Raw genomic sequence first — 56,985 nt, forward strand, 5'->3', positions numbered from 1 at the left:
ACCGCCGGATTCAGCAGTATAGCATGGCGAAGCGAAAATCGATTCGAGAAGTAGCAGAGGCTATTATTAATTCCGTTAAGAAAAAATAACAAAATGGACTTAAAGAACGAGGTCTTGCTGGTGGCGGGACCTCGTCTTGTTGCTGCACTAGAAAAAAAGTAAAAAAAATCTTCTTTTTTTGTGGAAAACGCTTGATTTTTTGCCCAAAATTATATATCATAATTTATGGAATTAGCACTCTATCTTAGTGAGTGCTAACAATAATAAAAACGAACACTTTTAAAGGGAGGTTATTTTTTCATGATTAAGCCATTAGGTGACAGAGTTGTTATTAAAGCCTTAGAAGCCGAACAAAAAACAAAGAGCGGAATCGTTCTTCCTGATACGGTGAAGGAAAAACCTCAAGAAGGTGAAATCGTTGCCGTAGGAACAGGTAAACTTTTGGAAAATGGTACAAGAGTTGCTTTGGAAGTGAAAGTTGGCGACAAAATCATTTTCTCGAAATATGCTGGCACAGAAGTAAAGATCAACGATCAGGAATATATCATTCTCAGCGAAAGAGATATTTTGGCTGTTGCCGAATAATCTAGCGTGAGACGTAACGAAAATAAAAGGGGGATATACATACAATGGCTAAACAGATTATTTTTGATGAAGAAGCACGCCGCGCACTGGAAAGAGGCGTTAATGCTTTAGCAAATGCTGTAAAAGTAACTCTTGGACCAAAAGGCCGCAACGTGGTTCTTGATAAAAAATTCGGTGCTCCGACCATTACTAATGACGGCGTAACGATCGCTCGCGATATTGATTTGGAAGACCCATTTGAAAATATGGGCGCTCAGCTCGTTAAAGAAGTTGCTACAAAAACAAATGATGTAGCAGGTGATGGCACGACAACAGCTACGCTTTTAGCTCAAGCTTTCATCCATGAAGGCATGCGCAATGTTGCTGCTGGCGCTAACCCAATGATTATTAAAAAAGGCATCCAGAAAGCTGTAGATGCTCTTGTTTCTGAAATTAAAGCATCTGCTAAAAAAGTTGAAACAAAAGACGCGATTGCTCAGGTTGCTTCGATTTCGGCAGCTGACGAAGAAATTGGCCGTCTCATTGCGGAAGCTATGGAAAAAGTCGGCAACGATGGTGTTATCACCGTAGAAGAATCCAAAACGATGGGAACTGACCTTGACGTTGTTGAAGGCATGCAGTTTGACCGCGGCTACATTTCTCCTTACATGGTAACAGATACGGACAAAATGGAAGCAGTTCTCAATGATCCTTATATCTTGATTACGGACCGCAAAATTGGCGCAATTGCCGACATGCTGCCTGTTCTGGAAAAAGTAGTACAACAAGGTAAAGAACTTCTCATTATTGCTGAAGATGTAGAAGGCGAAGCTCTTGCTACTTTGGTTGTCAATAAACTTCGTGGTACCTTCAAAGCTGTTGCTGTAAAAGCTCCTGGCTTCGGTGATCGCCGCAAAGCTATGTTAGAAGATATCGCAATTTTAACTGGCGGTACTGTTATTACGGAAGATCTTGGCCGTAAATTAGACAGTGTAACGTTAGAAGATCTTGGTCGTGCTCGTCAAGTTCGCGTTTCGAAAGAAGAAACAACGGTTGTTGACGGCGCAGGTTCCGCTGATGACATTAAAGCTCGTGTAGCGAATATCAGAAGCCAAGTGGAAGAAAGCACATCTGACTTTGATAAAGAAAAACTGCAGGAACGTTTGGCTAAATTGTCCGGCGGTGTTGCTGTAATTCAAGTCGGCGCTGCAACAGAAGTGGAATTGAAAGAAAAGAAAATGCGCATTGAAGATGCTTTGAATGCAACTCGCGCTGCTGTGGAAGAAGGTATTGTCGCTGGCGGCGGTACAACTTTCATCGATATTCTGCCTGTACTTGATACGATTCAAGCCTCAGGTGACGAAAAGACTGGCGTGAACATTGTAAAACGCGCTATCGAAGAACCTGTTCGTCAGATCGCTAATAATGCTGGTCTAGAAGGCTCTATCGTTGTTGAAAACGTGAAAAAAGCCGGCAAAGGCATTGGCTTCAATGCTTTGACGGAAGAATATGTTGACATGATTAAAGCTGGTATCGTTGACCCTGCTAAAGTAACGCGCTCTGCTCTGCAAAATGCTTCCAGCATTGCAGCTCTTGTATTGACCACAGAAACGCTTGTTGCTGATAAACCGGAAAAAGATAACGGTGCTGCTGCAGCTGCTGCTATGGGCGGCATGGGCGGTATGGGTGGCATGGGCGGCATGGGCATGATGTAATATCATGTTCGTGACAGGCCAGTAAATTCAGCGGATTTCGCCACGGAATCTTTTGAATGTTACTTATTTGTTACTAATAAAATATAAAAGCTGCACATAAGTTCACAAGACTTATGTGCAGCTTTTTGCTTTTCTCTAAGCTCTTTAAGTTTGTATTAAGCACTCTTTATTTAGGGTTTTCATATAATAGGGTGAGCTACATCTTATAGGCTAGGGAGGAGAAAAGCCATGAGTTTTTATGAAGAGATTGCCAATCGGGCCTTAATTCGTGAATTGGAGCGGGAAATCAATACCGATGTTTTGCTCTTTGGCGTCGATGGTTTTGTTTATTTTGGGAATTTGCAAGGAATTGATAATTGTCGGATTGGCCTTTTAGTACCAGCCATTGCCGCGGAAACCAGTGACGTGGAGATTTTAACGCCAGGCGGTGAACTTAGAACTGTGGCGTTTTTGCGAGTTGATCTGTGGACGCTGATTGCCAAGGGAACAGGTATTGTATCGGATCCTATTGAGGGTGGAAGTGGCGGTGGTCTTGTAGTAAAAGAAGGTGTCGTGCGACAGGAAGAATCTGATGCCGGTCAGACATCGATTCGTCAGGAAAGCCATGAACTGATTCGCCGACTCTGCCGGATGGTTGGCGATGCGGTAGCAATTACAACACTGGGTGGATTTCTCTTTGAAGGAGTTTTAGGCGCAGTCGAAGATGAATTGGCCATTTTGACTGTAGAGGATATTTTTGGACCTGCTACAAGTTCTTCTATTTCCGATAATGACGTACGTTCTGTCGTCGTTAATTTAGAAGCAATTACATCAATAGCTTCCTCTACATGCAGGCCAGATTAGAATTTTGGCAAGATAAAGCAGGGCTGTTCCGCTGTGGTCTTCCCAGTGAGAATCATGCTTGGCGGAACGGCTTTTTTTCTTGTGACAGGCTAAAAAGGAGCGAAAAAGATGGTCGTTGCGGCAGAATATATCAAGCCTGTTGGTGTTGGTGTGACAGCTCCGCAGTTTTTTCGTGGTCTAGATGGAAGAGTTTATATTGTTAAGCTATGCCGCAAAGAAGAACATACGAAAGTACTTGCCAATGAGTGGCTTGGCGCGCGACTTGCCCAAGTTTTGGAACTGCCCTTGCCAACATATGATCAGATTGAAATACCGGCTGCAATAATTGATAGACATGTCATGCTGCAGAAACTGCAGGCTATGCCAGGTCTTCATTTTGCTTCAGCCTATTTGTCCGATAGTGAGTATGTAACAAGGCGAGCTGTGAAAGAACTGACAAACTGTAATCAATTAGTGGGAATTTTATTTTTTGACCATCTCTTTTGTAATCGTGACCGGGCGAAAAACCGTAAAAATTTACTGATGGCCCCCACTCCGCAAGGGTATCAATGCTATGCGATTGATCATTCGCATTTTTGCGGCTCAGGCAAATGGTCTGTGGCTACGCTGGAAAAGTTAGGACCTATCGTAAAAATATATTATGGCTTTTTATTTGGGTTTCTCTTGCAGCGATTTGCCAAGCGTGAAGATTTTATACCTTACTTAACTAGGGTAAAAGCGATTGATGCAGGACTAATCGATTCTATTTTACAAGAGATTCCTGAACCTTGGCTGAGATCGTCTGAGGAACGGCAAGCTTTGGCTGCTTTTATTCAACAACGCTGCGGTTTAGCAGATAAGATATTCACTGAACTATGTCGTCAAATTCCCGTGGTCAGAGGTGGAACAAGCCGCTACAGCTATCGGCGCATCAAGCTGTAATAAAAGTGATTGCTCCTTTGGTTATATTTTTCTTATAGCGCACATAAGGTGCTATAAGGAGGTGGGGGGCAATATGCTCGTTATTAATTTGCGGCGGCTCTTTGTACACCGTCATTTATTTTATAGCCTTGTTGGTTTATTCATGATTGGCGCTGTATATATACAAGTGGCTGATTTAATTGGTCATGAATCCTTAGCCATAGCGGGAACTAGAACTGACCAAAAAGTCGTTGCCTTAACTTTTGATCATTCCTGGGGCAATAAATATACTGGATCTATTTTAGATACGCTCCAAAGCCGCAATTTAAAAGCAACCTTTTTTATTATGGGGCCTTGGGCAAAGAAGTTTCCCGAGGTGGCGAAACGGATAGCGACGGACGGACACGAAATCGGCAGTCATGGCTATCGCCATGAAAATTATGGCGATATGGGTGTTGAATGGGTTAAGGAAGATATCCAAAAGGCTCATGGGTTAATTAAGGAAGTGACAGGGGTAGATCCAGTTCTGCTGCGTCCGCCTAATGGCCATTATAGTAATCAGTCCATTGCAGCAGCGCAGGAACTGGGGTATAAGACGATTATTTGGAACATTGATTCGCTTGATTGGAAAAATCCCGGCAAAGATGTGATTATCGAGCGCGTTGTTTCCCGGTTAAAGCCAGGTGCTATTATTTTGTTGCATGCGTCTGATACACCAACACAGACTGCTGAGGCTTTGCCGGAACTGCTTGATAAAATTGCCGGAGCCGGCTATAAGATTGTTACAGTTGGTGACTTATTGGCCAATTATAGTGAAAAAGGAATTTTGCGACATTAAACAGGCTACGGCCTGTTTTTTTGTGCAGCTATTTACAGTCAGGCGCAAGTTGTGGTATAGTATTTTTCTATAAAGAAGGTTCGGTTATTTATGTTGATTTCGTTATTCTAACGAGAAAAATATAGGGAGGGATTCGTTTGTCATTGCAGAAAGAAACCATTTTGGTATTGGATTTTGGTGGGCAGTATAATCAGCTGATCGCCAGACGTGTAAGAGAATGTAATGTATACTGTGAAGTATTTCCACATACATTGAGTCTTGCGGAAATAAAGGAAATGCAGCCAAAGGGTATTATATTCACTGGTGGACCAAACAGTGTGTATGAAAAAGATTCTGCTGTTTGTCAGGAAGAATTATTAGAACTTGGGATTCCTATTCTGGGGATCTGTTATGGATCGCAGCTTATGGCCCATTTGCTTGGCGGTAAGGTAGTAACAGCACCGATCAGCGAATATGGCAAAACAGAAGTCCATATACAAAATAAAGCATCCAAACTCTTGGAGGGTGTTTCCGAAAAGACAATTTGCTGGATGAGTCATACAGATTATATAGCGGAAGCTCCTGCTGATTTTACGGTAACGGCATCGACTCCCGTTTGTCCTGTAGCGGCCATGGAAAATGAAGCAAGAAATTTATATGCGGTACAATTCCATCCTGAAGTTATGCATACAGTGGAAGGCATGAAAATGTTGCATAACTTCGTATTTAACGTGTGTGCCTGCCGCGGCGACTGGAAAATGGATTCGTTTGTAGAGAAAACAATCGAAAGCCTGCGTGAAAAAATCGGTACAGGTAAAGTATTATGTGCCTTATCTGGTGGTGTCGACTCTTCGGTAGCGGCAGTCCTTCTTTCCCGAGCGATTGGTAAACAGCTTACCTGCGTTTTTGTAGATCACGGTCTGCTTCGTAAGAACGAAAGCGAAGAAGTCGAAGGCGTATTTGGTCCTAAGGGACAATATGACCTCAACTTTATCCGAGTAGATGCGAAGAAGCGTTTTTATGAAAAACTGAAAGGCGTAACTGACCCTGAAACAAAGCGGAAAATTATTGGTGAAGAATTTATTCGTGTTTTTGAAGAAGAAGCGAAAAAAATAGGTACGGTTGATTTTCTAGTACAAGGAACGATTTATCCCGATGTGATTGAAAGCGGTCTGGGAAAATCAGCAGTCATTAAATCCCATCATAACGTGGGCGGGTTGCCTGATTATGTTGATTTTAAAGAAATCGTAGAACCACTTAGAATGTTGTTCAAAGATGAAGTAAGACGGGCAGGAAGAGAACTTCAGATTCCTGAATATCTGGTGAGTCGCCAGCCGTTCCCTGGTCCTGGTCTTGGCATCCGCATTATTGGGGAAGTTACGGAAGAAAAAGTGAAAATTGTGCAGGAAGCAGATGCTATTTATCGGGAAGAAGTCGCAAAAGCCGGGATTGCTCAGGATTTGGGACAATACTTTGCCGCATTGACGAATATGCGTTCAGTAGGTGTTATGGGAGACGGCCGTACGTATGACTATGCCATTGCGCTTCGTGCCGTTATGACTTCCGATTTTATGACAGCTGAAAGTGCCCAAATGCCATGGGAAGTCCTGTCGATTGTGACAAGTCGCATCATTAATGAAGTAAAAGGCGTGAATCGTGTAATGTATGATTGCACAGGCAAGCCGCCGGCAACCATTGAATTTGAATAATATCATTGTCTCGGGGCACTGCCATTTATTCTGAAAAGGGCAAAATGGACTAGCCTGCCGACATAGACAAAAAGACCTTGCATTAAAGCTTTTTACGAAGCTTGTGCAAGGTCCTTTTTTATCCTCACCCTATGTAAATACAGGGATTTCTGCTTGCAAAAAAGAGCGTTCACCATGGAGTGGCGGGCATACCTGGCAAAGCCAGTGAGAATAAAGAAAAATGCCCTTTACAGAATAAACGGCAGTGCCCCGCGACAGGGTGATATTTTCTTTTATGCTTTTTGGGAAAAAGTATAACGCTATACAGGATATCTCGAATTGTAGCTTTCTATCTGTTATTTCTATATCAGCAGCAGTCTAAAAGGCTAGCTATAAACATCTTTTTTAAAGTATTCCAGTGCTAATTTAGAAGCTTTATTTAATTCTCCATTTTTAATTAGTATAGCACCACCTGTAAGTTCAGAGGTTGGAAACTCAGAAATAATTATAAATTTGCCATCAGAAAGTTCTTTTGTTATATTCCCGCTAGGAATCAGTGATATACCCATCTTATTTTCAACCATATTTTTAATAGTCTCAACATTATTAAATTCCATAATTTTTTTTATTTTAATGTTAAATTTGTGGAGAATTTTTTCTGCTATAATTGTATATTTACAGTTTTCGCCAAAAGAAAAGAGGGTAATATCAGAATAATTACTTTTTTTGCTTTCTTCCCAATAGGATTTTTCTGAAATAAATACTAAACATTCTTTATAAAGGGGTATAAAATCTATTTGTTTTGAATGGGGATCCTGTGGAATGATACCAAAATCAATCTTTCTCTTAAGAACAGAGGCTATTACATCTTCTACGGGGATTCTATCTACACTAAAACTTATTTCAGGATAAATATATGAAAATTTCCTAATAACCTCAGAAAGTCTGATAGAACTAAAAGTTTCAGAAGTAGCCATTTTTACTATTCCTTGTGGTTGATGAAAATTAATCATGGAATCCGATAACTCTTTCTCAAAATCAATATATCTGTATGCATATTTAGCAAATTCTTTCCCCACCTCTGTAACCATAACTCCTCTTGGTAATCTGATAAACAGCTTTTCCCCAAATGTTTCTTCTAAAATATTAATATGAGTAGATATAGTAGATTGAACATAATCAAGACGTTCAGCTGCTCTAGTTATATTCTCTTCCTCAAATACGGCAATAAAAGTATGAAAAAGTTTTCCTTCTAAATTTAAGATCATGAACAATATCCTTTCAAATATGTATAATTTAAAAATTCATAAATTGGTTAACTATTTTATTTTGCAATGGGTTCAATCGGAATTATTCGTTTTAAGTTATTTTTAAATGATGATATTATTTTCGTTGTAAGTTGTAATTTTAATCATGAATATTATAACAAACAGCAAACAACAAATAAATTGTTAGGAGGAGTTTACATGAAAGTTATTGCTTTTAACGGAAGTCCAAGAAAAAATGGGAATACAGCTGAAAGTTTGAAATTAGTTCTTGAAGAGCTTGAAAAAGCAGGTATCGAAACAGAATTAGTTCAATTAGGTGGACAAAAACTATTTGGATGTTCAGCTTGTGAGATGTGTTTTAAAAATAAGGACAACCGCTGTGCACGTAAGGATGATGAAATGAACAAGTTTATAGAAAAAGCAGCAGAAGCAGATGGTGTTCTTATTGGATCACCAACATATTTTGCTAATGTATCTACAGAAGTAAAAGCATTTATTGATAGATGCGGTTGTGTTAATATAGCTAATGATCGTAACTTATTAAGAGGCAAAATTGGAGCAGCTGTAGTATCTGTAAGAAGATCTGGAAGTAGTTTTGTATATTCTGCTATAAACTTCTTCTTTGGCAGCAACGAAATGACAATACCTGGTTCAATTGGTTGGAATATGACTTTATCACGTGATATAGGAGATTTACAAAAAGATGAGGAAGGTATTCACACCTTCAAAACGCTTGGGGAAAATATGGCGATTCTTTTGAAAAAGTAACAAGGTCGAGGGTATTTTGTCTCAGGGCACTGCCGTTTATTCTGAAAAGGGCAAAGTGGACTAGCCTGCCGACATAAACAAAAAGACCTTGCATTAAAGCTTTGCGAAGCTTATGCAAGGTCTTTTTGTTATCCTCAATCCGCGTAAATACAGGAAAATTATGTTTGGTCAAAAAGAGCGTTCACCATTAAAGCTTACGAGGAGAAGTACCATAATATTGTTTAAAGGCCTTATAGAAATTACTGCTATTGCTGTATCCGAGCATATCAGAAATAGCAGCGATGGAAAGATCCGTATGATCCAATAATAGCTTGGCTCTTCGCATACGCGATTCGGTTAGCAAGGCAGAAAAGGTTTTCCCTGTCTTTTCTGGAAAAAGACGGGAAATATAGACGGGATGATATACGAAATGGGATGCGATGTCATTCAATGTCATTCAATGTTACAGAATCAGAGTGTGATTCGATATATTGCATAATCCGATCGATTAATGTCGTGCCAGTAGTTAGATGCTGACGCTTGTACTCATAGGAAAGATACATTGCAAGGGACATGACCATAGGCTTTAAAATTTTCTGTGAATCCTCTGTTTTATGAGCATATTCAAGAATCATGACATTCAGCAGCTGCCAGATTGGCGAAGAAGCTGGTATTTCCAGATGAACGAACTCTTCTGCATATTTGTTTTTCTGTGGTTCCAGAAAAAAATTAAGCATGGAGCTATCTGCTGAGAGCGCACTCAGGTATTCTCGGAAAAAGGTTTCTTTACGAATCAGTACTCCGAGAATAATACATTCGTGATCAGAATCCCGCTTAACGGCATAGCCGCTGTAGGGCTGACCGATATAGCAGTCTCCTTCTTTTACCGTGATTCGATTGTCATAGTTGGCGCTTAATGCATCATAATCTCCATGGTAAGCAAAATGAATGAAAAAAAAGTCCTGGCGGTGAAAACGCTCCTCAATTTTTTCCCTTTAAATACACATACCATAACTTCCTCGGATTTCTCGCCCAACCAATGAGAAATCAGTTCATTATTTCCTGATGACGAATCTGGGCTAAAGTCCCAATTGAGGTGTGGAAAGTCCTGACCGAGTTTTTCTAATGCGTGATCGATTTCAAGGAAGAAGAGCTCACAAAGTATCCGAAGAGAATACACGAGGTGCTCGGCGGCGACATTACCGCAGACTAGTTACTGCTTACGGATGAAGATTCCCTTGGAATCTATAAGAAATCATATCGCTAAGAGCATAATTCAGCAGATAACTGTAATTTATTACATAATTTAAAGGAGGATAAATATGTCTAGAAAAAACATTGGAGCAAAGCCATACATCACACCGATGCCGGTTTTGATGATTTCATCTTATGATGAGGCTGAAAAGCCGACCGCCATGTTAGCAGTATGGGGCGGAATCACGAATGAGACAGAAATTACTATCACCGTAGCATCTCAGAGAAATACGTTAAAAGGGATTATTGCCAGAGGTTCTTTTGTTGTAAGTATGGCGGATGTGGAAAATGAAGTTGCCTGTGATTACCTTGGCATCACAACAGGAAATAAAGTGGAAGATAAGTTTGAAAAGTCAGGATTTCATACAACAAAGTCCGAATTCGTAGATGCACCGATTATCGATGAGCTTCCTTTTGCCGTTGAGTGCAGAGTGAAGAGCTATGATGAGGAAACCTGGAGATTGGTAGGCGAAATCGTCAATGTAAGTCTGGATGAACGGATTCTTGGAGAAGATGGCAAGGTATCATTTGAAAAATTCCATCCGATTACTTTCGATTGGATGAATAAGTCCTATTTGTCCGTTGGTGAAAAGGTCGGTAATGCTTACCGCGACGGACTTCAGTTGAGAGAGAAGAACTAAGAGGGGGTTTTTATTGAGATTTGCCTTTATACGAGATTAATAAGAGAGTTTAACTATATGAAAAAGTGAGGAATTAAATATGAAAACTAGAAAATTAGGTAACCAGGGGCTCGTTGTTTCAGAGATAGGACTTGGTTGTATGGGGATGGATCATGGTTATGGTCAATCAGTAGATCGTCAAGAAATGACTAAGTTGATACAAAGAGCAGTAGAATTAGGATGTAATCTTTTTGATACAGCTCCTATTTATGGATATGAAAATGAAGAGTTATTAGGTGAAGCGCTAAAAGCTTATAAAGATAAAGTTGTTATTGCTACTAAATTTGGAGTTACTGGAATGGACACTATCGGTGGCCAAATAGTCCAATCAGTTGATAGTAGTCCAGAATCTATTAGAAAACAATTAGATGGATCTTTAAAGCGGTTAAAGGTAGATTATATTGATTTGTACTATCAACTTCGTATTGACCCTAAAGTAGAGCCAGAAGTTGTTGCTGGAGTGATGAAAGAATTAATATCTGAAGGGAAAATTAAATACTGGGGATTATCAAACACACCAATAGATTATATTAGACGTGCTCATGCTGTCTGTCCTGTTACTGCAATTGAAGACCAATATTCAATGATGTGGCGTAAGCCTGAGCAGGGCTTGTTTCAAGTTTGCGAAGAGCTGAAAATTGGATTTGTTGCGTATAGCCCCTTAGGAAATGGTTTCTTAAGTGGGAAATATACAAAAGATACAAAATATCAAGAAGGCGATTTTAGAAACATGATGGGAAGATTTAAACCAGAAGTAATTGCGCAAAATCAAGCATTATTAGATTTAATTGTGCAAATTGCTGAAAGTAAAAATGCCACTTCAGCACAGATCGTCCTAGCTTGGGAATTGGCACAAAAGTCTTATATTGTTCCAATTCCTGGAACAACTAAATTACATAGATTAGAAGAAAATCTGGGAGTAGCTAACATTCAATTAACAGGGGAAGAATTAGCGGGTATCAATGAAGCTTTATCTAAAATTGATATAGATGAAACATTTTTTTTAGTTTTAAATAATGTATTTGTCTCACTCTTTAAGAGTAGTTAAACTAGTCAATATATAATTAGCAATATTTCAGAACTTTTTTCTTTTTGTTTTGGAATATTGCTTTAATATTTTAATGAATTTATTGAACCTGTGAAAAAGGCTAGTTATTTATTGAATTTCTTCGGGTATCATGATACAATATACAACATGTTGTATATTGTGGAGAAGTAAAATATGATAAATTTAGAATTCCTAATTGAGCGGAAAATACTAAGGCTTGGTAACCAACTTTTGAATCATCGTAATGATGACTTAAAAGCATATGATTTAACTGCTGAACAATCGGAGACTCTTTTATTTTTTGATCTTCATAAAAAAGCGCTGATACTTGATTTAAAAGGCCACCTTCGAATTAGCCATCAAGCAGCCAGAAATCTTGTTGAGCGTATGAAGAAAAAAGGTCTTTTATATGTTGAAGTGTCACCAAATGACGGAAGGGCTAGACTAGTTTGTTTAACGGAAAAAGGACAGAAAACCTGTGATTCTCTAAAACGTGCAGGGACAAGTGTTGGTCATAAGCTACTTGAAGGAATAAGCGACGAAGATCGCAAATGGATTTTGTCATTGCTTGAACAATTGAGCAAAAACATGGAATAAAAAATTTTAAAGATATATACAATCTGTTGTATATATCTTGCTTGGGAGTAGTAATTTTTAAATAAGTCTTGCAATAATATACAATGCGTTGTATTTATGATCGTTTAATCTACAAGGAGAAAATTTAGAAAGATGAATAAGAAAAATTTAGTAAAGCGGTACATTATATTTATATTTGGTTTGTTCTTTAACGCTTTTGGCGTTGCGTTAGTCACTAAAGCAGCACTTGGCGCTTCTCCCATTGCAGCGATACCCTACAGTTTATCACTGATTATTCCTAAACTATCACTTGGCAACTGGACAATCCTATTCAATATTTTATTAGTTTTGATACAACTGATTATACTTCGGAAAGCTGCGAATAAGCTGGAATTACTTTTACAGGTCGTTATCTGCTTTTTCTTTGGTTCCTTTATTGATTTATCCATGATAGTGCTATCTGGTTTTGCACCACAGGCATATCTGGTAATGATTATTTCATTGCTGATTGGTTGTGCTATTATTGCTTTTGGTGCATATCTGGAAGTAATTGCTGATGTCGTCATGCTTTCTGGCGATGCATTTATCCGCACGCTTGCCAAGGTTCTGTGCAAAGAATATGGTGTTGTCCGTGTCATTTCGGACAGCAGTATGACAGTGATTGCCGGAATACTCTGCCTGATTATGTTGGGAAAGCTGTCCGGTGTTCGTGAAGGAACTGTTATTGCAGCTTTGATTGTTGGCTATATGGTACGTTTTTTCATTTTGAAGTTTCAAACGCTCACATTTTTGCTTTTACCTGAAAACAGAAAAAGTGAAGAACATGATATTTCTATCCCCGAGCAGAATTTGTAATTACAATCTCCCGATAATGCGGAAGCAATCAAATTAAGCAAATATGGTGTAGAAAAAACAATTGACACCTTACTTGGGATTGCAAAGTATGTTCCGGGGTAATTACATAGTAAAAAACGTGAAATCATAGCATAAGTTGTTTGCTTTTTTGTCTATAGTCTGAGCCCTTGCATTCGCTATGCAGGGGCTTTTTGCCGCCTTGTTACATAAGATATTATGGTAAGTGGATTTTCGAAAAGGAAGGTGGCTTTATGTCGATATTGATTGTCGATGATTCCGCTGAAAGCAGATTGCTTATTCGCACTTATCTGACTGATGCCGACTATTTGGATTGCTTAGAGGCAGCCAACGGACGAGAATGCTGTGAAAATCTTGTTGCTGCAATTTCTGGTGGTGCGACGGCCATTGACTTGATTATTTTAGATATCCTTATGCCTGATCCTGATGGAATTGCGCTTTTAAAAAGCATTAAAGCGATGCAAGAATACAAACATGTTCCCGTGTTAATGGTGACGGCAGATCAGTCGCCAGAACGTTTATCGGCGGCTTTTGCCTGTGGCGCATCTGATTATATGACCAAGCCGTTGAAGCGAGTAGAACTTTTAGCGCGAGTTCGGGCAGCCCTTCGTTTGAAAGAACAGATTGATTGCAGTCAGCGACGGGAAGCGGAGCTGGTAGTGGCGGCCAAGCAGCTGCAACTGATGAATGAAAAACTGAGACAAATGACCGCTATTGACGGTTTAACCGGAATTTCCAATCGCCGCTCTTTTGACGAATTTTTAGCGAAAGCTTGTCGAGAGGTTTCGCAGAAACAAATGCTTTGCCTTATCTTGCTTGATGTAGACTGTTTTAAGCTCTACAATGATGCCTATGGTCATGTAGCAGGCGATGAAGTGCTGCGGAAAATTGCCCAGGCTATCAATGGTTTAACAACAGAAAATCAGTTAGCTGCTCGGTATGGCGGCGAGGAATTTGTTTTAGTAGCGAGAGATCTTTCGTTGCCAGACGCTTTAGCAGCGGCGGAATCTGTCAGAACTGCCGTAGAATCCCTTGAATTGCGTCATGAACACTCACCAGTAGCCGCTTATGTTACGGTCAGCGTTGGCTTAACTTGGGGGAGTTTTAACCAGCAGCCAAATCCCGAAGATTTGATTCATTATGCCGATCAAGCGCTCTATTTGTCAAAACGAAACGGCAGAAATCGAGTGACTTTGGGAGAATTCACAAAAAATCCGAACGATATGTAGAGAAAAGTCTGAAAGGTTCAGATTCCTGTTGACACCCTCCGAGGGGACTGGTAAAATAGGTTTGTAAAAACTCATAAGGCTCGTATAAAGTTGAGGATATGGCTCAGATGTTTCTACCAGGTAACCGTAAATTGCCTGACTACGGGTGAAATTGTTCGGCCTTTGCTATTGTATTGCTAATAGGAAAGAAACCCGAGCAGGATCTTTCGCTCTGCATGCAAATTTCCTGTTCGGGTATTTTTTTTGCGGCTTGTGGCGATGCTATTTGTTTAGCAAGGCTGGACAAGGAAGAAAATCGAAGCAGTTCCAAAGACAAAGGAGAGAAAAGGATGTTAGAAAAGTTTTTTGCTTTATCCGAGCGCAACACCGATGTAAAAACCGAAGTAGTGGCTGGTATTACTACATTTATGACCATGGCCTACATCCTATTTGTGAATCCGAGCATTTTAAGTGCTGCCGGGATGGACAAGAATGCCGTACTTCTGGCAACGTCGCTTGGCGCGGGCATTGTTACCATTATGATGGGCTTATTTGTTAATTATCCAATCTGTTTGGCACCTGGTATGGGATTAAACGCTTTCTATGCTTTTACTGTCGTTATTGGTATGGGCGTTACGTGGCAGGTTGCGTTAGGCGCTGTTTTTATTTCTGGTATTATTTTTATTTTACTTACGGTGACTCATATTCGCCAGCTTCTCGTGGAAGGAATGCCAGCTTCGCTAAAATATGCGATTACAGTGGGGATTGGCTTATTTATTACGATTATTGGTTTGAAACTTTCCGGATTGATGAGTATTCGTTTGTCCTTAATTCCGCCTACTTTAGAAAAAATTGCTGCGAATCATGGTAATGGCACGCCTCTATCGTTTGAAACAATTATTGAAATGGGAAAATTAGCTGATAAAGACGTATTGTTAACTGTTTTCGGTATTGTTTTAATGGTTGTTCTTATGGCTAGACAAGTAAAAGGCGCAATGTTGATTGGTATCTTAGTGACAACTATCGTGGGGATTACTTGTGGTGTTGTGAAAGTTCCGGCAAACTTTAGCCCTATTGCGATGCCTGACTTTAGTCATAATGCTTTTGGCGCTCTTGATATTGCTGGCGCTTTAAACATGGGACTTATGACGATAATTTTTACTTTTACGTTTGTTGAGTTATTTGATACGATGGGAACGCTTGTCGGTACGGCTACCAAGGCCGGTCTGATTGATAAACAAGGGAATTTCCCTGGTATTGGTAAGGCCATGATGGTGGATGCTGCTGGCGTAAGCTTAGGCTCTCTGCTTGGTACAAGTACTATTACGGCATTCGTCGAAAGCGCGGCAGGCGTTGGCGCTGGTGGTCGCACTGGTCTTACGGCGATTGTCTGCGGGATTCTCTTTATTTTTTCACTGTTTCTTTCGCCGCTGGCAAGTCTTATTCCTGATGCGGCAACAGCTCCGGCTTTGATTATTGTTGGCGCTTTAATGATGGAAGGAATTGTGAAAATTGACTTTAGTGATTTTACCGAATCGCTTCCTGCCTTTTTTACGATTGTACTGATGCCGCTTACGTACAGTATTGCTAACGGCATTTCTGTCGGTCTGGTCTTTTACCCCTTATTAAAACTGGTAACAGGCCGTGGTCGCGAAGTTCATCCAATTGTTTACATTTTGGCAGTCTTAGTTATTGCTCGCTTTATTTTCCTGAACGAGTAGAGGCTGTTTTTAAAATATATATTGAACCCAGATTCTTAAGGATTCTCCTTAGTATCTGGGTTTTCAATTCACTTCATTTTCGAATTGGGAGGAAAAGACATGAAAGTCGCTATTATCATGGGCAGTAATTCAGATTGGCCAAAATTAAAACCGGCCTATGATTGTCTGAAAGATTTTGCCATTGAAACAGAAGTAATTGTCGCTTCGGCGCATCGGACACCAGAAGATGTAAAAGTTTTCGCCGAAGGCGCTAGAGACAGAGGTATTGGCGTGATTATTGCAGCTGCTGGCGCTGCCGCTCACTTGGCAGGCGTTGTAGCAAGCTTTACTACATTGCCAGTTGTTGCTGTACCGATTGAGGTGTCACTTGGCGGTGTTGATTCGCTGCTGGCTATGGTCCAGATGCCTTCTGGTATTCCCGTGGCAACCATGGCAATTAACGGTGCTAAAAATGCTGCTTTATTTGCCGCTCAGATTTTAGCGGTTAGCAATAAAGAAATTCAGACAAAGTTAGAAGGTCATCGTCAGACGATGGCTGCTGAAGTAAGAGAAAAAAATCGTAAATTACAAGAACAATTAGGGGGAGAATAACCATGGCAGATCAAGTAAAACCACTTTATGAAGGCAAAGCAAAATGTGTATTCCAAGCAGAAAATCCTGATGAATATGTAGTTTATTTTAAAGATGATGCAACGGCTTTTAATGGCGAGAAAAAAGGTACAATTGCTAATAAAGGCGTTTTAAATAATAAAATTTCCACTTTTTTCTTTGAACTTTTGAGCAAAGAAGGCATTCATCATCATTTTGTAAAACAGCTCAGTGATCGTGAAATGCTTGTTAAAAAATTAGAAATTCTTCCAGTAGAAGTTGTTGTCCGTAATATTGCGGCAGGCAGCTTGGCAAAACGAATCGGCTGGGAAGAAGGCCGTAAAATGCCAACTACAATCGTAGAAATGTACTATAAAAATGACGATCTTGGCGATCCCTTAATCAATGATTTTCATATTGCCGCTATGGGTTTAGCTACGCCGGAACAAGTTAAAACCATGGAAGATATGGCTCTTAAAATCAATAAAATTTTGACAGACTATCTGAAAGAAAAGAAAATTGAACTGATTGACTTTAAATTGGAATTTGGCACGCATAAAGGCGAAGTGCTGTTAGGCGACGAAATTTCTCCTGATACCTGCCGTTTCTGGGATAGCGAAACGAAACAGAAACTTGACAAAGATCGTTTCCGTCGTGATTTAGGTAATGTAGAAGATGCTTATAAAGAAGTGTTAAAACGACTCACCGGTGAAACTTTATAATAGGTTGGGAAAAAAAGGAGGCTCTCTATGACCTGTAAGATTTTAGATGATAAGTTCCATGAAGAGTGCGGCGTCTTTGGCGTTTTTTCCCGACAGGATTATGTAGCAGAAACGACCTTCTGGGGACTTTACTCACTGCAGCACCGCGGCCAAGAAAGCGCTGGTATTACCGTTAGTGACGGACATCATATGGACGTTATGAAAGGAATGGGGCTTGTCAGCCACGTGTTTCGTAACGGCGTGCCGACTCAGCCGGCCCACCTTGCTATCGGTCATGTGCGTTATTCCACAACAGGTTCGAGCATGCTTGTCAATACGCAACCGCTCATGGTTAGCTTTGCCGGTGGTCAAATGAGTTTGGCTCATAATGGCAATCTGACAAATGCTGGTTCCGTGCGGCAACAGTTAGAAGCGGCTGGCAGTGTTTTTCAGACCACTATGGACAGTGAAGTTATTGTAAACTTAATTGCCCGGTCAACCAAAGAAACAATCGAAGAGAAGATCTTAGAAAGTCTGGTCAAAATCGAGGGCGCTTATTGTCTTGTTATTATGACGAAGGACAAACTGATTGGCGTTCGCGATCCCCAAGGCTATCGTCCGCTTTGCTTAGGTAAACTCCACGAAGGCTATGTCGTTGCTTCCGAGTCCTGTGCACTTGATACAGTCGATGCTGACTTCATTCGTGATATTGAACCAGGCGAAATGGTTGTGATCGATGACAGCGGCGTAAAAACTTATCAGCTTCCAGTGAAAAAGAAGAAAGCCTTGTGTGTCTTTGAATATATTTATTTTGCCCGTTCTGATAGTTCTATTGATGGACAAAGCGTTTATCAAGCGAGACTAGCTATGGGACGTCAGTTGGCGAAGGAAAGCAAATTTAAGGCCGATATTGTGATATCTGTACCAGACTCTGGTACGACAGCTGCTTTAGGTTTTTCGGCTGAATCAGGCATTCCCTTTGCCGAAGGGCTCATCAAAAATCGTTATATTGGCCGTACCTTTATTCAGCCAGAACAGAAAAAACGCGAGAAGAGTGTAAAGCTGAAATTAAATGCCGTTCGTTCTGTCGTGGCAGGAAAATCAATCATTATGGTTGATGATTCGATCGTGCGGGGTACAACAAGCGGAAAAATTGTAAAAATGCTGAAGGAAGCTGGCGCTAAGGAAGTTCATATGTGTGTTAGCTCGCCGCCGATTACGGATCCTTGCTTCTATGGGATTGATACGTCAGTACGGAAAGAACTGATTGCGGCAACGAAAACAGTAGAAGAAACCAGAGACTATATCGGTGCTGATTCGCTTCACTACTTGTCGATAGAAGGTCTTCATGAAGCGATTTCTCAGGTACCGCCAAGTGATATGTGCTATGCTTGCTTTAACGGAAAGTATCCATCTTGTATACCAGGCGAAAAAGAATGTGAGGGAAATAAATATGTCTTCGAACAAAACTGAGCCAACGGCGGCTTCTGTAACCTACAAAGACTCAGGTGTGAATATTGATGAGGGCAATAAAGCTGTAGAACTCATGAAGGAACATGTTCGTTCCACCTACCGTCCGGAAGTCATGGGAGACATCGGCGGCTTTGGCGGTTTATTTGCGTTAAGCGGTCGGTATGAAGAACCGATTCTTGTGTCAGGTACTGATGGCGTAGGCACAAAATTGAAACTGGCTTTTATGCTTGATAAACATGATACAATCGGTCAAGATGCTGTGGCTATGTGCGTCAATGACATTCTGGTACAAGGGGCGGAACCCTTATTTTTCCTCGATTATTTAGCCGTAGGAACCTTAGAATCAGAAAAAGTTGCTACGATCGTCAGTGGTGTAGCCAAAGCTTGTAAAGAATCAGGCTGTGCGCTAATTGGCGGTGAAACCGCCGAAATGTCTGGTTTTTATCCTGACGGCGAGTATGACTTAGCTGGTTTTTCCGTGGGCATAGTTGATAGACAGAAACTGATTACTGGCGAGACCATTCAGCCCGGCGATGTTATGATCGGTTTGCCGTCGACTGGCGTTCATTCTAACGGTTTTTCGCTTGTTCGGAAAATTTGTCTGGATATCAAAGGTTTTGATCTTAAAGAAGTTGTGCCGGAACTTGGCAAACCGCTAGGCGAAGAATTGCTTACGCCGACACGGCTTTATCCGAAGGTTTGTTTGCCGCTCTTTAATAAGTTTACGATTCGCGGCATGGTTCATATTACTGGCGGCGGGTTCTATGATAATATTCCTCGTGTTTTACCAAAAGGCTGTGCCGCGAAAGTAGCTGTAGACTCCTGGCCGAAGCTGCCCATTTTTGAATGTCTGCAAAAATGGGGCAATGTGGCTGATAAGGAAATGTATCGGACCTTTAATATGGGAATTGGCATGGTTTTCGTGGTACCGCAAGACGAAGCGGATGCTGTAATTGCTTCGCTAGCGGCAGCAGGCGAAGCTGCTTATAAAATCGGAGAAATTGTTTCCGGCGATCAGGAAACGATCCTGACAGGAGGCTCTTTCTAATGGCTTTTCGGCTCGGTATTTTAGCCTCTGGCCGGGGAAGTAATTTTGTGGCAATTCAAGAAGCGATTTCGGCGGGACAAGTCCCGGCCGAAATCGCTGTTGTAATTACCGACCAGAGTCAGGCTGGCGTTAGAGAAAGAACTGGGGAAATTCCCTGCTTGTTAATGGAACGTAGCGCTTATGACAGTAAACAAGCTTTTGAAATTGCTCTAGCAGAAAAATTAGCTGAATATAAAGTAGACCTAGTCGTTCTAGCTGGTTTTATGCGACTCTTAGGCGGTGCTTTTTTAAGCCGTTTTCCTGGTCGTGTACTTAATATTCATCCATCATTGCTTCCTTCTTTTCCGGGACTTCATCCTCAGCAGCAAGCGCTTGACTATGGTGTTAAAGTCTCAGGCTGTACAGTCCATTTTGTCGATGAAGGGATGGATTCCGGTCCGGTTATTATGCAGCAAGCGGTTCCGGTTCTCGATGAGGATACGGAAGAGACTTTGGCAGCGCGGATTTTAGAGCAGGAACATAAGTTATATCCCGCAGCTATCGCGTTGTGTGCGCAAGGAAAAATCTCTCTTACGGGAAGAAAAACCCTGCAAGAGAAATAGGAGAGAAGACTATGGCAAAAGTAAAGCAAGCATTAATTAGCGTATCAGATAAAACGGGCGTTGTGGAGTTTGCCCGTCAGCTTCATGAACTAGGCATTAAAATTATTTCTACAGGCGGCACGATGAAAACCATTAAAGCGGCTGATATTCCTGTTACTTATGTAAGCGATATTACTCGTTTTCCGGAAATGATGGATGGTCGAGTAAAGACGCTGCATCCTTATATTCATGGCGGCATTTTGGCGATCCGTGATAATGAAGCCCATCAGGCAGCCATGAAAGAGCATGGGATTGAACCCATTGATCTTGTGGTAGTAAATTTGTATCCTTTCCGTCAGACCATTGCGAAGGACGGCGTTACCTTAGAAGAAGCTGTTGAGAACATTGATATTGGCGGACCCGCCATGATTCGGGCAGCAGCAAAGAACTTCCATGATGTAGCTGTTGTTGTAAATCCAGATCGTTATGAGCAGGTAATCGCTGAGCTAAAGGCCGATGGCGTTGTAGCTGATAAGACTCGGATGGCCCTTTCGCGGGAAGCCTATGCGCATACTGGCGCTTATGATGCCTGCATATCCTCTTATCTGGCTAGTCAACTTGGTGAAGGTTTGTTCCCTGAAGAAGTTCAGACTGTTTATGAAAAAGTGCAGGATTTGCGCTATGGGGAAAATCCTCATCAAAATGCTGCTTTTTATCGCGAAAAGTATACAAAAACAGGCATCGCTTCGGCAAAACAACTGCATGGAAAAGAACTTTCCTTCAATAATATTGTCGATGTAGAAGCTGCCTATGCCATTGTCAGTGATTTCTCCCAACCGGCTGCAGCGATTATTAAGCATACCAATCCTTGCGGCACCGGTGTCGGCGCATCGATCAGCGATGCGTATCATAAAGCCTATGTGTCAGATCCTACGTCAGCTTTTGGCGGCATTATCGCCTTAAATCGCACCGTGGATAAAGAAACAGCGGAACTCATTACTCGAACGTTTATGGAAGCAGTGATTGCTCCTGATTTTGACGAAGAAGCGTTAGCTGTTTTAACAGCAAAGAAAAATCTCCGTCTGCTCTCAGCACCATTGTTAACAGCTACGGAACATGCCCTGGATATGAAAAAAGTATCAGGCGGGCTGTTACTGCAAGCAGCAGATCGTGGCGTAGATAGTCTTGACAGCATGACTGTTGTGACGAAAAAGGCTCCTACCGAAGAAGAATGGGAACAATTGCTCTTTGCTTGGAAAGTTGTAAAACATGTAAAATCCAATGCGATTGTCGTAGCAGGCGATTTCCAGACTTTCGGCGTTGGCGCTGGTCAAATGAATCGTGTTGGATCTGTAGAAATTGCTTTAAAGCAAGCTGGGGCTAATAGCGAAGATGCTGTTCTTGCTTCTGACGCTTTCTTTCCGTTCCGCGACTCTATAGATACAGCAGCAAAAGCTGGTATTAAAGCGATTATTCAACCTGGCGGTTCCGTTCGTGACCAAGAATCGATTGATGCGGCGAATGAGCATGGCATTGCTATGGTCTTTACCGGCGTTCGTCATTTTAAACATTAATAGGGAGTGATGGTGTGCGTATTCTCGTAATCGGTAGCGGCGGCAGAGAGCATGCTCTTGTTGAGGCAATCAGCCAAAGCCCTAGAGTATCAAAAATTTATGCAATCCCCGGGAATCCTGGCATGGGTGAGAAGGCGGAATGCGTCGCCCTTACGGCAACGGATGTAGCGGCTCTTTCTCAGTTTGCTATTGACCATAAAATTGACCTCACTGTCGTAGGTCCGGAAAATGTATTAGCGGCAGGTCTTGTCGATGAATTTACCGCTAAGGGACTGGCTGTTTTTGGTCCGACTAAACTAGCGGCGGAAATTGAATCTTCCAAGGCTTATGCCAAAGCATTGATGAAGAAGTATCAGATTCCTACAGCAAAATACGCTGTCTTTACGGAAAAGGAAGCTGCTAAGGCCTATATTCGCGCTGAAGGTGCACCTATTGTCGTAAAGGCTGATGGTTTAGCAGCAGGCAAAGGCGTTATTGTAGCACAAACTGTCGCGGAAGCGGAAGCGGCTGTGGATTCGATGCTTGACGCTCAGGAGTTTGGCGCCGCAGGTTCGACTGTAGTAATTGAGGAGTGCTTGTTCGGCGAAGAAGCTTCGGTTCTTACCTTTACTGATGGCAAAACGATTCAACCTATGGTGGCTGCTCAAGATCATAAACGGGTCTATGATAAAGATCAAGGGCCTAATACGGGTGGAATGGGCACCTATGCGCCAGCGCCAATTATTACGGACAGCCTTAAAGAAGAAATTATGACTAAGATCTTAAAGCCGGTTATTGCGGCAATGGCGAAGGAAGGGCGTCCTTATGTGGGTTGCCTCTATGCGGGGCTGATTATTACAGCGGAAGGCCCTAAAGTCATTGAATTCAATGCTCGGTTCGGCGATCCGGAAACACAAGTGGTATTGCCCCTATTAGAATCCGATATTGTGACGGTTATGGAGCATTGTACGCAAGGGACGCTTGAGGAATTCAAGGTGGAATGGAAAGATGGCGCTTGCGTCTGTGTAGTACTTGCTTCAGGCGGTTATCCGGGATCGTATCGCAGCGGTTGCGAAATTATGGGGCTTGAGAAGCTTTTGCCGGAAACTTATGCATTCCATGCCGGAACTGCAGTGAAAGAAGGCAAGCTTGTTACGGCAGGCGGGCGAGTTCTTGGTATAACAGCTCTGGCTGCTAACTTACAGGAAGCGGTAAATCAAGTCTATAAAGAAGTCAATAAAGTTCATTTTAAAGATGCTCACTATCGCACCGATATTGCGGCAAAAGCCTTACCTCGTTAACGGAAGACGGCTTTTGCCGTCTTTTTTTGTAAAAAAAGCTTGACCATTGCCTGGGAACGTAATAAGGTGATAAGAGTAAAGTGAAAAAAGTTTATAATTTTATAATACAGATTGTTCTGTTTTAGGCTTCTAGGTGAGGGAGTGTTACAGGTGACAAAACAACTCAACATGGCAATGGTAAATGACTTTTATGAATTGACAATGGCGAATGGCTACTTAAAAAGCGGGCTCGCTGATCAAATCGCTTATTTTGATATGTTTTTTCGCCGCGTACCTGATGATGGCGGTGTTGCCATTATGGCTGGCGTAGAGCAATTAATTGACGAATTGAAAGATCTACACTTTGATGAAGACGATATTGCCTATCTTCGGTCACGGCAGATCTTTAGCGAAGTCTTTTTGCAGTACTTAGCAGATTTTAAATTCTCCTGTGATGTCTGGGCTATACCGGAAGGTACGCCTGTGTTTCCTTATGAGCCGATTATTACGGTACGAGGACCGGCGCTCCAAGCGCAGCTTATTGAAACCTTAGTATTGTTGACAATCAATCATCAAACTTTGATTGCGACGAAGACAAATCGTATTGTCCGGGCGGCAGGAAGTCGGCCGGTGATGGAGTTTGGCACACGGCGCGCCCAAGGCGCTCATGGCGCCGTACTTGGCGCTAGGGCGGCTTATATTGGCGGCGCGGTGGGCACTGCTTGTACGGCTGCTGATAAAGATTATGGGATTCCGGCATTAGGAACGATGGCTCATAGTTGGGTACAAATGTTTTCTTCAGAATTGGAAGCATTTCGTGAGTATGCTCGGATTTATCCGAAAAATTGTACTCTCCTTGTAGATACTTATAATGTGCTAAAATCAGGGATTCCCAATGCTATTCGCATTTTCCGTGAGGAATTACTGCCGAAAGGAATTCGTCCCGGCGGAATTCGGATTGATAGCGGTGATATTGCCTATCTGTCGCGGCAAGCCCGTAAAATGCTTGATGAGGCTGGCTTTACGGATTGTAAGATCGTGGCGTCTAATTCACTTGATGAATTTATTATTCAAGATATCTTGACCCAGGGAGCCAAACTCGATGCCTTTGGCGTTGGTGAACGATTAATCACAGCAAAGTCTGATCCGGTATTTGGCGGCGTTTATAAGCTGGCAGCGATTGAAATTTCAGGAGAGCTTATTCCTAAAATTAAACTGAGTGAAAATGTTGAGAAAATCACGAATCCAGGTCATAAGCAGGTGTGGCGTCTTTATGAAAATGCTACGGGGAAAGCTGTGGCTGATGTAATTACATTGTTTGAAGAAGTGATTGATGATCAGAAGCCTTATGAAATCTTCCATCCAGAATTCACTTGGAAACGCAAAATAGTGAGTTCTTTTACAGCTAAGCCCTTACTTGTACCGATTTTTAAGGCTGGTGAATGTGTTTATGCACAGCCTTCGTTAGATGATATTCGAGCGTATCGTGAACAAGAAATTGCTACAATCTGGGAAGAGGTTTTGCGGTTTACGAATCCTCATCCTTATTATGTTGATTTATCAAAATCGCTTTGGGATATGAAAGAAGATTTGCTGTTGACTCATACAATTAAATAATTAACGTAAATGTTATAAGAATGCAGCAAAAGACACCGAAATAGGTGTCTTTTTTTATGGAGAGTATACTTGTAAGTAGGAGTGGAGTCTCTTTCGCCGTGACAGTCCTGTCAGATCATAGAAATAGGATATATCTTGTAAAATCGGATATACCTAAAAGAAAAGACTTTGCGGCAGAATGTCTGCCAAGGCAGAAGGGGATTTTGTATGAGTGAACAACAACAACTAACTAGAGGTCTCAAAGCAAGGCATATTGAATTGATTGCTCTAGGCGGAACCATTGGCGTTGGTCTATTTATGGGATCAGCCAGTACGATTAAGTGGGCAGGACCATCAGTGCTGCTGGCTTATGCCTTAGCCGGACTTGTCATGTTCTTTGTGATGAGAATTATGGGAGAAATGCTGTTTTTAGAGCCTGTTACTGGTTCGTTTGCTACCTATGGGCATAAGTATATTCACCCCTTAGTTGGCTACTTGACTGCTTGGTGTTATTGGTTTCTATGGGTTACTGTCGGGATGTCCGAGGTAACGGCTATTGGAATTTATGTGAAGTATTGGCTGCCTGATTTGCCACAGTGGCTACCCGCGCTTGCCGGCGTTGCCTTAGTCGCTTCCGCCAACTTGGCATAAGTAAAATATTACGGTGAATTCGAATTTTGGTTTGCGCTGATAAAGGTTGCAACAATTGTAGTGATGCTCGTTATTGGCGTTGGCATGATCTTCTTTGGTTTTGGCAATATGGGCCAGCCGATTGGTTTAGAAAATCTTTATAGTCAAGGCGGCTTTTTTGCTGGCGGTTGGGAAGGATTCTTGTTTGCGCTTTGTTTGGTAACGGCGGCTTATCAAGGGGTCGAGCTAGTCGGGATTACGGCAGGGGAAGCGCAAGATCCGCAAAATACATTACGCCGCGCCACTAAGAATATTATTTGGCGTATTTTGATTTTTTACATTGGCGCCATTTTTGTTATTGTTACAATTTATCCCTGGAATCAAATTGGCACAATCGGCAGTCCTTTTGTGATGACTTTTGCTAAAGTTGGCGTGACGGCGGCAGCTGGCATTATTAACTTTGTTGTGCTGACAGCAGCGTTATCAGGCTGTAACAGTGGTATTTATAGTGCTGGTCGGATGCTCTATACGTTGGCGGAAAATGGACAAGCACCCGCTTTTTTTGGCAAAATTTCTAAGAGCGGCGTACCCAGTAATAGTGTTGCTGTAACGATTGTGTGCCTATTATTCGGCGTTTTATTGAATTATTTAATGCCGCAATCAAAATTATTTTTGTATATTTATAGTGCTAGCGTACTACCAGGTATGATTCCTTGGTTTGTACTGGCAATTAGTCAGATGAAGTTTCGGAAAAAATGGGCAAATGAGATGAAAAGCCATCCGTTCACGTCACCGCTTTATCCGATTAGCAACTATATTACGGTAGTGTTCTTGATCTTTGTGCTGATTGGCATGTGGTTTAATGAAGATACGCAGCTTTCGCTGATTGTCGGCGCTGTTTTTTGCGTCATTGTAATCGCCAGTTATTATATTTTGGGCATGGGCGAAAGAGCGCGACAAAAGCAGTATAATAAAGGATGATTTTCTAAAACTTTACTTACAAAAGGGAAAGCAGCAGCTTTCCCTTTTTGCTATCTGTCACTACGCAGGAAACTTTGCCCAGCGGAACGAATAAGAATAATGATATTTGCATAGGAATAATGTGCAGGGACTACAAATCTTTTAAGGAAGAGGTTAACGCTATATGCAGACAAAATCAAAAGATTTGCTTCACGGCTTTATTATGGAAGAAAGCAAGCCAGTCGCTGAAGTAAATGGTACAGCCAAAATCTATCGCCATGTAAAAAGCGGCGCTCAGTTATTTTATCTGGAAACAGATGATGATAATAAAGTATTCAGCATTACCTTTAGAACTCCGCCGACCGATAGTACGGGTTTGCCCCATATTCTAGAACATTCGGTTTTATGCGGCTCACGTAAATTTCCTACGAAAGAGCCTTTCGTTGAGTTAGTAAAGGGATCGCTCAATACTTTTTTGAATGCCATGACCTTTCCTGACAAAACGATGTATCCTGTGGCTAGCCGGAATGACAAAGATTTCCGCAACCTCATGGATGTCTATCTTGATGCTGTTTTTTATCCCAATATTGCCAAATACCCTGAAATTATGATGCAGGAAGGCTGGCATTATGAATTAGAATCCAAGGAAAGTGAACTTACTTATAAGGGCGTTGTTTATAATGAAATGAAAGGCGTTTTTTCATCGCCTGATGCTGTGTTAGAGCGGAAAATTCAAGAAGCGCTTTTCCCTGATACAACCTATGGGGTTGAATCAGGCGGCGATCCGGAATTTATTCCTGATTTAACGCAGGAACAATTTTTGGCGTTCCATCAAAAATACTATCATCCAGCGAACAGCTATATTTTCCTGTACGGAAAGATGGATATTGCCGAAGAGCTGCGTTTTATTGACGAAGAATATCTAAGTCATTTTTCGGCCATCGCGGTTGATTCGGAAATTGAAAAACAGCCAGCTTTTGATTCTACCTATGTGGCGACCTATCCCTATCCGATTTCTCCCAGTGAGAAAGAAGCTGATAAGACGTTCTTAAGTCTAAGTTTTGTCGTCGGTGAGGCAACAGATCCTGAAGTGGCGCTTTCTTTTGATATTTTAAATCATTTGCTGCTCGGCACACCGGCAGCTCCTTTGAAAAAAGCGCTGCTTGATGCGGGAATCGGCAAAGATGTTTATGGTCAATTTAATCAAAGTATTTTGCAGCCTGTCTTTACTATCGGCGTCAGGGGCGCCAATGAAGACCAACAAGATGATTTTGTGCAGATTGTTTACGAAACACTAGAGAAACTCTCGCAAGAAGGCCTTGATAAGAAACTAGTAGAAGCATCGATCAATATTCATGAATTTCAACTACGTGAAGCCAATTTTGGCAATTACCCGAAAGGGTTGATTTATAATATTAAATGCATGGATAGCTGGCTCTATGGCGCAGATCCTGCTGTGCATCTTGCCTTTGAAGCTCCTTTGGCAAAAGTAAAACAGGCTCTTGAGCAGCCTTATTTTGAGCAGATGATTCAAGAAAAGCTGTTAGGCAATACCCATCAGGCTGTGGTTGTAGTGAAACCAGAAAAAGGGTTGGCCGAAAATGTGAACCGTGCGGTAAAGGACAAGCTCGCTCAATATAAAGCCGCTTTAAGCGAGGCGGAGCTTGAAACGATTATTGCGCAGACGGAAAAGTTGAAAGAACGCCAGCTTGCGCCTGATTCGCCGGAAGCGCTTAAGACAATCCCGCTGCTCAGTCTTGCTGATATTTCCCGGGAAACAGAAGAATTGCCGCTCAGCGAAAAAGATCTCAATGGAGCGAAGCTGCTACTTCATCCGTTATTTACGAATAAGATTGCCTATGTAAATCTCTATTTTGATAGTGCTGTTGTGCCGGAAAGTCAACTGCCTTATCTCTTCTTGCTTGATAGTGTACTGGGAAAAGTAAGCACAGAGAAGTATAGTTATGGCGAATTGTCTAATGAGCTCAATATTCATACTGGCGGTGTATCCTTTGCCTCCATTGTTTTTTCGGAAAAAGATGATGATCGAATTCTTTACCCGAAATTTAAAGTGAAGGCGAAGGCCCTTGTGAGTAAACTAGGTGAACTTATGGGCTTGCTTGGTGAAATACTTGGCCACAGCTCCTTTGAGGACCGCAAACGGCTTAAAGAATTGATCGGTGAATTAAAAGCGAAAATGGCTGCTGTCATTTTAGAACGGGGTCAATTGATTTCGTCTAGCCGTGCTCTTTCTTATATTTCACCAGTATCGCAGTTTAGGGAAAAAGGCTACTTATCTTTTTATCATTTCCTAGCTGATCTTGATAATAACTTTGAAGTGAAGTTTTCTGAAATTCAAGCGAATTTGAAAAAGACGGCTGAGCTTGTTTTCACAAAGCAAGGACTAATGATTAGTCTGACGACTGAAGCAGAGGACTACCAGAAATTTTGTGAAGACTTTACTGGTTTGTGGCAGGAACTCAAAGAGAGCAGTGAAGGACCTAAGTCGTATGAATTTTGCTTTGGTGCAAAAAATGAAGGCTTAATGACATCAGCCAAAGTTCAATTTGCAGCTAAAGCCTATAATTTCCGTCGCTTAGGTTATACCTATCATGGCGGATTGAAAGTGCTTGAGACGATTATGCGCTATGATTATCTGTGGAATCGCATTCGCGTGCAGGGGGGCGCTTATGGCGCTTTTGCTCAGTTTGAACGAAATGGCAACATGACATTTGGTTCTTATCGCGATCCCAATCTTGCTGAAACCCTGTCTGTCTATGATGAAACAGCCGACTATATTAACGGCTTTACCGTAAGTGATCGGGAAATGACGAAGTATATTATCGGCACAATGAGTGGGATTGATGCACCTTTAACCCCTTCGATGAAAGGCGAGAAGGCGACAGAATATTATCTGCAGCATATTACGCAAGCCGATCGGGAACAAGAACGCAAAGAAATTTTAGAACTGACGCAAGAAGAAATCCGTTCTTTTGCTCCGCTTGTTAAGGAATGCTTTGGAGCAAATTATTTGTGTGTTCTCGGCGGCAGCGAAAAAATTGAAGAAAATAAAGCATTATTCGGCGAACTTATTTCTGTTTTTGAATAAGTCTGCCTGAGCGATTTGAAAGAAAACCGGCAGTCAGGGCTTAAGCCTGCTGCCGGTTTTGGCGTCTAAAAGCGGGAGACAAAACGTTCCAGTCGGTTAAGGGCTTCCTGTAAATGTTCGGTGGAATAGGAATAGGAGCAGCGGATAAAGCCATCGCCGCAAGCCCCGAAAGCATCGCCAGGAATTACAGCGAGACGCTCTTCCTGCAACAGTCTTTCGCAAAACTCTTGCGAGGATAAACCGGTTTTTTGAATGGAAGGGAAGATATAGAAGGCGCCTTGCGGTTCAAAGCAGGACAGCCCCATTTCTGTTAGTCCTTTGTACATAAGCTGGCGGCGTACATTGTATTGATCAATCATTTTGCGCATCTCTTTGTAGCCATTCTTTAGTGCTTCTAAAGCGGCAATTTGGGCGGTAACGGGAGCGCACAGCATGGTATATTGGTGGATTTTTACCATGGCGCCGATAAAATCTTCATTTCCTAAAGCATAGCCGATACGTAGTCCGGTCATTGCATGGGATTTAGAAAAACCGTTTAATAGAATGGTTCTATCTTTCATGCCAGGTAGAGCGGCAAAGCAGACATGGCTGCCTTCATAAGTCAGTTCTGAGTAAAGCTCATCGGAAATGACAAGCAGATCGTGTTTTTCCACTAAGGCGGCAATGCGGCTAAGTTCTGCTTGGGGCATGATTGCTCCGGTTGGGTTATTGGGATAACCTAAAATAATAGCTTTTGTTTTGGTTGTGATTTTTTCTTCCAGCTCTTCAGCGGTTACACAAAAGCCACGACTGGGATTGGTAGCAATCGGAACAGGGACGCCGCCGGCAAACGTTACGCAGGCCTGGTAAGCTACATAGCATGGTTCTGGAATCAGCACTTCATCGCCAGGGGCGACGATCGTTCGAATTGCTAAATCAAGCGCTTCGCTGACGCCGACTGTAACGATGATCTGATTTTCCGGATCATAGTCTACTTGACAGCAAGCGGAAATATGGTTAGCGATTTCCTGACGGAGTTCCGGTAGGCCCGAATTTGATGTGTAACTTGTTTGCCCTGCTTGCAGGCTCGTGACGCAGGCGTCGATAATATGTTTTGGCGTTGCAAAATCAGGTTCGCCGACGCCTAGAGAAATTACATTTTCCATAGTAGCGGCAATGTCAAAAAATTTACGGAGTCCCGAAGGCGCTACTTGGTTTACAACAGGGGAAATACGATTTGACCAGTTCATTAAAAATCCTCCTTCAAATAACATGAAAATTCAATAAACAAAATAGAAAAAACAAAAAGGGATCAGTTTCATCCTGTAATAAAAGGACGAGAACTGATCCCGCGGTACCACCTTACTTAGCTATTGCTCGCTTGGCTTCAGTAACGTTGAAGAAACGGGTAACTCTACTGTATTTCAAGTTACCAGCTACAGGAGGGCGTTCGGCTGAACATCTTACACCGGCTCACATCAAATCCGGCTTTCTGAGCTAAGACATAAAGCGTACTGTTCCTGTCATGGCCATTTGTTTTTTTTGATTGTTTGTATAATAACACAAAAGTTTTGAAATTGCCAGCAAAAAATTATTTATTTACAGAATAAGCATCAGAAAAAGCATTTACAGACTTTGTGCTATTATTTTTGGCCGGGCTTTGTTTGCTTTTTTGCAGTAGTTCGCGAAATTTACCATCTTGAAATTGGTTGTCTCGCTTAGTAGCTGAAGCCATTGGCGTAATGGGCATAATCGGCGTAATTCTCATAGCACTCACTCCCTTGCTTACTTTTTATCCTTCTACTTATTATATCGGGAGAAAAAGGTTAGGACTTAAGTGCTGATTTTGCTGACTTTACACGAGGCCGATCCATTTCCAGTAAGTTGCCCCCAAGAGCATGATGATGGCATAAGCAATAAGGGTCAGTGGAATTCCTGTCTTAATAAAATCTTTTACCTCAAAGGTTTCGGTACCATAGGCAATCATGTTTTGTGGTGCATTCACAGGTAAAATAAAACCAAAGCTGACTACATACTGGAGGATCATGGTCAAGCCAACCACATTGAGTCCTGGCGTAGTTGCTCCTTGCAGAATAGAAATGATAATAGGAATCATAGCAGCAGCTAGAGCCGTTGCACTGGCAAAGCCGAGATGAATAATAATGAGAAAGGCTGCTAACACAGCTAAGATAATTAGAGCCGGCATTGTTTTTAAACCAAAGAGAACCACAATGATTTTGGCAAGCCAAGCCGCTGCTTTTGTGGAAAGTAAGGCAGAGCCTAAACTAATTCCAACACCAAACAGGATAAGCGTACCCCAGGGAATTCTGGCCTGCGCTTCTTTCCAGGACATGATGCCAATTTTCGGTAAGAGCATGAGTGAAATGATGGCAAGAGTCGTAGTTGATGTGTCAAAGGGATGGACAATTTTTTCGGTTGACCAGAGAAAGAGCAGTACAAACGACATGGTTAACAGCTTTTTTTCGGCAATGCTCATTGGTCCGAGATCGGCGAGCGCTTTAGCAATTGCTTCTTTACCGCCAGGAACTTCCTCCATTTCCGGCGGCATCAGCTTTAGTAGAACAAAGTATAGCGCTGCTGACATCAGGATCGCAAAGGGCGCTGCGGCGAGAAACCAATCCATCCAGGAAATATAAACGCCAAGTTGTTTTTCGATAAAACCGAGAGCAATCATGTTTTGTGCGGCAGCTGTTTTAATGCCTACATTCCAGATGCTGTCAGCCTGAGCTGTGGCGATCATCATAACCGCAGCAAAGCGGCTTTTACGATCTACGCCGAAAGCTGTAATAATCCCTAAAACAATAGGGACGAGGCAGGAGACGCGGGCTGTTGTACTTGGCACAAAGAAGCTGAGAATAAAGCCGACCGTAATTACGCCCATAAGTACGCGGTTTGTTTTTGCACCAATTTTGGAAAGAACGACAAGAGCGATGCGTTTATCAAGGCCTGTCTGCATCATCGCGGCAGCTAAAAAGAGTGCGCCGCCGACAAGGGCTAGGGCTGTATTAGAGAAGCCGCCAAGCGCTAGGGTTAAGGCATTGGATGTTCCTAATAGTAGGGCAGGCTTTGCCGGATCAGGCGCCATGCCTAATAGAAAAGCCATCAAACTTAAAATAATAGCGCCGCTGACCGGATAGGAAATGGCATCTGTCATCCAAACAATGACGGAAAATACCAGAATAGCCAGCATGCGATGACCAGCAGTGGGCAGGTCTGCTGGGGTAGGCATAATCAGTACGATAGCCATGGCGAGAAGAGAAATAATAAGACCGTATTTTTGCCCGAAAGATTCCTTTGCTTCATTTGTCATAAGAAAGATTTCACTCCTTTACTGTGATGTACATGTATACATATATACGTATATTATGCAAAAAAGAGTCAAATCCTCCTGCTTGTGTAATTTTTGTTTTACTGAACCTGCATTGACAGAGAAGTCTTGAATTTCTATAATAGATTATAGATATTTTTCACGGAGGTGCCCATGGCAGAACAAGCAGCAATTGATCCAACAGCAGTAGACATGCGCACGAAACGAGAGCAAATTTTAGATGCTGCTTACACGGTGTTTTCTCAAAAAGGCTACCATCGGGCTACAGTAGATGAGATCATTGCTCTAGCTGATACGGGAAAGGGAACTGTTTATAATTATTTTCATAATAAGGAACAACTCTTCTACACTCTAGTCACTGAGCGGAGTCGGCCCTTTGAAGAAGCTGCTAAGAAGATCGTAGAGAGTGCAAGGGATCCACTGGAGAAGATCAAAATCCTGATTCGTCTTTATCTTGAATTTTACGTTAAAAATGCTGATTTATGGCGTGTATTTATGCATGAAATGCGTGGCTTTTCCAGTAGCGTATCTCTTTCGGAAAAGCAGTGCGATAAATATCGAGAATGTTTTAAAGCAACAATTTCGCTATTGGAAAAAGTGTTAGAAGAAGGAATTGAAAAAAAAGCTTTCCGAACATGTCAGGCAGACCGAACAGCGTATTGCTTATTTAGCGTGATTTTAACGATGGTTTTTCAGAAATTTGCTGCTGATGGCCCAGACAGTTTGGAACAGAGTGCTTGTATGATTGCTGATACTTTTTTCTATGGAATTGTAAATCGCGGAACGAATTGAATGAAATAAGAAAGAAACAGGGTTTTTCAAATCGCTTTTAGCGTTTGAAAAACCCTGTTTTGTTTGATTGGCTCTATTTATTTACCAGGCGGCAATAACCGAACCTTTGAAGTGGTCTTTAATGAAAGCTTTCATTTCATCAGATTGGTATATTTTAACGAGTTTTTGATAGTCTGGATTTTCTTTATCTTTGCCTCTTACAGCAATAATATTAGCATAAGGCGATTCGCCGCCTTCTAAGGCAATGGCATCTTTTAAGGGATTCAGTCCGGCTGTAACGGCGTAGTTTGTATTGATGGCAGCTGCATCGATATCATCAAGGGAACGGGGAATCTGGGCGGCATCTAGTTCTTTTACTTTTAAGTGTTTGGGATTTTCGGCAATATCAGCCGCTGTTGCGGTAAGACCGGCATTAGGTTTTAATTTAATTACACCTTTTTGTTCGAGCAACAGCAGGCCCCGACCGCCATTGGTCGGATCATTTGGAACAGCGATTGTAGCGCCATCAGGCAACTGCGAAAGGTCCTTTACTTTTTTGGAGTAGATACCCATCGGGAAAATGACTGTTTTACCGATATTCACAATATCATAGCCGCGGTCTTTAATAATATTTTTTAAATAAGGATCATGTTGGAAACTATTTACATCAATGTCGCCCTGCTGGAGCGCTACGTTAGGCTGGATATAATCGTTGAACTCAACAACTTGGATTTTAAGACCTTGTTTTTCTGCTAACTTTTTGACTTCATCCATTAACTCAGCATGGGGGCCGGCAGTTACACCGACTTTAATGACCTTGTCCTTAGAGGAATCGGCGGCATTTTTACTGTCGCCGCAACCAGCGGTAAAGGCAAGTGTTGTAATGAGACTAAGACCAAGGCAAAGCAATTTCAATGGCTTTTTCATGAATTTCCCTCCTGATTTTTAGTTTTGAAATTTAGCGTTTATTGACGCGGCGGGCAAAAAGATCACCGCAAGATTGAACAAGTTGGACCATCACAATCAAAATAATAACAGTAATCAACATGATATCGCCGCGGAACCGTTGATAGCCGTAACGAATTGCCAAATCGCCGAGACCGCCGCCGCCGATTGCTCCGGCCATAGCGGAATAGCCGATTAAGTTGATGATCGTAATCGTAAGACCTAAAATAATACCAGACATGGCTTCAGGTAATAGTACTTTCGTAATGATCTGAAAAGGCGAAGCCCCCATGGATTGAGCAGCTTCAATCAGTCCTTGATCGACTTCCTTTAACGCCGATTCGATGATGCGGCCCACAAAAGGAATAGCGGCAATGCTTAAGGGGACAATGGCTGCATTGGTGCCGATCGATGTTCCGGCAATTATACGAGTAAGGGGAATGATCGCTACCATTAAAATAATGAAAGGGACGGAACGTGTTGCATTGACAATCGAACCTAATATGCGGTTTAAAGCTGGTTTTTCTAAGATATGTCCTTTATTCGTGGCGACAAGAATGACGCCAAGGGGTATGCCGAGAATCGTAGCAATGGCTGTTGAAATGATGACCATATATACGGTTTGTCCAAAAGACTCAGCCAGCAATTGAAGTATTTCTTGCGACATAGCCGATCACCTCGATTCCTAAATCTTTAGTTTGTAGATACTTTAAGGCGCTTTCAATATTTTCTTTAACGCCTGACAGTTCAATTACAAGAGTCCCGTAAGGCGTGCTGTCAATATGGTCAATATTGCCATAGAGAATGCTAGCGTCTACATTGAAACGACGAATTAAGCTTGCAATAATAGGCTCTTCAGCAGAAGCGCCGATAAAGGAAAGTTTTACGAGCAGATTATCACCAGTGACGCTCTCTTGGCGGATTTCACGATCGCTTAAGAGTTCGTCTAGATTATTTTGCTCTAAAGTACTGATAAAATCACGAGTTGTAGCTGATTGCGGATTAGTGAAGATATCTAAGACCGGTCCTTCTTCGACAATATGACCATTTTCAATTACAGCAACGCGGTGACAGATTTCTTTGATGACATGCATTTCGTGAGTGATAAGAACAATAGTAAGGTCTAATTTTTTATTAATACTTTTTAACAGCTGTAAAATCGAGTGAGTCGTTTGCGGGTCGAGCGCCGAGGTGGCTTCATCGCACAACAGAACCTTTGGTTGACTAGCTAGAGCGCGGGCGATGCCGACACGCTGTTTTTGGCCGCCGCTAAGCTGGGAAGGATACTGATTTGCTTTATCAGCTAAGCCGACAAGCTCTAAGAGCGGCAAAACCGCATTTTTAATTTCATTCTTACTTTTTCCGGCTAGCTCTAGCGGAAAGGCCACGTTGTCGAATACGGTACGGGAAGAAAGTAAATTAAAATGTTGGAAAATCATACTAATCTGCTTGCGAGCATCGCGAAGCTGTTTTTCGGTTAAGACCGTGAGATCTTGGCCAGCGACGAGAACTTCGCCTTCTGTCGGTCTTTCCAGCATGTTCATGCAACGGACTAAGGTGCTTTTGCCAGCGCCGCTCTTACCAATAATGCCGAAAATTTCTCCTTTTTCTACGGTAAGATTAATGTTTTCTAACGCGGGTATAGAACCAGCATCAGACTGGTATACTTTGGAGAGGTTTTTCAAAGTAATCATACATGTCACTTCCTTTACAAAATAGAAAACCTCTGCTCAGGGAGCAGAGGAAGTTAGCTTGTCATAGCAATCGCTTCATCTGCCAGGATATCATCCTGTAGGAATTGGCACCGTTCGTATTATACATATTTGCAAAATACGATGGTTGCCGCAGCTTCATTGGGCCAGTCCCTCAGCCAACTCTTGATGAATTACAAGTGTATGCAGTTGTTAGAATTGATAATAGCAAAGGATAGAATGTCTGTCAAGGGAGAAGTAATAAAAAAGTATATATTGAATATTCGAGCTATTTATAATGAGTTTAGTATCAGTTTAGTTGAAATTTTATAAATTAAAGAATAAAAGTGATAAAAAGAAAAAGAGATAAAGAATTAAAGGAAAGCAGGAACTGTTATTTCTTATACCGAATAACCGAATAAAGGAAACACATAAGAAAATGATGGGGGTTCAAGCTATGTCCATTAATCAAAAAATACAGGATCCGCATACGGATCAATTATTTAGAGCAATTCTTTCCATTGAGACACTAGAGGAGTGTTATCAGTTTTTTGAGGATATTTGTACAATCAGCGAACTCAAAGCAATGGCGCAGCGACTGGAAGTAGCCCGAATGTTGGAAAAAGGAGCTATTTATGACGATATTGTAGAAAAAACCGGGGCAAGTACTGCCACGATCAGCCGTGTCAAGCGTTGTCTCTATTACGGGGCTGATGGCTATCGGACAATTTTGCCGCGAATTGAAGCAGAGGAGAAGGAATAGAGTCTATGAAAACAGCGCAGTTTTTACCTCAAATTGCTTACGGAACGCGCGACTTTTTGCCGCAGGAGGCGAAACGCAAACGGATTTTAGAAGATCGGTTAGCTCAGCTTTTTGACAAATGGGGCTATGATGAAGTCATTACGCCGACCTTTGAGTATTGGGAAACTTTATCGATTGCTTCTGAAAGCAATTCTTACGAGCAAAATGTATTTAAATTTTTTGATCAAACCAATCGTTTGCTTGTACTTCGGCCGGAAATGACGACGCCCATGGCTAGAGTTGCAGCGACCCGTCTCAAAGAAAATGAAGCGCCGCTACGGTTAAGCTATATTGCCAGTGTCTTTCGGCAGGAGGAGTATCAGGCTGGCCGACAATGCGAATTCCATCAGGCTGGCGTAGAACTTATGGGTGTGCCCGGTCCAGAGGCTGATGCCGAAATTATTGCCTTGGCGGTAGAATCGCTTGCCGCCTGCGGCTTAAAAGAATTTCAGTTGAGCCTTGGTCACATGCAGTTTATTAGCGGCATGATGGCGGCAAGTCATTTGTCAAGCAGTCAGAAACAAAACCTGAAGAGACTCTTAATGTCTCGCGATCTCGTGGCGCTGCAAGCTGCTGTAACTGAGTCCAATCTGCCTGAGAATATCCAAAAGACGCTACTGGAACTGCCGCTTCTCCACGGTCGCGAAGAACTTTTGGCGAAAGCGGAAAAATTGGCCAATACGAAAGAAAGTGCTCAGGCGCTTTCTGATTTAACGCATATTTTCGAGCTTTTAAAAAGCTATGGCGTAGCCAAGTATGTAGAATTTGACCTTGGCATGATCCGCGATTTCGACTATTATACGGGAGTTGTTTTTGAAGGCTATACGCCGGGTCTTGGCTTTCCTGTATGCGGCGGCGGCCGCTATGATCAATTGCTGGCCTCGTTTGGACCAGGTGCGCCTGCTACTGGTTTCGCCCTAGGTATGGAGCGAGTTTTACTGGCTTTAGAGCGGCAGGCCGCAGAAGTGGCTGTTGCCAAAGAGAATGTGTACATTGCTTGGCAAGACGGCGCTAGTGCTAAGGCGATCGCAAAAGCTTCCGCCCTTAGAAGTGAAGGTCGTCGTGTTGCCATGGCGCTTTGGGCGCAGGAGCGCGCCGAGGCTGAGAAAACCATGCAAGAAAAAGGCTATAGTGAGTTGATTTATTGTGACTAGCTGGCAACAGCGAATTCGCCAGCTTACAGCGGCTCTTGCCGCTGTGTTAACAGCGGAGGATCATCAGTTTGTACAGGAATATTTACAAGAAAAGGAACGAGCCTTATTTTATCAAATGAATCTTCCCGATCAATATCATGCCCTACAAGTCGCCTATAGCGCTCGTCGTTTGGCAGTTTCTCATACAAAAAGCCGCTCTATTCAGCTGAATTTGCTGATTAGAGCGGCATTGCTGCATGATGTGGGACGATTGAAAGGCGATGTGACGACTTTCGATAAAATATGGACAGTCTTATTTGACTGTTTTTGGGAAAAGAGGGGAAGAAAGTGGGCCAGTCAGACAGCACTACCGCGAGATCATTGGCGACGGGCTTTATATCTGCATTATTGTCATGGCGAAGTGGGCGCTGATCGACTGCAAAGGCTAGGGTGCGACGAATTGCTTGTAGCTCTTGTCCGCGTTCATCATTGGTCGCCGCGGGAAACGGATTCGTTAGAACTTAGCTTGCTGCGGCAGGCTGATGAATTGCATTAATAGTTTTTCAGTAACCCTTGATTGGATCAATCTGATTGCATAATTCGCCTTTAGCAATAAACCGCGACAGGTTATCAGCAAAAAGTTTAATGGCTCGATCCAGATAATAAGGTGATAGCGCTGCTACATGGGGCGTGATGATAACATTTTCCATATCCCAAAGCGGACTGTCTGACGGCAATGGTTCTACAGGAAAGACATCAAGTCCGGCGCCTTGAATCACACCCTCTTGGAGGGCTGCAATCAAATCTTGTTCAACGACGACGGGGCCGCGGGCAATATTAATAAAATAGGCTGTTTGTTTCATGGCGTCGAAGTGTTTTTGCGAAAAGAAATTTTCTGTTTCGGCAATGAGCGGTAGTGCCGCTACTACGTAATCACAATGCGATAGCATCTCAAAAATTTCATCAGGATGATAGAGACGATCAACAAAAATTTCTGTCGTCATTTCTCGTTTGGTAGCTACTACATTCATGCCGAAGCATTTTGCTTTTTTAGCAATTTCTCGGCCAATACTTCCCAGGCCGACAATACCAATCGTTTTTTCATAGAGTTCATCAGTGGGAACTCGTTTCCAGCGATGCTCCTGCTGTTTATGGCGCGACAGGTAGAGACCGCGGCTGAAGGACAGCATCATGGCGAAAACGTGTTCTGATACGGGAATACCATGAATTCCCTTAGAATTTGTCAGGAAAACCTGCTTTTCTTTTAATTCGGGCAGATTTAGATTTTCTACACCGGCGCTTAACGCATGAATCCACTTCAAATTCGGCGCCTTAGCAAAGAGTTCTTCAATGTGCATAAAGCCCCAGGCGACCAGTATATCCGTGTCGGCAATTTCTAAGTGGGCTTCCGGCAGCGTGCTTGTGACGACTTCGATGGACGAATCAATTGCTGCAATTTCAGCCTTTTGATCATCAGACAGTGGATTTAAAACAAGAATTTTCATAAAGGATACCCTCCCAGCGAAGCTTCTTATTTGAGTTCATTTTAGGCTTAAACGATTTTTGGTCATAATTACTCATTCTACGACCTAGGCAAAAATTCCTATGAATGGAAAAGACCTTTCTTTCTAAACTTGACGAAAAAAAGAATTTGTGATAACTTATTAATAAGTTAATGCTTTAAACAACTAAAGAAAAGGCGTTTTAAGGAGGATTTTATGACTTCTAGCGATATGGATTATTTGACAATTGCCTTGCCAAAGGGCAAGTTATTTGATTTGTCAGCACAGAAACTTGCCGCTTGCGGCTATGACGCTGAAGGCTTAAAGGAGGACTCGCGCAAATTAATTATTACGAACGAAGCCAAGAAGCTACGGTTTATTATTACTAAAACGGCCGATCTGCCTACTTATGTTGAATATGGCGCTGCTGATATCGGGATTATTGGAAAAGATGTTTTACTGGAAGAAAATCGTGACGTTTATGAACTTCTCGATTTAAAATATGGTTTATGCCGTCTTATGGTTGCTGTACCAGAGGCGTTGTTGCAGCCCAAGTTAAGTGATTATGCCCATATGCGGGTTGCGACGAAATATCCGCGCGTGGCCGAGCGTTTCTTTCATGATAAAGGAATTCAAATGGAGTTTATTAAGCTGAATGGCTCGATTGAATTAGCGCCGATGGTAGGTCTTGCTGAGCTGATCGTTGATATTGTGGAAACAGGGACGACGCTGCGTGAGAATAAGTTGATTGAAGTGGCGAAAATCGCACCAGCCACAGCTCGGTTTATTGCGAATCGCGTGAGTTTCAAGATGAAATTTGATCGCATCCATGATGTGGTAGAAAAATTAAAAGTTTTAACCGAAGAGGAGGCTAAATCATGCTAGAGATTTTGAACGTTTCTGCCTATGCGCCAGAGCAGCTTAAACAATTCATGGTGAAGCCTGCTTTTGATAAGGTAGAGCTTGGCGAGGGCGCTAAAAAACGAATTGCCCAGACCTTTGGTCGGGAGATGTCGGCCGCTGAAGTTGTCGATCAAATCGTAAACGATATACGACAACAGGGTGATAAGGCGTTATTTCATTACAGTCAGCTTATTGACGGCGTAACTTTGACAGAAGCAAATTTCGAAGTTTCCGCGGCAGAGATCGAGTCGGCTTTAGAACAAATCGACCCGGCGGTATTAGCGGCATTGCAACAGGCGGAACGCAATGTACGGGCCTTCCATGAAGAACAGCTGCCGAAATCTTGGATTACTTATCGGGAAGAAGGCTCGATGCTAGGGCAGAATGTACGGCCGTTGGAGCGAGTCGGTATTTATGTGCCTGGCGGTACGGCTTCGTATCCTTCTTCGGTGATTATGAATGCTGTTCCGGCTTCCGTAGCAGGTGTTAAAGAAATTATTATGGTAGTGCCGCCAGCGAAAGACGGTTCCGTCAATCCGTGTGTACTTGCAGCGGCAAAACTAGCTGGGGTTCATAGGATATTCCGCATCGGCGGCGCACAAGCGATTGCCGGTCTCGCTTTTGGTTCTGAATTGATGCCTAAAGTCGATAAGATTACGGGTCCCGGTAATATTTTCGTAACCTTAGCTAAAAAAGCTGTGTATGGCCATTGTGATATTGATATGCTGGCAGGTCCTAGTGAAATATTGATTTTGGCAGATGAACAGGCGAATCCGGTTTATGCGGCAGCTGATATGTTGAGTCAGGCGGAGCATGATCCCTTAGCAGCCTGTATGGTTGTTACTAATTCGCCGAATTTGGCGCAAGCAATTCAAGTCGAGGTAAAAAAACAGCTTGAACTTTTGCCGCGGCGGGAAATTGCCGCTGCTTCGCTTGCCAATAATGGAAAGATTCTTGTAGCAAAAGACATGCTGCAAGCAGCTGAAATTGCCAATTATGCCGCGCCAGAGCATTTAGAAGTTTTAGCGGAAAATCCCTTTTCCTTACTGCCTTATTTAGAGCATGCCGGCGCCATTTTCCTTGGGCCCTACTCGCCAGAACCATTAGGCGATTATATGGCCGGTCCGAATCATGTTTTGCCGACAGGCGGGACAGCGCGGTTTTATTCCGTGCTGAATGTGGATACTTTTATGAAAAAGACGAGTATTATTTCCTATACGAAAGCGGGACTTGAGAAAGTCAGCGATGCTGTAATTTGTCTGGCTGAAGCCGAAGGGCTGACAGCCCATGCCAATGCGATCAGAAAGCGGGGAATGAAATAATGAAGCTAGATATTCGTGAATCACTACAAAGCCTCACCGCTTACCATGTAGAAGAGTCTGACTGGAAGATTAAGCTTGATGCCAATGAGAAAAACGGTCCCATGCCACTTGGCGTAGCCGAAAAGGTACAGCAAGCCCTTAGTAAGGTCGTGTTGCAACGCTATCCCGGTTCGGATGAACCACTGCGCGGGCAAATTGCTGCCGCTTATGGCGTGACAGCTGAGCAAGTTGCACTAGGCTGCGGCTCTAGTGAAATTCTGTTAGCTCTTTGCATCGCTTTCGGCGGGAAAGGCCGCAAATTAGTTTTCCCCAGTCCGTCTTTTTCTATGTATGAAATTTATGGGCGGATTGCTGACAGCCAGTCTGTGCCAGTCGCACTGGCAGATGATTTTTCCCTATCAGTAGCAGATTATATTGATGCTGCCAAAGACGCTCAGTTGGCGCTCCTTTGCAACCCCAATAATCCAACAGGCAATGGTATGGCTTTAGCCGATGTAGAAAAGATTGTCGCTGCGCTTACCTGTCCGGTAGTTGTCGATGAAGCCTACATGGAATTTTACGGTGAAACGGCTTTGCCGCTATTAAATAAATATCCTAATTTAATTATTGCTAGAACTTTATCAAAAGCCTACGGTCTGGCTTCGGCTCGAACTGGCTATATGATTGCTTCGCAGGAACTGATTGAAGTCGTAAATAAAGTGCTGTTGCCATATCATGTCAATGCGTTTTCTTTGGCGGCGGCAGAGGCTGTCTTTTCTGAACGTAGCCTATTTGAAGCAGCGATTGCAGCAACAGTAAAAGAACGTCAGATTCTAACCGAAAAGCTGTCAAGCATTGGTGTTACCGTATTTCCGTCGCAAACAAATTTTCTTTTGGTACGGTTGCCTCGAGCGGAAGCTCTTGCCGCGTATCTTGCGGAAAAATCTATTGCTGTGCGCAGCTTTCATGGCGCGCCCGATTTAGAAAACTGCATAAGGATCACCGTAGGCACGTCAAAAGAAAATGAAGCGCTGCTTAAGGAAATCGTTCAATTTCTAGAAAAGTGAGGCGGAGAATGTGAGGTTTGCTAAAGCAGATCGCAAGACTGGTGAAACAGAAATTACTGGTTCCTTCGGAGTAGATGGAAAGGGTCAAGCAACAATTGCTACGGGAATCGGCTTTTTTGATCATATGCTCATACTGTTTGCCAAGCATGGCTTTTTTGATGTAACCCTTTCGGCAAAAGGCGACTTAGAAGTTGACGGCCATCATACCGTGGAAGATTGCGGCATTTTATTGGGCCAATTGATTAAGCAGGCGATTGGCGACAAGGCGGGAATCAAACGGTATGGTACCGTTTTCGTTCCTATGGATGAGGCGCTCGTGATGGTATCGCTGGATCTTTCTGGTCGGCCTTTTCTGGCTTATGACGCAGCTGTTCCGGCTCCTTCCATCGGTTCTTTTGATACCGAACTTACTGTGGAATTTTTTCGCGCCGTGGCCGTTCAGGCAGGGATTACGTTGCATATTCGTAAATTAGCTGGTGAGAACTCGCATCATATTATTGAGGCCGTTTTCAAGGCTTTTGGCCGCGCCTTAGACGAAGCGACACAAAAAGATATAAGAATTGAAGGTGTCATGTCCTCTAAGGGCATGCTTGAATAAAGGAGCGATCATGATGATTGCAATTATTGATTACGGTATGGGAAATCTGTTCAGCGTGGAAAAAGCCTTTGTGAAACTAGGGGCGCAGGTGCTTGTTACGAGAGATCCTAAGCAAATTCTCAAAGCCGATAAAGTAGTTCTTCCTGGCGTCGGCGCTTTTGGCGACTGCATGAACAACCTGCGACAATTTCAATTAGAGCCGGTGATTTTAGAAACGATTCAGTCAGGGAAACCTTTTTTAGGTATTTGCGTTGGCTTACAAATGTTATTTGAAGGCAGTGAAGAAGATCCTGGCGTGCCCGGAATCGGCATTTTTTCCGGTATGGTAAAGAAAATTGTGGCGCCAGAGCTAAAAATTCCGCATATGGGTTGGAATGATTTGACGCTGCAAAAAGAGAGCTCGCTGCTATCCGGTCTTGAACAAAGCTTTGTGTATTTTGTGCACAGCTATCATGCGGCGCCGACTGATTCCTCCATTATCACAGCGACAAGTAATTATGGTGAAACGATTACTGCTGCTGTCGGGCGAGATAATGTGCAGGCTGTGCAGTTTCATCCGGAGAAATCCGGTCAGGCTGGCATGAAAATTCTGGCGAACTTTAAGGAGATGACCTGATGATTTTATTTCCAGCGATTGATATACTGGGAGGAAAGTGCGTCAGACTTTATAAAGGCGATTTTTCCCAAGAAACTGTTTTCGCCGATCGGCCAGCAGATATGGCGCTTCGCTGGCAGGAACAAGGCGCTACGTATCTTCATGTAGTGGATCTTGATGGCGCCAAGGAAGCTAAGCCAGTGAATATCAGTGCGATTCGAGAAATTTTGCAAGAAGCAACAGTGCCTGTGCAGCTTGGCGGCGGGATCCGTGATCTAACTGCCGTGGAAACTTGGCTGAATATCGGAATTGAACGTGTTATTTTAGGCTCAGTAGCCGTCCGTAACCCGCAGCTTGTGAAAGAAGCTGTAAAAGAATTTGGCGAAAAAATTGTTGTCGGTATTGATGCGAAAGCGGGGATTGTAGCAGTGGATGGTTGGGGTGTAAGCGGCGATATGGCAGTTTCTGAACTGGCTGAGCGTATGGCTGATTGCGGTGTAACTCGACTGATCTATACAGATATTTCCCGAGATGGAACGCTAAGTGGTGTGAATATCGCAGCGACTGCCGATTTGGCTAAACGCTCCGGTCTTAAGGTGATTGCTTCTGGCGGCGTTAAAGATTTGGGCGATATTGAGGCGCTGTTAGCTTGCGGCGAACCCTTAATTGAAGGGGTTATTGTGGGGAAATCAATTTATACAGGTTCACTTGACTTACGCGAGGCTTTGGTTCGCTGCGAACAGCAAGGGGGACGGTAAGATGTATACAAAACGGATTATTCCCTGTCTTGACGTAAAAGATGGGCGGGTTGTAAAAGGTACCAATTTTGTGGGACTGCGTGATGCCGGCGATCCTGTGGAGCTTGCTCAGATTTATGATCGTGAGATGGCTGATGAATTGATTTTCCTTGATATTACTGCTTCTTCGGATCAGCGCGATACGATGGTTGATGTGGTGAAAAGTACCGCTTCTGAGGTGTTTATTCCGTTTACAGTCGGCGGCGGTATTCGTACCAGTGCCGATATTCGCAAAATGCTGAAAGCGGGCGCTGATAAGGTATCACTAAACACAGCAGCGGTCAATCAACCGGATTTGATTGCCGAAGGCGCTAAAAAATTTGGCAGTCAATGCGTGGTTTTGGCTGTAGACGCTCGTCAGACTAGTCCAGGAAAATGGGAAGTCTATATTCATGGCGGGCGGACTCCTACCGGTCTTGATGTGCTTGAGTGGGTCAAGAAAGGCGTTGCCTTAGGCGCCGGAGAAATTTTGCTGACAAGTATGGATAAAGACGGCACGAAAGACGGCTATGATATTTTGTTAACTAGAGCCGTAGCGGAAAGTGTGCCCGTACCAGTTATCGCCTCAGGCGGTGCTGGCGAAATGTCTCATTTTTATGATGTATTGACACTAGGAAAAGCCGATGCGGTCCTTGCCGCTTCCGTTTTTCATTATGGCCAGTTTACAGTAAAGCAAGTAAAAGAGTATTTAAAAAGTCAACAGGTGGAGGTACGATTATGAACGGAGTAGAACAGGCCCCGTGGCTTACTCAGGTGAAGTTTGACGAAGCGGGTCTTATCCCGGCTATTGTGCAAGATAGTGAAACAAAAGCGGTGCTGATGCTTGCTTATATGAATCAAGAAGCACTAGAAAAAACCTTAACAACTGGCGTAACTTGGTTTTACAGCCGCAGTCGTAAAGCTTTATGGCAAAAGGGCGAAACATCAGGCCATGTACAACAGGTGGAATCAATTCACTATGACTGCGATGGTGATACGCTACTGGTGACGGCGAAACAGACTGGCGCAGCTTGTCATGAAGGAACTTTTTCTTGCTTTAGCCGCCGCCTAGATCAATCGCAGCCCCAGGCTGAAGTTGTAAAAGATCCATCTGCACTTTACGGTGGTTCTGCCGCCATTTTGCAGTCGCTTTATGAAGTGATTGAAGATCGCAAACAAAATCGCCAGGAAGGTTCTTACACCTGCTATTTATTTGATAAAGGCCAGGATAAGATCTTAAAAAAGGTCGGCGAAGAAAATGCCGAAACGATTATTGCGTCTAAAAATAACGATAAGGCCGAAATTCTTTATGAAATGGCCGATCTCTGGTATCATTGCCTCGTTCTCCTAAGCTATCACAATATTACGCCTATGGAGCTTTTGGCAGAGCTCAATTCGCGCCGTAAATAATAGCAGCTGTTTTTTTCTCGGTTCTTTGCTATACTAGTATTCGACTAGTAGAACAACAGGATAGCGAGAAAGAAGGAACAATATGGAACCGATTACTCTATCAATGGGGATTTTTTTATTTGTAGTAGGCTTTGTAGCTTCTTTTATTGATTCTGTGGTAGGCGGCGGCGGACTTGTTACACTGCCAGCACTGCTCATGACAGGACTGCCTATTACTCATGTTTTTGGCACGAACAAGATGGCAGCCTCTATGGGTTCCATTACGAGCATGACCAGCTTTATTCGTTCTGGCAAGGTCGATTTGTCGCTAGTAAAATGGCTGTTTCCTTTAGCGCTGGTTGGTTCTGGCTTGGGCGCTTTCACGGTACAGTTTATTCCTTCCACTTTTTTAAAGCCTCTTGTTATCGTATTGCTTATTGTTGTAGCGATTTATACAGTCTTTAAAAAGGACTGGGGCGATATATCTACCTACCAGGGACTTTCGAGTAAACGCATGGGACTGAGCGGTCTTGTGGCTTTTTGCATCGGTTTTTATGATGGCTTTTTTGGACCAGGGACAGGTTCTTTTTTGATTTTTGCCTTTTTGCTAATCGGCTTTGATTTTGTAACTTCTTCCGGCAACGCTAAAGTTCTGAATTTTGCCAGCAACATTGCGGCTCTAATTACTTTTCTTGTACTAGGTTATGTTCACTATGATTACGGTCTTGTCATGGGAATCGGCATGATTTTAGGGGCTATTGCTGGTACAAAAGTAGCAATCTTAAAAGGCGCCGCCTATGTAAGACCGCTCTTTATTTCCATAACAGTCATTTTAGTAGGCAAACAGATCTGGGATATTCTTTTGTCCTGATGATAAGGCGGCAGACCGGATGAAGCGAAAAAACAATACAAAACGGTGGGGATTATGGCTAGGTCTTGCCGGAATTTTAGCTGTCCTTCTTTATGGCTTTTACGAGAATCAAAGTAGTACGGTTTCCCAGAAGGAGTCGGGATCAAGCAATGTAGGAGCGAATCAGACTGTTCCGGCGACTACGAAACAAACAAATCCCCTTACTAAAGAATCACAGGGAGCTAAATCAGGCAGTGCACGAGCTCGTATCGCTCTGATTATTGATGACTTCGGCTATACGAGCGAACCCATTAACGAGTTTGCTGCAATTAGCAGACCTCTAACTTTTTCGGTATTGCCTAATAGGCCCTATTCAACCCAGGCTGCGGCGAAAGCTTTACAGTCCGGTCATCAGGTTATGTTGCATTTACCTATGGAGCCTTTAGAGCGCTCGCAGCAATCGGAAGCGGAAACGGTTTCGGGGCGGCTCAGCGATAGTGAAATTCAAGGGCTTGTTCGCAAGGATATTCAGGCGATCCCTGGTTTGATCGGCGTTAATAATCATCAAGGATCGCGTGCGACCAGTGATAAACGAGTGATAAAGGCATTGTTAGCCGTATTAAAGGAAAAACAGCTCTTTTTTGTGGATAGTCGTACAAGCAGTCAGTCTGTAGCTTGGGAACTGGCGAAACAAGCTGGCGTGAAAACAGCGGCAAATGAGTTGTTCATTGATAATCAGCCTGATGTAGAGTCAGTCAAAAAACAGCTGCGCCAAGGTATTACTCTCGCGCTGAAAGAAGGGAAAATTATATTGATCGGCCATGCTCGCAATCATACAGCGCAGGCCATTCAAAGTATACTACCTGAACTGGATGCGCAGGGGATACAGCTTGTTTTTGTCTCTGAATTAGTCCAGTAACGCCTAGAACGGCATAAAAAAATCGGCTCGTCTACAAGACGAAGCCGGTTTTTTTACGTGCTAAGTTTTTATGTATTAAGGTATTAAGAATGATATTTATGGCGCTGTCTCTTCAAAGGGCAGTGTAGTAAATTCATCTGTTAAGGTAAAGCCAGCAAGCGGCGAAATTTTATTCAAACGATCTAACACGCGCGCTTTCGCGTTGCCTGTCAGCGGTGTAGGGCGATAGTCATTAATATAGTTGACCGAAGAAATGCTGCAAGGAATAATGCGAACGCCATAAGAGACGAGTTTTGAACCTTGGAAGTCGAAGCGGGTTTGGACGATCATCGTATCCTTATCATCAGGGTTTTTATTACCGCCAAAGGCGAAATTACCGAGACTATAGCAAATGAGTTTTCCTTTGTAGCGTTCAATTGGTTGAAGTACGTGAGGATGATGACCAAAAATAAAATCAGCGCCGTAGTCAATGGCGTAATGCGCCAGTTCCTTTTGCGTCGGAATGGTATGATTTAAAAGTTCTTCACCCCAGTGAAAATTGATAATCACAATACAGCCCTGTTTTTTTACAGTTTCAATATCGCGGCGCAGTTTTTCCAAGAATGCGCGGTCATAGGAGAAGCCTGTGTAGCCGAGAAAGGCAAACTGGCGGCCTTTAATTGTTTGAATCGCTACATTTCCTTCGCCGAAATAAGTAATTCCTGTTTTATTTAAGGACGCTAAGGTATCGCTAAAGCCGACATCGCCATAATCGTAAATATGATTATTGGATAAGTTTACCGCATTAATATGGCCAAGTTTCAGCATATTCGCATATTCGGGATCGCCGTGAAAAGCAAAGGTCTTTTCGACAGGATGATTGGAACGAGTCAGTGTTGTTTCTAAGTTTGCTGTAGTAAAGTCACTAGCGGCAAAGATCTCGGCTACATTGCTGAAAACATAGCTATAATCATTACCATGCGCTTTGATGACAGCTGGCATCGTATCAGCAGAACCGAAGCGTTCATCTGTTCCTAAAGTACAGTCGCCAACCGAGCTAAGTAGAATCTGCTCTATAGTCTGAGGCGTATCGGTAGAAAGAGATAGAATTGTAAGTGGTGTTGCCTGAGAAGCGGCTAGTGTTGGCAGACTCATGCCGAACAGCCACATCCACATGACAAAGGAATAAACAATAAATCTTTTTCCCCTTTGACTCACTTCAATTCCTCCTTTTGTACCTATTACAGTATATAAAAGTTTTTGCCACTGTGCAAAGGTTTTTGTCAGATTTATTATAGAAAGGTTATTTTTTTGTGATAAAATGGTAAAATAAAAAGATTATTGACTGATCCAGCGGACCTTTTATACGATTTAATATATTCGATAAGGAGGGTTTTATGAAAAGCGTATTTGATATTATCGGACCGGTTATGATTGGTCCTTCCAGCTCTCATACGGCAGGCGCAGCGCGTCTTGGCAGATTGGCCAGAAAAATTTTAGGCGAGGAAGTGCAGCAGGTTCAGGTAAAATTCCATGGTTCTTTTGCCCAGACGTACCGGGGACATGGCACCGATCGGGCTATTGTGGCAGGCTTGCTAGATATGGCGGCAGATGATGAACGTTTGCCAGAAGCTTTGGAATTGGCCAAAGCAGCGCAAATAGAAATTGAATTTTTGAAATGTGATTTAGGCGATGTCCATCCCAATACGGTCTGCTTGGAAATGACTGGACGATCAGGGCGGCGGGCGGAAGTTACCGGATCTTCCCTTGGCGGCGGCAGTATTATTGTAAATCGGATTAATGGTTATCAAGTGGAGCTTACTGGCGAATACTTTACTTTGATTACAATTCATCAGGACAAGCCAGGCATCGTGGCGCTTATTACTCATATTTTGGCCCAGGCGGGTGTTAATGTAGCCTTTATGCGCGTATCTCGCAGTGAGCGAGGCGCCCAGGCTTTACTCATTTTAGAGGCCGATGAGCCGATTGCGGAAAGTGTCTATGAAGTAGTGTCCAATTTGCCACGAATCGAATTGGCGATGCTTGTGCCCCCTTTATAAACTTGTACCACCCTTATCAAAAGGAGGAAATAAAATGATTCGTTTTTCTACATTTGCCGATTTGATTGCTTTGGCAAAAGCAAGAAAAGGTTCGATTGCTTCTGTCGTGATTGCCTATGAAGCGGAAAAAAGCCAGAGAAGCGAGGCGTCAGTTCGTGAAGATATGGCTCGTTGTCTTCAGGTCATGAAAGAGGCCGTAGAGAAAGGCCGATCTAGTCGGGAGAAATCAGTGAGTGGCATGGTCGGCGGCGATGCTGCGAAAATGGGCGACTTCATGACGTTAACGCAAGCGAAAACGCAGCAAAGCCTGCTCGGAGAAACGGTACAGAAAGCATTGCTTTATGCGTTGTCTGTTAGTGAAGTCAATGCCAAAATGGGCCGGATTGTGGCCAGTCCTACAGCTGGTTCTTGCGGCATATTGCCTGGCGCGCTACTGGCGGCTGGCGAAATCCTGCAAAAAAACGATGAAGCGTTAGTAGACGCCTTGTTTACGGCCTCTGGTGTGGGGCTAATCATCCAGGAGCATGCTTCTTTAGCGGGCGCTTTAGGGGGCTGCCAGGCTGAGTGCGGCTCCGCTGCGGCAATGGCGGCTGCGGCTATTACTGAATTGGCTGGCGGCTCGCCTGAACAGACCGGACATGCTTTAGCGTTAGCCTTTAAAAACTTATTGGGCCTTGTGTGCGATCCTGTTGCTGGTCTAGTAGAGGTACCTTGCGTGAAACGCAATGGCTTTGGCGCTTCTCATGCCTTGATTGCCGCTGAACTAGCCCTCGCCGGTGTGGAGAGTGTCATTCCGCCTGATGAAGTGATTACAGCCTCGCAGCAAATTGGCCGACTCTTGCCGCAGAGTTTAAGAGAAACCTCAGAGGCAGGACTCGCCGATACGCCGACAGCTAGAGCGATTGAAAAGAAAGTGTTGGGCTAGCTGCTACAGACTGGAAAGCGCGTAAAAAAGCTTACAGGTGCTTGCAGAAAAAGCGGTCATGCTTTGCCTTAAGTTCACTGCGCGTTGGCTCTGGCGGCCAAAGGTGAATTTTATCAGACTGACGCATACTTGCTGAAAGATGGGTATAAAATAGGGGATCTTCTTTTTCTAAGGCAGCAATCATTTGTTTGATTGTCTGCCTTTTTGTTTGGCCGTCACGGGGACAAGGACTAGGTATTGGTGTAAAACCATGATACGAAATCGCATCACGACTTTCCTGTTCGCGGAAATAGACAAGAGGCCGAATTAAAGTAATGTCAGAGCGATCAAAATAGGTTTTCGGCGAAAAAGTCTGAAGCTGGCCGGAAAAAAGCAGGCTCATGTAAAAAGTTTCTACGGCATCATCATGGTGATGAGCATAGGCAATTTTATTGAAGCCTTTTTCCTTGGCAAAGGTATTCATAATACCGCGACGCATGGTGGCGCAAATATAGCAGGCGTCTTTGTCTGACTGGCGAGCAATGGCTTCGCCAATCGGTTCGCTGACACTGTAAAAGGGAACCGCGAGGTTTTCGCACCAGTCAGCCAGCGCTGTTGTATCAAAAGTATCGGTGAAATTCGGATTAATTGTAAGGGCGGCAATTTCAAAAGGGCGCGGCGAATAGTGGCGCAGTTGGGCTAAAGCATAGGTTAAAAAGCAGCTGTCTTTGCCACCGGACAGACCGATGAGAATGCGGTCGTTTGGTTCAATGAGGTCAAATTCAATAATAGCCCGCCAGAGACGGCTATGGTAGGATTTTGGTAGTGACATAACAGAGTTTCCTCGTTTCTTTATAATTCATGCAACTTCTAATAATTGCGCATAAAGTCCTAAATTCCTGCTTTTTTTGTTTGAAGGGCCTGTCTTATTTTGCTATAATAAATAACTAGTAATTCTAAATAGTAACAATCACGTTTGGGGGGATTATCGTGGCGAAACCCATTTATGTAATGGGCCACAAAAACCCGGATACCGATTCAATTTGTTCAGCCATTGCTTACGCCGGTTTGAAACAAGCTCTTGGAATCGATGCAATTGCAGCCCGGGCAGGTAAAGTTAACAATGAAACAAAGTACATTTTAGATAAGCTGGGAGTAAAGGCGCCGCTTTTAATTAACGATCTCTATCCTAGAGTTCGTGAAATGATGCGCCCCTTGCAAGTCACGATTCACCCCGATCAGACGCTGAAAGAACTGGGCAGTCTTATGAAAGAACACAATGTAAAATCTATTCCGGTTATTGATAACCAAGGAATGCTCGAAGGCATTGTTTCCGTAGGGGATTTGGCAAGAAGGTATTTTGAGGAATTGGAAATGCCTGATTTATCCGAAGCAAATGTAGAATTTGGCGCTGTAGTTAAAGTGCTTGATGGAACGTTGCTTTGCGGCAGCGCTCTTGATCAGACCATCAAAGGGAAACTTAAAATTGCCGCAGCAAAGACCGAGACCATGGTGGCAAGTGTTGATGCTGGTGATACGGTTCTTGTCGGCGATCGGCTCAAGGCGCAGCTTGCCTGTATTGAAAAAGGCGTGCAATGCCTGATTATTACCGGCGGCGCAACACTGGCGAAACCAGTGGCCCAAGCGGCAAGTGATGCCAAAGTTATGATTATCAGCGCACCTTATGATACATACACTTGCGCGCGGCTGATTACGCAGTCCGTACCTGTCCGTACGGTGATGCAGAGCCAGGTAGTAACTTTTAAACCAAGTCAGTTGGTTATGGATATTAAGGGGACTATTGCTGCAACAAGCTTCCGCAATTATCCGATTGTTGAGAATGGTCGCTTTGTTGGCATGATTGATCGTGATAAACTCATTTTGCCAGAAAAAGAACAAGTGATTCTTGTCGATCATAATGAATTAGCGCAAGCGGTGGAAGGAATTCATGAAGGCGAAATCATCGAAGTCGTTGATCATCATCGCCTAGGCGGCCTCGAAACAAGCTATCCTGTAGATCTTCACTTTGAGCCTGTCGGCTGCACGGCAACGATTGTAGCAAATATGTACTGGCAAAATAATGTTGAAATCTCGAAAGAAACAGCTGGTTTGTTATTATCGGCTATTTTGTCTGATACGGTACTCTTTAAATCGCCTACTTGTACGGCGAAAGATCGCAAAACCGCGGAGAAACTTGCTGAGATCTCCGGTCTTGACTGTGAGGAACATGGTTTAGCGCTGCTGCGAGCCGGTTCTGATACGAGCAGCTTGACAGCTTCCGATATTTTAAAGAATGATTTCAAGGAATTCCAAATGGGCGATTATCGCTTAGCGATTGGCCAGATTTCCGTCTTGGCTGGTCAGGAAATTCTGGCTAAACAAGATGATTTAAAAGCTGCCATGAAAACCCTTTGTGATAAAGAAGGCTATGACATGGTGCTGCTCATGAACACAGATATTTTGGAAGAAGCAACCTACCTCTTCTATGAAGGGCAGCCGATCTCTTTAATTCAGGATGCCTTTGGCAGCCGCGGGGAAAATGGCATTGTTCATCTTCCTGGTGTAATGTCTCGTAAGAAACAGATTGTACCGCCGCTGACTGATGCGGCCCGCAAAATCTAAATTTATCGGATCATTTATCCGCAAAGAAAGCCCCTCGTGTTTCGCAGACTAGTTATGTTCTGCGGTAACGAGGGGCTTTTTTAATGTTAGAGGTTCTTCTGCTGCGCCATTTTTATAAAATAATGATGCAACCGGTCATCACCAGTTAATTCTGGATGAAAGGAACTAACAAGAAAATTTTTCTGACGGGCAATAACAGCTTTTTCATTCACTGAAGCTAGAATATTCACCGCTGGATCAGCCGCTTCAATTAGCGGGGCGCGGATAAAGACCGCTTTGATTGGCGTAGTTCCTAATTCAGGCACGGCTAGATCTGCTTCAAAGCTTTCTTTCTGGCGACCAAAGGCATTGCGGCGAACCGTAATATCCATGAGACCGAGACGAGGCTGATCGCTGTCGATAATCTTTTTAGCCAGCAGGATCATCCCGGCGCAGGTACCGTAAATCGCCATGCCTTCGGCAGCTCGCTCTAGGATCTTTGGCAGAAGATTCCACTCCACTAGCAGTTTGCCAATCGTCGTACTTTCGCCGCCAGGGAGGATGAGACCCTCGATCGCATCAAGCTCGGAGGCTTTGCGGATATCAACGGCTGTTGCGCCGCAGCGCTCAATGGCCCAGTGATGCTCACGAAAGGCGCCCTGAAGCGATAAAATGCCGATTTTCATTTTACCAGCCTCGTTCCTGCATCCGTTCGTGTTGCGGGATTGTATCAATTTCAATACCTACCATGGCTTCGCCGAGATCCTTGGAGACTTCTGCGAGGATTTTCGGATCGTTGTAGTAGGTGGTGGCAGCTACTATGGCTTTGGCACGTTTGGCGGGATCGCCTGATTTAAAGATGCCTGATCCGACGAAAACGCCATCGCAGCCAAGGTGCATCATGAGCGCTGCGTCAGCCGGGGTAGCAATACCGCCTGCAGCAAAATTAACCACAGGCAGACGGCCAAGTTTTCTCGTTTCCAGAACGAGTTCTAGCGGTGCGGCAATATTTTTGGCAAAAGAGGACACTTCTTCATCCGGTAGATTTTGCAATAGACGAATTTCACTCATGACCATGCGCATATGTTTTACAGCTTCGACGACATTGCCAGTACCAGGCTCGCCTTTGGTGCGGATCATGGCAGCGCCTTCGCCAATGCGGCGCAGCGCTTCGCCGAGGTTTTTAGCGCCACAGACAAAGGGCACTTTAAAATCCTGTTTATTGATATGAAACTTATCGTCAGCAGGTGTCAGGACTTCACTTTCATCAATATAATCTACGCCAAGCGATTCTAAAATGCGGGCTTCGACAAAATGACCGATGCGGGCTTTGGCCATGACGGGAATGGTAACCGCGGCCATAATATTTTCAACGATAGTTGGATCAGCCATACGGGCGACACCGCCAGCGGCGCGAATGTCCGCGGGGACCCGTTCTAGGGCCATAACGGCGCAAGCGCCAGCTTCTTCTGCTATTTTTGCTTGTTCTGGCGTCGTTACATCCATAATGACGCCGCCCTTCAGCATTTCAGCCAAACCAATTTTTACGCGCAGTGTTCCTTGTTCCATAATAATTCCTCCTCAGATGAGCGTTGATGGTTGTATTAATGATAGATTTGTTCTAAAACGAGAGCGAGTCGTTTGATACCTTCCGTGATTTCTGCTTCGTTCAGTTTGGAAATGGAAAGTCTAAGATGAACGGCGTTAGCGCTAGACGAAAAAAAGTATTTACCTGAAGAAATTTGGATTTTCTGTTTCGCGAAAAGTGCGGTGAGATCTGCCGCAGCGTCTGGCAGCGGTGAGAGTTTCAGCCATAAGAGATAGCCGCCGTTCGGTTCGCTCCAAGCGGCCCATTCTGGCTTAATATATTGTTTTAAAGCCGCGAGAGCCGTTTGCATGCGTTTACGGAAGAGCCGATGCATTTTGCTGATATGACGGTCGTAATGACCGCGCTGGCAAAACTCATAAATAGCGGCCTGCAAAATCATACTAGAAGAGAGATCGCTAAAGCTGCGAATGGCCATAAGGCGTTCAATGCATTCTGGCTCTGCCGCTATCCAGCCGATCCGAACGCCGGGAAAGAGAACTTTGGAGAAGGTGCCGCAATAAATCACCGTATGCTGGTCGTCCATTGATTTGATGGGCAGAACAACGCGGCCGAAATATTTCATTTCCTCTTCAAAGCCGTCTTCTAAAATGGGAACACCGTATTTTTGGCACAGTGACAGCAATTTTTCGCGATGGGACTGGCTTGTCGTGACGCCCGTCGGATTTTGAAAATTTGGCATCGTATAGACAAGCGAGGGCTGTTCCGTCTTTAGCATTTTTTCCAAAATCGCTAAATCCATTCCGTCAGAACGAATGGGAATTTCCAACGGCTTTAAACCGCAGAATTTTAACAGCGGCAGCATTTCCTTGTACGTAGGAGATTCGATGGCTACGGCTTTACCGGGCGCGGCAATCATGCGAAAGACGAGGTCAATCCCTTGTTGTAAGCCGTTAGTGATTAAAATTTCTTCGGCAGTGACGGAAATGCCGTGGCTTTGCAGATGATGCGCTAAGTAGGTGCGGAGCGGAAAAAAACCGGCTCGGTCGCCATAGCTCAGTAACGAAAATCCTTCTCGTTTCATTGCCTGATTAAAACAAGAGCGGAAGGTTTCCAGCGGAAAAAGTCGACAATCCATATCCAGGCCGCTAAAATCAATAAAATCTTGGGGAGGGCTTACCGGCGCCTCTGCTTGAAAGCCGCGATAAGTATCCCAAATAGCGCTGCTATCGGTTGAGGCTGTTAAACTCCAGTCAATGCGTCCCTTTTTTTGTCGGCTTGCCGCTGTGGCAATTTGCATCCTATCGCGGACAATGGGACAAGCATTCGGCTTCATATCAATAAAACCTAAGGCCCACAGTTCCTGATAAGCGCTAGCCACAGTGGAACGATGAATTCCTAGACTATCGGCTAGGCGGCGGGTTGATGGCAGCTTTTCGCCGGGATGAAGAATTCTTGCTTCAATTTTATGACGAATTTGTTCTAAAATTTGCTGGTATTGCGGTTTTGGTGATTTTTCTTGTAGTTCAAGTAGTAACATAAAACAGAACCTCCTGCAGGAAGGATTGCTATGATGTAACAATACCTTGCATCTGGCTTGTCGTCAACGACCACTTTTCATTGATTTATATAAGCCACTTTTGCATCGGTATTCGATTCACCTTTTTTTCCATCTTAGGGAGGGATTTTCGAAAAAAAGGTGAATTTACAAAGAGAGAATTTTTTATAAGTCCCAAAACTTTACTAAGCAGCCCAAATTAGGAGGATTCAACGAATGAAAAAAATTATTAGTACAGATCAAGCTCCTGCAGCAATCGGACCTTATTCTCAGGCGGTAAAAGCAGGTGGCATGCTTTATATTTCCGGTCAGATTCCGGTTGTGCCTGCAACAGGCGAAGTTGCTG

Annotated in this window: 56 protein-coding genes, 1 pseudogene, 2 riboswitches and 1 other annotated feature (2 of these 60 running past the window's edge); of the genes and pseudogenes, 42 read left to right on the forward strand and 15 right to left on the reverse strand. The window is 43.3% G+C overall.

Going from position 1 to position 56,985, the window contains the following annotated elements:
* The 7 genes from AC0MXB_RS02055 to guaA form a co-directional block, all read left to right on the forward strand.
* Positions 1-89: the end of an ANTAR domain-containing response regulator gene (locus AC0MXB_RS02055; RefSeq protein WP_474037880.1), read on the forward strand. It extends 490 nt beyond the left edge of the window; 89 of the gene's 579 nt are visible here — the last part of the coding sequence; its start codon lies off the left edge, out of view; it ends in the stop codon at positions 87-89.
* Between the two features lie 211 nt (positions 90-300).
* Positions 301-585 carry a co-chaperone GroES gene (groES, locus tag AC0MXB_RS02060; protein ID WP_474037882.1) on the forward strand — a complete coding sequence of 95 codons (285 nt, stop codon included), beginning with the start codon at positions 301-303 and terminating at the stop codon, positions 583-585.
* 44 nt (positions 586-629) lie between these two features.
* Positions 630-2,279, forward strand: coding sequence for a chaperonin GroEL (gene groL, locus AC0MXB_RS02065; protein ID WP_474037883.1), 1,650 nt, complete (start codon positions 630-632; stop codon positions 2,277-2,279).
* Positions 2,280-2,507: 228 nt separating this feature from the next.
* Positions 2,508-3,122, forward strand: coding sequence for a hypothetical protein (locus tag AC0MXB_RS02070; RefSeq protein ID WP_474037884.1), 615 nt, complete (start codon positions 2,508-2,510; stop codon positions 3,120-3,122).
* 108 nt (positions 3,123-3,230) lie between these two features.
* Positions 3,231-4,043, forward strand: a complete 813-nt coding sequence (locus tag AC0MXB_RS02075) for a HipA family kinase (RefSeq protein WP_474037885.1) — start codon at positions 3,231-3,233, stop codon at positions 4,041-4,043.
* 73 nt (positions 4,044-4,116) lie between these two features.
* On the forward strand, positions 4,117-4,860 hold the full coding sequence (gene pdaB, locus AC0MXB_RS02080; RefSeq protein ID WP_474037886.1) for a polysaccharide deacetylase family sporulation protein PdaB: 744 nt from the start codon (positions 4,117-4,119) through the stop codon (positions 4,858-4,860).
* A 137-nt stretch (positions 4,861-4,997) separates the two neighbouring features.
* Entirely contained in the window at positions 4,998-6,548 is a 1,551-nt protein-coding gene (gene guaA, locus AC0MXB_RS02085) for a glutamine-hydrolyzing GMP synthase (protein ID WP_474037888.1), read from the forward strand.
* Positions 6,549-6,913: 365 nt separating this feature from the next.
* Here guaA and AC0MXB_RS02090 read toward each other — a convergent pair whose 3' ends face one another.
* A complete protein-coding gene (locus AC0MXB_RS02090; RefSeq protein ID WP_474037889.1) occupies positions 6,914-7,795 on the reverse strand; it encodes a LysR family transcriptional regulator in 882 nt (293 codons plus the stop codon).
* Positions 7,796-7,993: 198 nt separating this feature from the next.
* On the opposite strand from AC0MXB_RS02090, the gene AC0MXB_RS02095 reads away from it, so the two are divergent.
* On the forward strand, positions 7,994-8,563 hold the full coding sequence (locus AC0MXB_RS02095) for a flavodoxin family protein (RefSeq protein ID WP_474037890.1): 570 nt from the start codon (positions 7,994-7,996) through the stop codon (positions 8,561-8,563).
* A 187-nt stretch (positions 8,564-8,750) separates the two neighbouring features.
* Here the strand turns inward: AC0MXB_RS02095 and AC0MXB_RS02100 are convergent, their stop codons facing one another.
* Together AC0MXB_RS02100 and AC0MXB_RS02105 are read right to left on the reverse strand one after the other, a co-directional pair.
* Entirely contained in the window at positions 8,751-8,999 is a 249-nt protein-coding gene (locus tag AC0MXB_RS02100; protein ID WP_474037891.1) for a helix-turn-helix transcriptional regulator, read from the reverse strand.
* On the reverse strand, positions 8,986-9,279 hold the full coding sequence (locus tag AC0MXB_RS02105) for a hypothetical protein (RefSeq protein ID WP_474037892.1): 294 nt from the start codon (positions 9,277-9,279) through the stop codon (positions 8,986-8,988). The genes AC0MXB_RS02100 and AC0MXB_RS02105 overlap by 14 nt, the downstream gene beginning before the upstream one ends.
* A gap of 585 nt (positions 9,280-9,864) precedes the next feature.
* Between AC0MXB_RS02105 and AC0MXB_RS02110 the strand changes: the two genes are divergently transcribed.
* The 16 genes and pseudogenes from AC0MXB_RS02110 (at position 9,865) to AC0MXB_RS02185 (ending at position 29,421) form a co-directional block, all read left to right on the forward strand.
* The gene (locus tag AC0MXB_RS02110; protein WP_148567895.1) at positions 9,865-10,437 is read left to right on the forward strand and encodes a flavin reductase family protein; all 573 of its coding nucleotides are present in this window, start codon (positions 9,865-9,867) and stop codon (positions 10,435-10,437) included.
* Between the two features lie 79 nt (positions 10,438-10,516).
* Positions 10,517-11,524, forward strand: a complete 1,008-nt coding sequence (locus AC0MXB_RS02115) for an aldo/keto reductase (protein WP_474037894.1) — start codon at positions 10,517-10,519, stop codon at positions 11,522-11,524.
* A 174-nt stretch (positions 11,525-11,698) separates the two neighbouring features.
* Positions 11,699-12,121 (forward strand): MarR family winged helix-turn-helix transcriptional regulator, encoded by a 423-nt coding sequence (locus AC0MXB_RS02120; RefSeq protein WP_474037896.1) that lies wholly within the window; start codon positions 11,699-11,701, stop codon positions 12,119-12,121.
* A 132-nt stretch (positions 12,122-12,253) separates the two neighbouring features.
* Entirely contained in the window at positions 12,254-12,955 is a 702-nt protein-coding gene (locus tag AC0MXB_RS02125; protein WP_474037897.1) for a YczE/YyaS/YitT family protein, read from the forward strand.
* Positions 12,956-13,206: 251 nt separating this feature from the next.
* A complete protein-coding gene (locus AC0MXB_RS02130) occupies positions 13,207-14,202 on the forward strand; it encodes a GGDEF domain-containing response regulator (protein ID WP_474037898.1) in 996 nt (331 codons plus the stop codon).
* A gap of 60 nt (positions 14,203-14,262) precedes the next feature.
* Positions 14,263-14,364: riboswitch (purine riboswitch) on the forward strand.
* Positions 14,365-14,531: 167 nt separating this feature from the next.
* The gene (locus AC0MXB_RS02135) at positions 14,532-15,902 is read left to right on the forward strand and encodes an NCS2 family permease (protein WP_474037900.1); all 1,371 of its coding nucleotides are present in this window, start codon (positions 14,532-14,534) and stop codon (positions 15,900-15,902) included.
* A gap of 99 nt (positions 15,903-16,001) precedes the next feature.
* Positions 16,002-16,493, forward strand: coding sequence for a 5-(carboxyamino)imidazole ribonucleotide mutase (gene purE, locus AC0MXB_RS02140; RefSeq protein ID WP_474037901.1), 492 nt, complete (start codon positions 16,002-16,004; stop codon positions 16,491-16,493).
* A gap of 2 nt (positions 16,494-16,495) precedes the next feature.
* Complete coding sequence (gene purC, locus AC0MXB_RS02145; protein ID WP_474037902.1) at positions 16,496-17,212, forward strand: phosphoribosylaminoimidazolesuccinocarboxamide synthase; 717 nt, start codon at positions 16,496-16,498, stop codon at positions 17,210-17,212.
* A gap of 27 nt (positions 17,213-17,239) precedes the next feature.
* Positions 17,240-18,664, forward strand: coding sequence for an amidophosphoribosyltransferase (gene purF / locus AC0MXB_RS02150; protein ID WP_474037903.1), 1,425 nt, complete (start codon positions 17,240-17,242; stop codon positions 18,662-18,664).
* Entirely contained in the window at positions 18,645-19,712 is a 1,068-nt protein-coding gene (gene purM / locus AC0MXB_RS02155) for a phosphoribosylformylglycinamidine cyclo-ligase (protein ID WP_474037904.1), read from the forward strand. Before purF ends, purM begins: the two co-directional genes overlap by 20 nt.
* The gene (gene purN, locus AC0MXB_RS02160) at positions 19,712-20,314 is read left to right on the forward strand and encodes a phosphoribosylglycinamide formyltransferase (protein WP_474037906.1); all 603 of its coding nucleotides are present in this window, start codon (positions 19,712-19,714) and stop codon (positions 20,312-20,314) included. The genes purM and purN overlap by 1 nt, the downstream gene beginning before the upstream one ends.
* 11 nt (positions 20,315-20,325) lie before the next feature.
* Entirely contained in the window at positions 20,326-21,867 is a 1,542-nt protein-coding gene (gene purH / locus AC0MXB_RS02165; protein WP_474037908.1) for a bifunctional phosphoribosylaminoimidazolecarboxamide formyltransferase/IMP cyclohydrolase, read from the forward strand.
* A 14-nt stretch (positions 21,868-21,881) separates the two neighbouring features.
* A complete protein-coding gene (gene purD, locus AC0MXB_RS02170; protein ID WP_474037909.1) occupies positions 21,882-23,147 on the forward strand; it encodes a phosphoribosylamine--glycine ligase in 1,266 nt (421 codons plus the stop codon).
* A gap of 141 nt (positions 23,148-23,288) precedes the next feature.
* Positions 23,289-24,743, forward strand: a complete 1,455-nt coding sequence (locus AC0MXB_RS02175) for a nicotinate phosphoribosyltransferase (protein WP_474037911.1) — start codon at positions 23,289-23,291, stop codon at positions 24,741-24,743.
* 207 nt (positions 24,744-24,950) lie between these two features.
* Positions 24,951-26,333: pseudogene (locus AC0MXB_RS02180) on the forward strand (amino acid permease).
* A gap of 163 nt (positions 26,334-26,496) precedes the next feature.
* The gene (locus AC0MXB_RS02185) at positions 26,497-29,421 is read left to right on the forward strand and encodes an insulinase family protein (protein ID WP_474037912.1); all 2,925 of its coding nucleotides are present in this window, start codon (positions 26,497-26,499) and stop codon (positions 29,419-29,421) included.
* A gap of 65 nt (positions 29,422-29,486) precedes the next feature.
* On the opposite strand, the gene AC0MXB_RS02190 is transcribed toward AC0MXB_RS02185, so the two are convergent.
* From AC0MXB_RS02190 to AC0MXB_RS02200, 3 genes are all read right to left on the reverse strand, one after another.
* On the reverse strand, positions 29,487-30,650 hold the full coding sequence (locus AC0MXB_RS02190) for an aminotransferase class I/II-fold pyridoxal phosphate-dependent enzyme (RefSeq protein WP_474037913.1): 1,164 nt from the start codon (positions 30,648-30,650) through the stop codon (positions 29,487-29,489).
* 79 nt (positions 30,651-30,729) lie between these two features.
* Positions 30,730-30,936, reverse strand: a binding site (T-box leader).
* Between the two features lie 55 nt (positions 30,937-30,991).
* Complete coding sequence (locus tag AC0MXB_RS02195; protein WP_474037914.1) at positions 30,992-31,168, reverse strand: hypothetical protein; 177 nt, start codon at positions 31,166-31,168, stop codon at positions 30,992-30,994.
* 87 nt (positions 31,169-31,255) lie between these two features.
* A complete protein-coding gene (locus tag AC0MXB_RS02200) occupies positions 31,256-32,731 on the reverse strand; it encodes a DASS family sodium-coupled anion symporter (protein WP_474037915.1) in 1,476 nt (491 codons plus the stop codon).
* A gap of 171 nt (positions 32,732-32,902) precedes the next feature.
* Here AC0MXB_RS02200 and AC0MXB_RS02205 point away from each other — a divergent pair, with 171 nt between their 5' ends.
* Positions 32,903-33,541, forward strand: a complete 639-nt coding sequence (locus AC0MXB_RS02205; protein ID WP_474037916.1) for a TetR/AcrR family transcriptional regulator — start codon at positions 32,903-32,905, stop codon at positions 33,539-33,541.
* Between the two features lie 81 nt (positions 33,542-33,622).
* On the opposite strand, the gene AC0MXB_RS02210 is transcribed toward AC0MXB_RS02205, so the two are convergent.
* The 3 genes from AC0MXB_RS02210 to AC0MXB_RS02220 are packed head-to-tail and all read right to left on the reverse strand — an operon-like array spanning position 33,623 to position 36,159.
* The gene (locus AC0MXB_RS02210; protein WP_474037917.1) at positions 33,623-34,447 is read right to left on the reverse strand and encodes a MetQ/NlpA family ABC transporter substrate-binding protein; all 825 of its coding nucleotides are present in this window, start codon (positions 34,445-34,447) and stop codon (positions 33,623-33,625) included.
* Between the two features lie 31 nt (positions 34,448-34,478).
* Positions 34,479-35,132, reverse strand: a complete 654-nt coding sequence (locus AC0MXB_RS02215; RefSeq protein WP_474037918.1) for a methionine ABC transporter permease — start codon at positions 35,130-35,132, stop codon at positions 34,479-34,481.
* On the reverse strand, positions 35,101-36,159 hold the full coding sequence (locus AC0MXB_RS02220; protein WP_474037919.1) for a methionine ABC transporter ATP-binding protein: 1,059 nt from the start codon (positions 36,157-36,159) through the stop codon (positions 35,101-35,103). The genes AC0MXB_RS02215 and AC0MXB_RS02220 overlap by 32 nt, the downstream gene beginning before the upstream one ends.
* Positions 36,160-36,231: 72 nt before the next feature.
* Positions 36,232-36,352, reverse strand: a riboswitch (SAM riboswitch).
* Between the two features lie 261 nt (positions 36,353-36,613).
* On the opposite strand from AC0MXB_RS02220, the gene AC0MXB_RS02225 reads away from it, so the two are divergent.
* The 3 genes from AC0MXB_RS02225 to AC0MXB_RS02235 are packed head-to-tail and all read left to right on the forward strand — an operon-like array spanning position 36,614 to position 38,647.
* On the forward strand, positions 36,614-36,919 hold the full coding sequence (locus AC0MXB_RS02225) for a YerC/YecD family TrpR-related protein (RefSeq protein ID WP_474037920.1): 306 nt from the start codon (positions 36,614-36,616) through the stop codon (positions 36,917-36,919).
* Positions 36,920-36,924: 5 nt separating this feature from the next.
* Positions 36,925-38,112 carry an ATP phosphoribosyltransferase regulatory subunit gene (hisZ, locus tag AC0MXB_RS02230; protein WP_474037922.1) on the forward strand — a complete coding sequence of 396 codons (1,188 nt, stop codon included), beginning with the start codon at positions 36,925-36,927 and terminating at the stop codon, positions 38,110-38,112.
* Positions 38,105-38,647: an HD domain-containing protein gene (locus AC0MXB_RS02235; RefSeq protein ID WP_474037923.1), complete on the forward strand. Its 543-nt coding sequence runs from the start codon at positions 38,105-38,107 to the stop codon at positions 38,645-38,647. The genes hisZ and AC0MXB_RS02235 overlap by 8 nt, the downstream gene beginning before the upstream one ends.
* Positions 38,648-38,654: 7 nt before the next feature.
* On the opposite strand, the gene AC0MXB_RS02240 is transcribed toward AC0MXB_RS02235, so the two are convergent.
* Positions 38,655-39,596, reverse strand: coding sequence for a D-2-hydroxyacid dehydrogenase (locus tag AC0MXB_RS02240; RefSeq protein ID WP_474037924.1), 942 nt, complete (start codon positions 39,594-39,596; stop codon positions 38,655-38,657).
* 213 nt (positions 39,597-39,809) lie between these two features.
* On the opposite strand from AC0MXB_RS02240, the gene hisG reads away from it, so the two are divergent.
* The 10 genes from hisG (at position 39,810) to AC0MXB_RS02290 (ending at position 47,991) form a co-directional block, all read left to right on the forward strand.
* Complete coding sequence (gene hisG, locus AC0MXB_RS02245; protein WP_474037926.1) at positions 39,810-40,478, forward strand: ATP phosphoribosyltransferase; 669 nt, start codon at positions 39,810-39,812, stop codon at positions 40,476-40,478.
* Positions 40,472-41,818, forward strand: a complete 1,347-nt coding sequence (hisD, locus tag AC0MXB_RS02250; RefSeq protein ID WP_474037927.1) for a histidinol dehydrogenase — start codon at positions 40,472-40,474, stop codon at positions 41,816-41,818. The genes hisG and hisD overlap by 7 nt, the downstream gene beginning before the upstream one ends.
* Positions 41,818-42,864: a histidinol-phosphate transaminase gene (hisC, locus tag AC0MXB_RS02255; protein ID WP_474037928.1), complete on the forward strand. Its 1,047-nt coding sequence runs from the start codon at positions 41,818-41,820 to the stop codon at positions 42,862-42,864. The genes hisD and hisC overlap by 1 nt, the downstream gene beginning before the upstream one ends.
* A 10-nt stretch (positions 42,865-42,874) precedes the next feature.
* The gene (gene hisB, locus AC0MXB_RS02260; RefSeq protein ID WP_474037929.1) at positions 42,875-43,462 is read left to right on the forward strand and encodes an imidazoleglycerol-phosphate dehydratase HisB; all 588 of its coding nucleotides are present in this window, start codon (positions 42,875-42,877) and stop codon (positions 43,460-43,462) included.
* Positions 43,463-43,475: 13 nt separating this feature from the next.
* Complete coding sequence (gene hisH, locus AC0MXB_RS02265; protein WP_474038725.1) at positions 43,476-44,078, forward strand: imidazole glycerol phosphate synthase subunit HisH; 603 nt, start codon at positions 43,476-43,478, stop codon at positions 44,076-44,078.
* On the forward strand, positions 44,078-44,815 hold the full coding sequence (gene hisA / locus AC0MXB_RS02270; RefSeq protein ID WP_474037930.1) for a 1-(5-phosphoribosyl)-5-[(5-phosphoribosylamino)methylideneamino]imidazole-4-carboxamide isomerase: 738 nt from the start codon (positions 44,078-44,080) through the stop codon (positions 44,813-44,815). Before hisH ends, hisA begins: the two co-directional genes overlap by 1 nt.
* A 1-nt stretch (position 44,816) precedes the next feature.
* Complete coding sequence (gene hisF, locus AC0MXB_RS02275; RefSeq protein WP_474037931.1) at positions 44,817-45,575, forward strand: imidazole glycerol phosphate synthase subunit HisF; 759 nt, start codon at positions 44,817-44,819, stop codon at positions 45,573-45,575.
* Positions 45,572-46,243, forward strand: coding sequence for a bifunctional phosphoribosyl-AMP cyclohydrolase/phosphoribosyl-ATP diphosphatase HisIE (gene hisIE, locus AC0MXB_RS02280; RefSeq protein ID WP_474037932.1), 672 nt, complete (start codon positions 45,572-45,574; stop codon positions 46,241-46,243). The genes hisF and hisIE overlap by 4 nt, the downstream gene beginning before the upstream one ends.
* Before the next feature lie 82 nt (positions 46,244-46,325).
* The gene (locus AC0MXB_RS02285; protein ID WP_474037934.1) at positions 46,326-47,093 is read left to right on the forward strand and encodes a TSUP family transporter; all 768 of its coding nucleotides are present in this window, start codon (positions 46,326-46,328) and stop codon (positions 47,091-47,093) included.
* Positions 47,094-47,112: 19 nt separating this feature from the next.
* Positions 47,113-47,991 carry a divergent polysaccharide deacetylase family protein gene (locus tag AC0MXB_RS02290; protein ID WP_474037935.1) on the forward strand — a complete coding sequence of 293 codons (879 nt, stop codon included), beginning with the start codon at positions 47,113-47,115 and terminating at the stop codon, positions 47,989-47,991.
* 96 nt (positions 47,992-48,087) lie between these two features.
* On the opposite strand, the gene AC0MXB_RS02295 is transcribed toward AC0MXB_RS02290, so the two are convergent.
* Positions 48,088-49,188 carry a CapA family protein gene (locus AC0MXB_RS02295; RefSeq protein ID WP_474037937.1) on the reverse strand — a complete coding sequence of 367 codons (1,101 nt, stop codon included), beginning with the start codon at positions 49,186-49,188 and terminating at the stop codon, positions 48,088-48,090.
* A gap of 179 nt (positions 49,189-49,367) precedes the next feature.
* Between AC0MXB_RS02295 and sdaAB the strand changes: the two genes are divergently transcribed.
* A complete protein-coding gene (gene sdaAB / locus AC0MXB_RS02300; RefSeq protein ID WP_474037939.1) occupies positions 49,368-50,030 on the forward strand; it encodes an L-serine ammonia-lyase, iron-sulfur-dependent subunit beta in 663 nt (220 codons plus the stop codon).
* Positions 50,031-50,064: 34 nt separating this feature from the next.
* Positions 50,065-50,955, forward strand: coding sequence for an L-serine ammonia-lyase, iron-sulfur-dependent, subunit alpha (gene sdaAA / locus AC0MXB_RS02305; RefSeq protein ID WP_474037940.1), 891 nt, complete (start codon positions 50,065-50,067; stop codon positions 50,953-50,955).
* 31 nt (positions 50,956-50,986) lie between these two features.
* Here sdaAA and AC0MXB_RS02310 read toward each other — a convergent pair whose 3' ends face one another.
* The gene (locus tag AC0MXB_RS02310; protein ID WP_474037942.1) at positions 50,987-51,766 is read right to left on the reverse strand and encodes a tRNA 2-thiocytidine biosynthesis TtcA family protein; all 780 of its coding nucleotides are present in this window, start codon (positions 51,764-51,766) and stop codon (positions 50,987-50,989) included.
* 152 nt (positions 51,767-51,918) lie between these two features.
* Here AC0MXB_RS02310 and AC0MXB_RS02315 point away from each other — a divergent pair, with 152 nt between their 5' ends.
* Positions 51,919-53,556 (forward strand): putative manganese-dependent inorganic diphosphatase, encoded by a 1,638-nt coding sequence (locus AC0MXB_RS02315; protein ID WP_474038726.1) that lies wholly within the window; start codon positions 51,919-51,921, stop codon positions 53,554-53,556.
* 86 nt (positions 53,557-53,642) lie between these two features.
* Here AC0MXB_RS02315 and pdxT read toward each other — a convergent pair whose 3' ends face one another.
* From pdxT to pdxR, 3 genes are read right to left on the reverse strand one after another with little or no spacing between them, the layout of a single operon-like run.
* Positions 53,643-54,221, reverse strand: coding sequence for a pyridoxal 5'-phosphate synthase glutaminase subunit PdxT (pdxT, locus tag AC0MXB_RS02320; RefSeq protein WP_474037944.1), 579 nt, complete (start codon positions 54,219-54,221; stop codon positions 53,643-53,645).
* Between the two features lies 1 nt (position 54,222).
* A complete protein-coding gene (pdxS, locus tag AC0MXB_RS02325) occupies positions 54,223-55,104 on the reverse strand; it encodes a pyridoxal 5'-phosphate synthase lyase subunit PdxS (RefSeq protein ID WP_474037946.1) in 882 nt (293 codons plus the stop codon).
* A gap of 35 nt (positions 55,105-55,139) precedes the next feature.
* Positions 55,140-56,621, reverse strand: coding sequence for a MocR-like pyridoxine biosynthesis transcription factor PdxR (gene pdxR / locus AC0MXB_RS02330; protein WP_474037947.1), 1,482 nt, complete (start codon positions 56,619-56,621; stop codon positions 55,140-55,142).
* A gap of 234 nt (positions 56,622-56,855) precedes the next feature.
* On the opposite strand from pdxR, the gene AC0MXB_RS02335 reads away from it, so the two are divergent.
* Positions 56,856-56,985: the 5' end (the start) of a RidA family protein gene (locus AC0MXB_RS02335; protein ID WP_474037948.1), read on the forward strand. It continues 248 nt past the right edge of the window; the window shows 130 of its 378 coding nt (coding positions 1-130); it begins with the start codon at positions 56,856-56,858; its stop codon lies beyond the right edge, outside the window.

It is taken from the genome of Pelorhabdus sp. sgz311001 (genome assembly GCF_055901755.1).

What these genes read in the sequence shown, in the direction of transcription:
- groES (WP_474037882.1), top strand. Translation starts at nt 301, where the DNA reads ATGATTAAGCCATTAGGTGACAGAGTTGTTATTAAAGCCTTAGAAGCC.
- groL (WP_474037883.1), top strand. Translation starts at nt 630, where the DNA reads ATGGCTAAACAGATTATTTTTGATGAAGAAGCACGCCGCGCACTGGAA.
- AC0MXB_RS02070 (WP_474037884.1), top strand. Translation starts at nt 2,508, where the DNA reads ATGAGTTTTTATGAAGAGATTGCCAATCGGGCCTTAATTCGTGAATTG.
- AC0MXB_RS02075 (WP_474037885.1), top strand. Translation starts at nt 3,231, where the DNA reads ATGGTCGTTGCGGCAGAATATATCAAGCCTGTTGGTGTTGGTGTGACA.
- pdaB (WP_474037886.1), top strand. Translation starts at nt 4,117, where the DNA reads ATGCTCGTTATTAATTTGCGGCGGCTCTTTGTACACCGTCATTTATTT.
- AC0MXB_RS02090 (WP_474037889.1), bottom strand. Translation starts at nt 7,795, where the DNA reads ATGATCTTAAATTTAGAAGGAAAACTTTTTCATACTTTTATTGCCGTA.
- AC0MXB_RS02095 (WP_474037890.1), top strand. Translation starts at nt 7,994, where the DNA reads ATGAAAGTTATTGCTTTTAACGGAAGTCCAAGAAAAAATGGGAATACA.
- AC0MXB_RS02100 (WP_474037891.1), bottom strand. Translation starts at nt 8,999, where the DNA reads ATGACATTGAATGACATCGCATCCCATTTCGTATATCATCCCGTCTAT.
- AC0MXB_RS02105 (WP_474037892.1), bottom strand. Translation starts at nt 9,279, where the DNA reads ATGCTTAATTTTTTTCTGGAACCACAGAAAAACAAATATGCAGAAGAG.
- AC0MXB_RS02110 (WP_148567895.1), top strand. Translation starts at nt 9,865, where the DNA reads ATGTCTAGAAAAAACATTGGAGCAAAGCCATACATCACACCGATGCCG.
- AC0MXB_RS02115 (WP_474037894.1), top strand. Translation starts at nt 10,517, where the DNA reads ATGAAAACTAGAAAATTAGGTAACCAGGGGCTCGTTGTTTCAGAGATA.
- AC0MXB_RS02120 (WP_474037896.1), top strand. Translation starts at nt 11,699, where the DNA reads ATGATAAATTTAGAATTCCTAATTGAGCGGAAAATACTAAGGCTTGGT.
- AC0MXB_RS02125 (WP_474037897.1), top strand. Translation starts at nt 12,254, where the DNA reads ATGAATAAGAAAAATTTAGTAAAGCGGTACATTATATTTATATTTGGT.
- AC0MXB_RS02130 (WP_474037898.1), top strand. Translation starts at nt 13,207, where the DNA reads ATGTCGATATTGATTGTCGATGATTCCGCTGAAAGCAGATTGCTTATT.
- AC0MXB_RS02135 (WP_474037900.1), top strand. Translation starts at nt 14,532, where the DNA reads ATGTTAGAAAAGTTTTTTGCTTTATCCGAGCGCAACACCGATGTAAAA.
- purE (WP_474037901.1), top strand. Translation starts at nt 16,002, where the DNA reads ATGAAAGTCGCTATTATCATGGGCAGTAATTCAGATTGGCCAAAATTA.
- purC (WP_474037902.1), top strand. Translation starts at nt 16,496, where the DNA reads ATGGCAGATCAAGTAAAACCACTTTATGAAGGCAAAGCAAAATGTGTA.
- purF (WP_474037903.1), top strand. Translation starts at nt 17,240, where the DNA reads ATGACCTGTAAGATTTTAGATGATAAGTTCCATGAAGAGTGCGGCGTC.
- purM (WP_474037904.1), top strand. Translation starts at nt 18,645, where the DNA reads ATGTCTTCGAACAAAACTGAGCCAACGGCGGCTTCTGTAACCTACAAA.
- purN (WP_474037906.1), top strand. Translation starts at nt 19,712, where the DNA reads ATGGCTTTTCGGCTCGGTATTTTAGCCTCTGGCCGGGGAAGTAATTTT.
- purH (WP_474037908.1), top strand. Translation starts at nt 20,326, where the DNA reads ATGGCAAAAGTAAAGCAAGCATTAATTAGCGTATCAGATAAAACGGGC.
- AC0MXB_RS02185 (WP_474037912.1), top strand. Translation starts at nt 26,497, where the DNA reads ATGCAGACAAAATCAAAAGATTTGCTTCACGGCTTTATTATGGAAGAA.
- AC0MXB_RS02190 (WP_474037913.1), bottom strand. Translation starts at nt 30,650, where the DNA reads ATGAACTGGTCAAATCGTATTTCCCCTGTTGTAAACCAAGTAGCGCCT.
- AC0MXB_RS02195 (WP_474037914.1), bottom strand. Translation starts at nt 31,168, where the DNA reads ATGAGAATTACGCCGATTATGCCCATTACGCCAATGGCTTCAGCTACT.
- AC0MXB_RS02200 (WP_474037915.1), bottom strand. Translation starts at nt 32,731, where the DNA reads ATGACAAATGAAGCAAAGGAATCTTTCGGGCAAAAATACGGTCTTATT.
- AC0MXB_RS02205 (WP_474037916.1), top strand. Translation starts at nt 32,903, where the DNA reads ATGGCAGAACAAGCAGCAATTGATCCAACAGCAGTAGACATGCGCACG.
- AC0MXB_RS02210 (WP_474037917.1), bottom strand. Translation starts at nt 34,447, where the DNA reads ATGAAAAAGCCATTGAAATTGCTTTGCCTTGGTCTTAGTCTCATTACA.
- AC0MXB_RS02215 (WP_474037918.1), bottom strand. Translation starts at nt 35,132, where the DNA reads ATGTCGCAAGAAATACTTCAATTGCTGGCTGAGTCTTTTGGACAAACC.
- AC0MXB_RS02220 (WP_474037919.1), bottom strand. Translation starts at nt 36,159, where the DNA reads ATGATTACTTTGAAAAACCTCTCCAAAGTATACCAGTCTGATGCTGGT.
- AC0MXB_RS02225 (WP_474037920.1), top strand. Translation starts at nt 36,614, where the DNA reads ATGTCCATTAATCAAAAAATACAGGATCCGCATACGGATCAATTATTT.
- hisZ (WP_474037922.1), top strand. Translation starts at nt 36,925, where the DNA reads ATGAAAACAGCGCAGTTTTTACCTCAAATTGCTTACGGAACGCGCGAC.
- AC0MXB_RS02240 (WP_474037924.1), bottom strand. Translation starts at nt 39,596, where the DNA reads ATGAAAATTCTTGTTTTAAATCCACTGTCTGATGATCAAAAGGCTGAA.
- hisG (WP_474037926.1), top strand. Translation starts at nt 39,810, where the DNA reads ATGACTTCTAGCGATATGGATTATTTGACAATTGCCTTGCCAAAGGGC.
- hisD (WP_474037927.1), top strand. Translation starts at nt 40,472, where the DNA reads ATGCTAGAGATTTTGAACGTTTCTGCCTATGCGCCAGAGCAGCTTAAA.
- hisC (WP_474037928.1), top strand. Translation starts at nt 41,818, where the DNA reads ATGAAGCTAGATATTCGTGAATCACTACAAAGCCTCACCGCTTACCAT.
- hisH (WP_474038725.1), top strand. Translation starts at nt 43,476, where the DNA reads ATGATTGCAATTATTGATTACGGTATGGGAAATCTGTTCAGCGTGGAA.
- hisA (WP_474037930.1), top strand. Translation starts at nt 44,078, where the DNA reads ATGATTTTATTTCCAGCGATTGATATACTGGGAGGAAAGTGCGTCAGA.
- hisF (WP_474037931.1), top strand. Translation starts at nt 44,817, where the DNA reads ATGTATACAAAACGGATTATTCCCTGTCTTGACGTAAAAGATGGGCGG.
- hisIE (WP_474037932.1), top strand. Translation starts at nt 45,572, where the DNA reads ATGAACGGAGTAGAACAGGCCCCGTGGCTTACTCAGGTGAAGTTTGAC.
- AC0MXB_RS02285 (WP_474037934.1), top strand. Translation starts at nt 46,326, where the DNA reads ATGGAACCGATTACTCTATCAATGGGGATTTTTTTATTTGTAGTAGGC.
- AC0MXB_RS02290 (WP_474037935.1), top strand. Translation starts at nt 47,113, where the DNA reads ATGAAGCGAAAAAACAATACAAAACGGTGGGGATTATGGCTAGGTCTT.
- sdaAB (WP_474037939.1), top strand. Translation starts at nt 49,368, where the DNA reads ATGAAAAGCGTATTTGATATTATCGGACCGGTTATGATTGGTCCTTCC.
- sdaAA (WP_474037940.1), top strand. Translation starts at nt 50,065, where the DNA reads ATGATTCGTTTTTCTACATTTGCCGATTTGATTGCTTTGGCAAAAGCA.
- AC0MXB_RS02310 (WP_474037942.1), bottom strand. Translation starts at nt 51,766, where the DNA reads ATGTCACTACCAAAATCCTACCATAGCCGTCTCTGGCGGGCTATTATT.
- pdxT (WP_474037944.1), bottom strand. Translation starts at nt 54,221, where the DNA reads ATGAAAATCGGCATTTTATCGCTTCAGGGCGCCTTTCGTGAGCATCAC.
- pdxS (WP_474037946.1), bottom strand. Translation starts at nt 55,104, where the DNA reads ATGGAACAAGGAACACTGCGCGTAAAAATTGGTTTGGCTGAAATGCTG.
- pdxR (WP_474037947.1), bottom strand. Translation starts at nt 56,621, where the DNA reads ATGTTACTACTTGAACTACAAGAAAAATCACCAAAACCGCAATACCAG.